At 42.3% G+C, this 55,753-nt stretch carries 71 protein-coding genes, 2 rRNA genes, 1 pseudogene and 2 other annotated features (1 of these 76 cut by a window edge); all 74 genes and pseudogenes read left to right on the forward strand.

Annotation, left to right across the window (positions count from 1 at the left end):
- Nucleotides 1-85, forward strand: a 23S ribosomal RNA gene (locus tag AAGG74_RS22535); the annotation flags it as partial.
- 54 nt (nt 86-139) lie between these two features.
- A 5S ribosomal RNA gene (rrf, locus tag AAGG74_RS22540) occupies nt 140-255 on the forward strand.
- A gap of 244 nt (nt 256-499) precedes the next feature.
- Nucleotides 500-964: a transcriptional regulator CtsR gene (gene ctsR, locus AAGG74_RS22545; RefSeq protein ID WP_162104347.1), complete on the forward strand. Its 465-nt coding sequence runs from the start codon at nt 500-502 to the stop codon at nt 962-964.
- Between the two features lie 13 nt (nt 965-977).
- Entirely contained in the window at nt 978-1,535 is a 558-nt protein-coding gene (mcsA, locus tag AAGG74_RS22550) for a protein-arginine kinase activator protein McsA (RefSeq protein ID WP_162104346.1), read from the forward strand.
- The gene (gene mcsB / locus AAGG74_RS22555) at nt 1,535-2,626 is read left to right on the forward strand and encodes a protein-arginine kinase McsB (RefSeq protein WP_162104345.1); all 1,092 of its coding nucleotides are present in this window, start codon (nt 1,535-1,537) and stop codon (nt 2,624-2,626) included. The genes mcsA and mcsB overlap by 1 nt, the downstream gene beginning before the upstream one ends.
- On the forward strand, nt 2,623-5,055 hold the full coding sequence (gene clpC, locus AAGG74_RS22560) for an ATP-dependent protease ATP-binding subunit ClpC (RefSeq protein ID WP_429677302.1): 2,433 nt from the start codon (nt 2,623-2,625) through the stop codon (nt 5,053-5,055). Before mcsB ends, clpC begins: the two co-directional genes overlap by 4 nt.
- A 91-nt stretch (nt 5,056-5,146) precedes the next feature.
- Nucleotides 5,147-6,523: a DNA repair protein RadA gene (radA, locus tag AAGG74_RS22565; protein WP_162104343.1), complete on the forward strand. Its 1,377-nt coding sequence runs from the start codon at nt 5,147-5,149 to the stop codon at nt 6,521-6,523.
- Between the two features lie 3 nt (nt 6,524-6,526).
- The gene (disA, locus tag AAGG74_RS22570) at nt 6,527-7,609 is read left to right on the forward strand and encodes a DNA integrity scanning diadenylate cyclase DisA (RefSeq protein ID WP_162104342.1); all 1,083 of its coding nucleotides are present in this window, start codon (nt 6,527-6,529) and stop codon (nt 7,607-7,609) included.
- 115 nt (nt 7,610-7,724) lie between these two features.
- Complete coding sequence (locus tag AAGG74_RS22575; RefSeq protein WP_429677304.1) at nt 7,725-8,825, forward strand: PIN/TRAM domain-containing protein; 1,101 nt, start codon at nt 7,725-7,727, stop codon at nt 8,823-8,825.
- Between the two features lie 14 nt (nt 8,826-8,839).
- On the forward strand, nt 8,840-9,538 hold the full coding sequence (gene ispD, locus AAGG74_RS22580; protein ID WP_162104340.1) for a 2-C-methyl-D-erythritol 4-phosphate cytidylyltransferase: 699 nt from the start codon (nt 8,840-8,842) through the stop codon (nt 9,536-9,538).
- Entirely contained in the window at nt 9,531-10,007 is a 477-nt protein-coding gene (gene ispF / locus AAGG74_RS22585; protein WP_162104339.1) for a 2-C-methyl-D-erythritol 2,4-cyclodiphosphate synthase, read from the forward strand. The genes ispD and ispF overlap by 8 nt, the downstream gene beginning before the upstream one ends.
- Before the next feature lie 90 nt (nt 10,008-10,097).
- A complete protein-coding gene (gene gltX, locus AAGG74_RS22590; RefSeq protein ID WP_429677305.1) occupies nt 10,098-11,549 on the forward strand; it encodes a glutamate--tRNA ligase in 1,452 nt (483 codons plus the stop codon).
- Nucleotides 11,550-11,551: 2 nt separating this feature from the next.
- Nucleotides 11,552-11,782: a binding site (T-box leader), on the forward strand.
- A gap of 69 nt (nt 11,783-11,851) precedes the next feature.
- Entirely contained in the window at nt 11,852-12,514 is a 663-nt protein-coding gene (cysE, locus tag AAGG74_RS22595) for a serine O-acetyltransferase (protein ID WP_429677307.1), read from the forward strand.
- On the forward strand, nt 12,511-13,911 hold the full coding sequence (gene cysS, locus AAGG74_RS22600) for a cysteine--tRNA ligase (protein ID WP_429677309.1): 1,401 nt from the start codon (nt 12,511-12,513) through the stop codon (nt 13,909-13,911). Before cysE ends, cysS begins: the two co-directional genes overlap by 4 nt.
- Before the next feature lie 3 nt (nt 13,912-13,914).
- On the forward strand, nt 13,915-14,337 hold the full coding sequence (locus AAGG74_RS22605; protein WP_162104335.1) for a mini-ribonuclease 3: 423 nt from the start codon (nt 13,915-13,917) through the stop codon (nt 14,335-14,337).
- Nucleotides 14,330-15,079, forward strand: a complete 750-nt coding sequence (rlmB, locus tag AAGG74_RS22610; RefSeq protein WP_162104334.1) for a 23S rRNA (guanosine(2251)-2'-O)-methyltransferase RlmB — start codon at nt 14,330-14,332, stop codon at nt 15,077-15,079. Before AAGG74_RS22605 ends, rlmB begins: the two co-directional genes overlap by 8 nt.
- Before the next feature lie 6 nt (nt 15,080-15,085).
- A complete protein-coding gene (gene rae1, locus AAGG74_RS22615; protein WP_162104333.1) occupies nt 15,086-15,598 on the forward strand; it encodes a ribosome-dependent mRNA decay endonuclease Rae1/YacP in 513 nt (170 codons plus the stop codon).
- Nucleotides 15,599-15,660: 62 nt separating this feature from the next.
- Nucleotides 15,661-16,317, forward strand: a complete 657-nt coding sequence (sigH, locus tag AAGG74_RS22620; RefSeq protein WP_162104332.1) for an RNA polymerase sporulation sigma factor SigH — start codon at nt 15,661-15,663, stop codon at nt 16,315-16,317.
- 93 nt (nt 16,318-16,410) lie between these two features.
- A complete protein-coding gene (rpmG, locus tag AAGG74_RS22625) occupies nt 16,411-16,560 on the forward strand; it encodes a 50S ribosomal protein L33 (protein ID WP_003156421.1) in 150 nt (49 codons plus the stop codon).
- 33 nt (nt 16,561-16,593) lie between these two features.
- Nucleotides 16,594-16,773: a preprotein translocase subunit SecE gene (gene secE, locus AAGG74_RS22630; RefSeq protein ID WP_072182892.1), complete on the forward strand. Its 180-nt coding sequence runs from the start codon at nt 16,594-16,596 to the stop codon at nt 16,771-16,773.
- Nucleotides 16,774-16,952: 179 nt separating this feature from the next.
- Nucleotides 16,953-17,486: a transcription termination/antitermination protein NusG gene (nusG, locus tag AAGG74_RS22635; RefSeq protein WP_010332761.1), complete on the forward strand. Its 534-nt coding sequence runs from the start codon at nt 16,953-16,955 to the stop codon at nt 17,484-17,486.
- Nucleotides 17,487-17,653: 167 nt separating this feature from the next.
- Complete coding sequence (rplK, locus tag AAGG74_RS22640) at nt 17,654-18,079, forward strand: 50S ribosomal protein L11 (protein WP_003156430.1); 426 nt, start codon at nt 17,654-17,656, stop codon at nt 18,077-18,079.
- A 94-nt stretch (nt 18,080-18,173) separates the two neighbouring features.
- Nucleotides 18,174-18,872 carry a 50S ribosomal protein L1 gene (rplA, locus tag AAGG74_RS22645; RefSeq protein ID WP_162104331.1) on the forward strand — a complete coding sequence of 233 codons (699 nt, stop codon included), beginning with the start codon at nt 18,174-18,176 and terminating at the stop codon, nt 18,870-18,872.
- A 45-nt stretch (nt 18,873-18,917) separates the two neighbouring features.
- Nucleotides 18,918-19,058 (forward strand) — a sequence feature (ribosomal protein L10 leader region).
- Between the two features lie 65 nt (nt 19,059-19,123).
- Complete coding sequence (gene rplJ, locus AAGG74_RS22650; protein WP_429677312.1) at nt 19,124-19,624, forward strand: 50S ribosomal protein L10; 501 nt, start codon at nt 19,124-19,126, stop codon at nt 19,622-19,624.
- A 45-nt stretch (nt 19,625-19,669) separates the two neighbouring features.
- Complete coding sequence (gene rplL, locus AAGG74_RS22655; RefSeq protein WP_162104329.1) at nt 19,670-20,041, forward strand: 50S ribosomal protein L7/L12; 372 nt, start codon at nt 19,670-19,672, stop codon at nt 20,039-20,041.
- Between the two features lie 89 nt (nt 20,042-20,130).
- Nucleotides 20,131-20,736, forward strand: coding sequence for a class I SAM-dependent methyltransferase (locus AAGG74_RS22660; protein WP_429677314.1), 606 nt, complete (start codon nt 20,131-20,133; stop codon nt 20,734-20,736).
- Between the two features lie 243 nt (nt 20,737-20,979).
- Nucleotides 20,980-24,561, forward strand: a complete 3,582-nt coding sequence (gene rpoB, locus AAGG74_RS22665; RefSeq protein ID WP_162104327.1) for a DNA-directed RNA polymerase subunit beta — start codon at nt 20,980-20,982, stop codon at nt 24,559-24,561.
- A gap of 61 nt (nt 24,562-24,622) precedes the next feature.
- Nucleotides 24,623-28,222, forward strand: coding sequence for a DNA-directed RNA polymerase subunit beta' (rpoC, locus tag AAGG74_RS22670; protein ID WP_429677316.1), 3,600 nt, complete (start codon nt 24,623-24,625; stop codon nt 28,220-28,222).
- Between the two features lie 176 nt (nt 28,223-28,398).
- On the forward strand, nt 28,399-28,647 hold the full coding sequence (locus AAGG74_RS22675) for a 50S ribosomal protein L7ae-like protein (RefSeq protein WP_162104325.1): 249 nt from the start codon (nt 28,399-28,401) through the stop codon (nt 28,645-28,647).
- A gap of 113 nt (nt 28,648-28,760) precedes the next feature.
- Complete coding sequence (rpsL, locus tag AAGG74_RS22680; protein WP_003225781.1) at nt 28,761-29,177, forward strand: 30S ribosomal protein S12; 417 nt, start codon at nt 28,761-28,763, stop codon at nt 29,175-29,177.
- A 41-nt stretch (nt 29,178-29,218) separates the two neighbouring features.
- The gene (gene rpsG / locus AAGG74_RS22685) at nt 29,219-29,689 is read left to right on the forward strand and encodes a 30S ribosomal protein S7 (RefSeq protein WP_003156447.1); all 471 of its coding nucleotides are present in this window, start codon (nt 29,219-29,221) and stop codon (nt 29,687-29,689) included.
- Nucleotides 29,690-29,741: 52 nt separating this feature from the next.
- Entirely contained in the window at nt 29,742-31,820 is a 2,079-nt protein-coding gene (gene fusA, locus AAGG74_RS22690) for an elongation factor G (RefSeq protein WP_162104324.1), read from the forward strand.
- A 119-nt stretch (nt 31,821-31,939) separates the two neighbouring features.
- Nucleotides 31,940-33,130: an elongation factor Tu gene (gene tuf / locus AAGG74_RS22695; protein WP_039076390.1), complete on the forward strand. Its 1,191-nt coding sequence runs from the start codon at nt 31,940-31,942 to the stop codon at nt 33,128-33,130.
- 101 nt (nt 33,131-33,231) lie between these two features.
- Nucleotides 33,232-34,185, forward strand: a complete 954-nt coding sequence (locus AAGG74_RS22700; protein ID WP_429677320.1) for an alpha/beta fold hydrolase — start codon at nt 33,232-33,234, stop codon at nt 34,183-34,185.
- A gap of 236 nt (nt 34,186-34,421) precedes the next feature.
- A complete protein-coding gene (rpsJ, locus tag AAGG74_RS22705) occupies nt 34,422-34,730 on the forward strand; it encodes a 30S ribosomal protein S10 (RefSeq protein WP_003156464.1) in 309 nt (102 codons plus the stop codon).
- Nucleotides 34,731-34,769: 39 nt separating this feature from the next.
- Nucleotides 34,770-35,399: a 50S ribosomal protein L3 gene (gene rplC / locus AAGG74_RS22710; RefSeq protein ID WP_162104322.1), complete on the forward strand. Its 630-nt coding sequence runs from the start codon at nt 34,770-34,772 to the stop codon at nt 35,397-35,399.
- 27 nt (nt 35,400-35,426) lie between these two features.
- Nucleotides 35,427-36,050, forward strand: a complete 624-nt coding sequence (gene rplD, locus AAGG74_RS22715) for a 50S ribosomal protein L4 (protein ID WP_162104321.1) — start codon at nt 35,427-35,429, stop codon at nt 36,048-36,050.
- Nucleotides 36,050-36,337: a 50S ribosomal protein L23 gene (gene rplW / locus AAGG74_RS22720; RefSeq protein ID WP_106021661.1), complete on the forward strand. Its 288-nt coding sequence runs from the start codon at nt 36,050-36,052 to the stop codon at nt 36,335-36,337. The genes rplD and rplW overlap by 1 nt, the downstream gene beginning before the upstream one ends.
- Before the next feature lie 31 nt (nt 36,338-36,368).
- Nucleotides 36,369-37,202: a 50S ribosomal protein L2 gene (gene rplB / locus AAGG74_RS22725; protein WP_039076394.1), complete on the forward strand. Its 834-nt coding sequence runs from the start codon at nt 36,369-36,371 to the stop codon at nt 37,200-37,202.
- A 57-nt stretch (nt 37,203-37,259) separates the two neighbouring features.
- Nucleotides 37,260-37,538: a 30S ribosomal protein S19 gene (gene rpsS, locus AAGG74_RS22730; protein ID WP_039076395.1), complete on the forward strand. Its 279-nt coding sequence runs from the start codon at nt 37,260-37,262 to the stop codon at nt 37,536-37,538.
- 16 nt (nt 37,539-37,554) lie between these two features.
- Nucleotides 37,555-37,896 carry a 50S ribosomal protein L22 gene (rplV, locus tag AAGG74_RS22735; RefSeq protein WP_003156475.1) on the forward strand — a complete coding sequence of 114 codons (342 nt, stop codon included), beginning with the start codon at nt 37,555-37,557 and terminating at the stop codon, nt 37,894-37,896.
- Nucleotides 37,897-37,899: 3 nt separating this feature from the next.
- Nucleotides 37,900-38,556 (forward strand): 30S ribosomal protein S3, encoded by a 657-nt coding sequence (gene rpsC / locus AAGG74_RS22740; protein WP_003242001.1) that lies wholly within the window; start codon nt 37,900-37,902, stop codon nt 38,554-38,556.
- A 1-nt stretch (nt 38,557) separates the two neighbouring features.
- Nucleotides 38,558-38,992 carry a 50S ribosomal protein L16 gene (gene rplP, locus AAGG74_RS22745; RefSeq protein WP_162104320.1) on the forward strand — a complete coding sequence of 145 codons (435 nt, stop codon included), beginning with the start codon at nt 38,558-38,560 and terminating at the stop codon, nt 38,990-38,992.
- Nucleotides 38,982-39,182, forward strand: a complete 201-nt coding sequence (gene rpmC / locus AAGG74_RS22750; RefSeq protein WP_003156482.1) for a 50S ribosomal protein L29 — start codon at nt 38,982-38,984, stop codon at nt 39,180-39,182. Before rplP ends, rpmC begins: the two co-directional genes overlap by 11 nt.
- Nucleotides 39,183-39,204: 22 nt before the next feature.
- Complete coding sequence (gene rpsQ, locus AAGG74_RS22755; RefSeq protein ID WP_162104319.1) at nt 39,205-39,468, forward strand: 30S ribosomal protein S17; 264 nt, start codon at nt 39,205-39,207, stop codon at nt 39,466-39,468.
- Nucleotides 39,469-39,508: 40 nt separating this feature from the next.
- Nucleotides 39,509-39,877 carry a 50S ribosomal protein L14 gene (gene rplN, locus AAGG74_RS22760; RefSeq protein ID WP_003225805.1) on the forward strand — a complete coding sequence of 123 codons (369 nt, stop codon included), beginning with the start codon at nt 39,509-39,511 and terminating at the stop codon, nt 39,875-39,877.
- A gap of 35 nt (nt 39,878-39,912) precedes the next feature.
- Nucleotides 39,913-40,224 (forward strand): 50S ribosomal protein L24, encoded by a 312-nt coding sequence (rplX, locus tag AAGG74_RS22765; RefSeq protein WP_003156486.1) that lies wholly within the window; start codon nt 39,913-39,915, stop codon nt 40,222-40,224.
- Nucleotides 40,225-40,250: 26 nt separating this feature from the next.
- A complete protein-coding gene (gene rplE / locus AAGG74_RS22770) occupies nt 40,251-40,790 on the forward strand; it encodes a 50S ribosomal protein L5 (protein WP_162104318.1) in 540 nt (179 codons plus the stop codon).
- Between the two features lie 22 nt (nt 40,791-40,812).
- On the forward strand, nt 40,813-40,998 hold the full coding sequence (rpsN, locus tag AAGG74_RS22775; RefSeq protein ID WP_003156488.1) for a 30S ribosomal protein S14: 186 nt from the start codon (nt 40,813-40,815) through the stop codon (nt 40,996-40,998).
- Between the two features lie 31 nt (nt 40,999-41,029).
- Entirely contained in the window at nt 41,030-41,428 is a 399-nt protein-coding gene (rpsH, locus tag AAGG74_RS22780) for a 30S ribosomal protein S8 (protein ID WP_003241998.1), read from the forward strand.
- Nucleotides 41,429-41,457: 29 nt separating this feature from the next.
- Nucleotides 41,458-41,997, forward strand: coding sequence for a 50S ribosomal protein L6 (gene rplF / locus AAGG74_RS22785; RefSeq protein WP_162104317.1), 540 nt, complete (start codon nt 41,458-41,460; stop codon nt 41,995-41,997).
- A 32-nt stretch (nt 41,998-42,029) separates the two neighbouring features.
- Entirely contained in the window at nt 42,030-42,392 is a 363-nt protein-coding gene (gene rplR / locus AAGG74_RS22790) for a 50S ribosomal protein L18 (protein ID WP_014112347.1), read from the forward strand.
- A gap of 24 nt (nt 42,393-42,416) precedes the next feature.
- On the forward strand, nt 42,417-42,917 hold the full coding sequence (gene rpsE, locus AAGG74_RS22795) for a 30S ribosomal protein S5 (protein WP_003328273.1): 501 nt from the start codon (nt 42,417-42,419) through the stop codon (nt 42,915-42,917).
- A 13-nt stretch (nt 42,918-42,930) separates the two neighbouring features.
- Nucleotides 42,931-43,110 carry a 50S ribosomal protein L30 gene (gene rpmD, locus AAGG74_RS22800; protein ID WP_003156497.1) on the forward strand — a complete coding sequence of 60 codons (180 nt, stop codon included), beginning with the start codon at nt 42,931-42,933 and terminating at the stop codon, nt 43,108-43,110.
- Nucleotides 43,111-43,140: 30 nt separating this feature from the next.
- Nucleotides 43,141-43,581, forward strand: a complete 441-nt coding sequence (gene rplO, locus AAGG74_RS22805; protein WP_019713056.1) for a 50S ribosomal protein L15 — start codon at nt 43,141-43,143, stop codon at nt 43,579-43,581.
- 1 nt (nt 43,582) lies between these two features.
- Nucleotides 43,583-44,878: a preprotein translocase subunit SecY gene (secY, locus tag AAGG74_RS22810; RefSeq protein ID WP_162104316.1), complete on the forward strand. Its 1,296-nt coding sequence runs from the start codon at nt 43,583-43,585 to the stop codon at nt 44,876-44,878.
- A gap of 54 nt (nt 44,879-44,932) precedes the next feature.
- Nucleotides 44,933-45,586, forward strand: coding sequence for an adenylate kinase (locus tag AAGG74_RS22815; protein WP_162104315.1), 654 nt, complete (start codon nt 44,933-44,935; stop codon nt 45,584-45,586).
- Entirely contained in the window at nt 45,583-46,329 is a 747-nt protein-coding gene (map, locus tag AAGG74_RS22820) for a type I methionyl aminopeptidase (protein ID WP_162104314.1), read from the forward strand. The genes AAGG74_RS22815 and map overlap by 4 nt, the downstream gene beginning before the upstream one ends.
- An 88-nt stretch (nt 46,330-46,417) precedes the next feature.
- Nucleotides 46,418-46,661, forward strand: a pseudogene (locus tag AAGG74_RS22825) (KOW domain-containing RNA-binding protein); the annotation flags it as partial.
- On the forward strand, nt 46,639-46,857 hold the full coding sequence (infA, locus tag AAGG74_RS22830; RefSeq protein ID WP_003156508.1) for a translation initiation factor IF-1: 219 nt from the start codon (nt 46,639-46,641) through the stop codon (nt 46,855-46,857). The pseudogene AAGG74_RS22825 and the gene infA, both read left to right, overlap by 23 nt.
- Before the next feature lie 33 nt (nt 46,858-46,890).
- On the forward strand, nt 46,891-47,004 hold the full coding sequence (gene rpmJ, locus AAGG74_RS22835; protein WP_003156543.1) for a 50S ribosomal protein L36: 114 nt from the start codon (nt 46,891-46,893) through the stop codon (nt 47,002-47,004).
- A gap of 22 nt (nt 47,005-47,026) precedes the next feature.
- Nucleotides 47,027-47,392, forward strand: coding sequence for a 30S ribosomal protein S13 (gene rpsM / locus AAGG74_RS22840; protein WP_162104313.1), 366 nt, complete (start codon nt 47,027-47,029; stop codon nt 47,390-47,392).
- Nucleotides 47,393-47,412: 20 nt separating this feature from the next.
- Nucleotides 47,413-47,808 (forward strand): 30S ribosomal protein S11, encoded by a 396-nt coding sequence (gene rpsK / locus AAGG74_RS22845; protein WP_009966385.1) that lies wholly within the window; start codon nt 47,413-47,415, stop codon nt 47,806-47,808.
- Between the two features lie 176 nt (nt 47,809-47,984).
- Nucleotides 47,985-48,929, forward strand: a complete 945-nt coding sequence (locus AAGG74_RS22850; RefSeq protein ID WP_162104312.1) for a DNA-directed RNA polymerase subunit alpha — start codon at nt 47,985-47,987, stop codon at nt 48,927-48,929.
- A gap of 77 nt (nt 48,930-49,006) precedes the next feature.
- A complete protein-coding gene (gene rplQ, locus AAGG74_RS22855) occupies nt 49,007-49,369 on the forward strand; it encodes a 50S ribosomal protein L17 (protein WP_003225836.1) in 363 nt (120 codons plus the stop codon).
- Between the two features lie 131 nt (nt 49,370-49,500).
- Nucleotides 49,501-50,346: an energy-coupling factor ABC transporter ATP-binding protein gene (locus tag AAGG74_RS22860; protein WP_429677324.1), complete on the forward strand. Its 846-nt coding sequence runs from the start codon at nt 49,501-49,503 to the stop codon at nt 50,344-50,346.
- Nucleotides 50,322-51,191 (forward strand): energy-coupling factor ABC transporter ATP-binding protein, encoded by an 870-nt coding sequence (locus AAGG74_RS22865; protein WP_429677326.1) that lies wholly within the window; start codon nt 50,322-50,324, stop codon nt 51,189-51,191. The genes AAGG74_RS22860 and AAGG74_RS22865 overlap by 25 nt, the downstream gene beginning before the upstream one ends.
- Entirely contained in the window at nt 51,188-51,985 is a 798-nt protein-coding gene (locus AAGG74_RS22870; protein WP_429677328.1) for an energy-coupling factor transporter transmembrane component T family protein, read from the forward strand. The genes AAGG74_RS22865 and AAGG74_RS22870 overlap by 4 nt, the downstream gene beginning before the upstream one ends.
- Nucleotides 51,986-51,994: 9 nt before the next feature.
- A complete protein-coding gene (gene truA / locus AAGG74_RS22875; protein WP_162104308.1) occupies nt 51,995-52,738 on the forward strand; it encodes a tRNA pseudouridine(38-40) synthase TruA in 744 nt (247 codons plus the stop codon).
- Nucleotides 52,739-52,899: 161 nt separating this feature from the next.
- Nucleotides 52,900-53,337 (forward strand): 50S ribosomal protein L13, encoded by a 438-nt coding sequence (rplM, locus tag AAGG74_RS22880; protein ID WP_003225844.1) that lies wholly within the window; start codon nt 52,900-52,902, stop codon nt 53,335-53,337.
- A 20-nt stretch (nt 53,338-53,357) separates the two neighbouring features.
- A complete protein-coding gene (gene rpsI / locus AAGG74_RS22885) occupies nt 53,358-53,750 on the forward strand; it encodes a 30S ribosomal protein S9 (RefSeq protein ID WP_003225846.1) in 393 nt (130 codons plus the stop codon).
- Nucleotides 53,751-54,183: 433 nt separating this feature from the next.
- On the forward strand, nt 54,184-54,951 hold the full coding sequence (locus AAGG74_RS22890) for a class I SAM-dependent methyltransferase (RefSeq protein ID WP_429677331.1): 768 nt from the start codon (nt 54,184-54,186) through the stop codon (nt 54,949-54,951).
- Nucleotides 54,952-55,136: 185 nt separating this feature from the next.
- Complete coding sequence (locus tag AAGG74_RS22895; protein WP_162104306.1) at nt 55,137-55,580, forward strand: DUF2521 family protein; 444 nt, start codon at nt 55,137-55,139, stop codon at nt 55,578-55,580.
- 59 nt (nt 55,581-55,639) lie between these two features.
- Nucleotides 55,640-55,753, forward strand: partial view of an N-acetylmuramoyl-L-alanine amidase CwlD gene (gene cwlD / locus AAGG74_RS22900; RefSeq protein WP_162104305.1) — the beginning only. It continues 600 nt past the right edge of the window; only the first 114 of its 714 coding nucleotides appear in the window; the start codon lies at nt 55,640-55,642; the stop codon falls past the right edge of the window.

Here is a 55,753-nt window from a genome sequence, read left to right on the forward strand (position 1 = left end):
AAAGATGATCAGGTTGATAGGTCTGAGGTGGAAGTGTGGCGACACATGGAGCTGACAGATACTAATCGATCGAGGACTTAACCACATTTGAATGATGTTACATCTGTTATCTAGTTTTGAGAGAACATCTCTCATTTTGTTTGGTGGCGATAGCGAAGAGGTCACACCCGTTCCCATGCCGAACACGGAAGTTAAGCTCTTCAGCGCCGATGGTAGTCGGGGGTTTCCCCCTGTGAGAGTAGGACGCCGCCAAGCAATTTGAAAAAGGGCAGCTCATCTGAGCTGCCTTTTTTGTATTCTGGTTTATTAGTATCATAAAGTTCCTTTTAATTGTATAATATAATAACTTTACACTGAATTTTAAAGTAGCAATCAGGTTTTATGGACTGAGAAAATGGAAATAATAAAGGATAGAGCGAGAAAGTTGAAAATTCTTGTGAAACGCCTTATAGTAAGATTAAAGTCAAATATAGTCAAAGTCAGTAAAGGAGGAGGTTGAGTGGGACATAATATTTCTGACATCATAGAACAATATTTAAAACGAGTGTTAGATCAGAACGGCAAGGAAATTTTAGAAATTAAACGAAGTGAAATTGCAGATAAATTTCAATGCGTTCCTTCCCAAATCAATTATGTCATCAACACCAGATTCACAAGCGAAAGAGGATATATTGTTGAAAGTAAGCGCGGGGGCGGCGGTTACATCAGAATCATTAAAATTAAAATGAACAGTGAAGTTGTCCTGATCAATAATATTATTTCTCAAATAAGTACCCATTTGTCTCAAGCCGCCTCTGATGACATTATTTTAAGGCTATTAGAAGATAAGGTGATTTCAGGAAGAGAAGCAAAAATGATGATCAGCGTAATGGACCGTTCGGTTTTACACATTGACTTGCCTGAACGTGATGAATTAAGGGCGAGAATGATGAAGGCTATGCTGACTTCTTTAAAACTAAAATAAGCGGGTGAAAAGATTGATTTGTCAAGAGTGCCATGAGAGACCAGCCACTTTTCACTTTACAAAGGTTGTTAACGGAGAAAAAATAGAAGTTCATATTTGTGAACAATGTGCCAAAGAAAATAGTGATTCATATGGTATAAGTGCAAATCAAGGTTTCTCTATTCATAATTTACTTTCGGGTTTGCTGAATATGGATTCCTCATTTCAGAAGGCAGGAACTCAAATGTTCAGTCACTCGGAGCAAATATCAGCTTGTCCAAAATGCGGAATGACTTTTCAGCAATTTAGAAAAATCGGCCGTTTTGGATGTTCTGAATGTTATAAATCATTTCATAGCAACATTACACCTATCTTACGGAAAGTGCATAGCGGAAACACTGTGCATGCTGGGAAAATACCGAAACGTATAGGCGGCAATCTCCATGTGAGACGGCAGATTGACATGCTGAAGAAAGAGTTAGAATCCTTAATCCATCAAGAAGAGTTTGAACATGCAGCCCGTGTGAGAGATCAAATTCGATCATTAGAACAAACAATCAAAAGTAAAGATAGTGAGGAGGAACAGGGGTAATGTCGCTCAAGCATTTTATTCAGGACGCACTAAGCAGTTGGATGAAGCAAAAAGGACCTGAAAGTGACATTGTACTCAGCAGCCGCATACGTTTAGCAAGGAACTTTGAACATATTCGGTTCCCTACGCGGTATTCTAATGAAGAAGCCTCATCCATCATACAGCAATTTGAAGATCAGTTTTCAGAACAAGAAATTCCCGGAATCGGAAAGTTTGTTTTGATCAGAATGAATGATGCACAGTCTTTAGAAAAGCGTGTGCTTGTTGAAAAACATTTAATTAGTCCAAATCTGACAGAGTCTCCTTTTGGCGGCTGTTTGCTTTCTGAAAATGAGGAAGTAAGCGTTATGTTAAATGAAGAGGATCATATTAGAATTCAATGTCTTTTTCCTGGATTTCAGCTTGTAGAGGCAATGAAAGCCGCAAATCAGGTCGATGACTGGATTGAAGAAAAAGTTGATTATGCATTTCATGAGCAACGAGGATACTTAACCAGCTGCCCTACAAATGTAGGTACAGGTTTAAGGGCTTCAGTCATGATGCATTTGCCGGCCTTGGTTTTAACTAGGCAAATAAATCGAATTATACCGGCGATTAATCAATTAGGCTTGGTTGTTAGAGGAATTTACGGGGAAGGCAGCGAAGCAGTAGGGAATATCTTTCAAATTTCAAATCAGATCACGCTGGGTAAGTCAGAGCAGGATATTGTGGATGACCTTAACAGTGTTGCTGCCCATCTGATTGAACAAGAACGCTCTGCCCGAAAAGCACTTTATCAAACCTCTAAAATTGAACTGGAGGATAAGGTGTATCGGTCTTATGGGGTCTTGTCCAATTGCCGGATGATAGAATCGAAAGAAACTGCTAAGTGCCTTTCCGATGTCCGGCTGGGTATTGATTTAGGCATTATTAAAGGACTTTCAAGCAACATACTTAATGAACTAATGATTTTAACACAGCCAGGTTTTTTACAGCAGTACTCGGGAGGCGCTTTGCGTCCGAATGAAAGGGACATTAGAAGAGCAGCTCTCATCAGAGAACGGCTTCACTTAGAAATGAACGGGAAAAGACAGGAGGATGAATCGATATGATGTTTGGAAGATTTACAGAACGAGCTCAAAAAGTACTGGCGCTTGCACAGGAAGAAGCACTTCGTTTAGGTCATAATAACATTGGCACTGAGCATATTTTATTAGGACTGGTACGAGAAGGAGAAGGGATTGCAGCTAAAGCACTTCAAGCACTTGGACTTGGTTCAGATAAAATTCAAAAAGAAGTTGAAAGTTTGATTGGACGCGGGCAAGAAATGTCTCAAACGATTCATTATACTCCCAGAGCTAAGAAGGTCATTGAGCTTTCAATGGATGAGGCAAGAAAACTCGGTCATTCTTACGTTGGAACAGAGCATATTCTTCTTGGTCTGATTCGCGAAGGTGAAGGTGTTGCTGCAAGAGTCCTGAATAACCTCGGTGTCAGTTTAAATAAAGCAAGACAGCAGGTGCTCCAGCTTCTTGGAAGCAATGAAACAGGATCATCAGCGACAGGAACAAACAGCAATGCCAATACCCCTACACTTGACAGCTTGGCAAGAGACTTAACTGCTATTGCAAAGGAAGACAGTCTTGACCCTGTCATCGGCAGAAGCCAAGAAATCCAGCGTGTGATCGAAGTGTTAAGCCGCAGGACGAAAAACAACCCTGTTCTCATTGGTGAACCAGGTGTAGGTAAAACGGCTATCGCAGAAGGCCTGGCACAGCAAATTATCAATAACGAGGTTCCTGAAATTTTGCGTGATAAACGCGTGATGACCCTAGACATGGGAACAGTTGTAGCCGGCACAAAATACCGCGGTGAATTTGAGGATCGCCTGAAGAAAGTCATGGATGAAATTCGTCAGGCAGGAAACATCATTTTATTCATTGATGAACTCCATACCTTAATCGGAGCGGGTGGAGCAGAGGGTGCCATTGATGCGTCTAATATTTTAAAACCTTCACTTGCTCGCGGAGAACTTCAATGTATCGGAGCGACGACTCTTGATGAGTACCGTAAATATATTGAAAAAGATGCAGCATTGGAACGCCGTTTTCAGCCGATCCAAGTTGATCAGCCATCTGCAGATGAAAGTATTCAAATTTTACAAGGTCTGCGTGACAGATATGAAGCCCACCACCGCGTTTCTATCACTGATGAAGCCATTGAAGCTGCGGTTAAGCTTTCTGACAGATATATTTCTGACCGCTTCCTTCCAGATAAAGCAATTGACTTGATTGACGAAGCGGGCTCAAAGGTTAGACTCCGCTCATTTACAACACCTCCTAACTTAAAAGAGCTTGAACAGAAGCTTGATGAGGTTCGTAAAGAGAAGGATGCGGCAGTCCAAAGCCAAGAGTTTGAAAAAGCGGCTTCCTTGCGTGATACTGAGCAGCGCTTGCGCGAGCAAGTAGAGGATACGAAAAAATCATGGAAAGAGAAGCAAGGGCAGGAAAACTCAGAGGTTACTGTTGATGATATTGCGATGGTTGTAGCCAGCTGGACTGGGGTGCCTGTATCTAAAATCGCCCAAACGGAAACAGATAAGCTTCTCAATATGGAGAGCATCCTTCACTCCCGTGTCATCGGCCAGGATGAAGCGGTTGTCGCCGTTGCAAAAGCAGTCAGACGCGCAAGAGCAGGATTGAAAGACCCTAAACGTCCAATCGGCTCATTCATTTTCTTAGGCCCTACAGGTGTAGGTAAAACAGAACTTGCGCGAGCACTTGCTGAATCCATTTTCGGCGATGAAGAAGCGATGATCCGAATCGATATGTCTGAATACATGGAAAAACACTCAACTTCAAGACTTGTCGGTTCACCTCCGGGATATGTAGGATACGATGAAGGCGGTCAATTAACAGAGAAAGTCAGAAGAAAACCTTACTCTGTTGTGCTTCTTGATGAGATTGAGAAAGCGCACCCTGATGTCTTCAATATCCTTCTGCAAGTTCTTGAAGACGGGCGATTGACTGATTCTAAAGGACGTACAGTTGATTTCCGCAATACGATTCTGATTATGACGTCAAATGTCGGTGCAAGTGAGCTGAAACGCAATAAATATGTCGGCTTTAATGTTCAAGATGAGACGCAAAATCATAAGGACATGAAAGATAAAGTGATGGGTGAATTGAAGCGCGCATTCAGACCGGAGTTTATTAACCGGATTGATGAAATCATTGTCTTCCATTCACTTGAGAAGAAACATCTCACTGAAATCGTGTCATTAATGTCTGATCAATTAACGAAACGCCTGAAAGAACAGGATCTCTCTATCGAATTAACTGATGCTGCAAAAGCGAAAGTCGCGGAAGAGGGAGTAGACTTGGAATACGGTGCCCGTCCGCTAAGAAGAGCGATCCAAAAACATGTCGAGGATCGTTTGTCTGAAGAACTTCTCAGAGGAAATATTCATAAAGGGCAGCATATTGTTCTCGATGTAGAAGACGGCGAAATTGTCGTAAAAACGACTGCTAAAACGAATTAATATATAAGGTGAAAAAGAGGCATACAGCATGTAAGTGTATGCCTCACTTTCATATCAAGAAATAGAACAAGGGAGAGGTCTTACACTATATATGGCTAAAACAAAATCGAAATTCATCTGCCAATCCTGCGGTTACGAATCTCCAAAATGGATGGGGAAATGTCCGGGCTGCGGCGCTTGGAATACAATGGTGGAAGAAATGATTAAAAAAGCGCCGGCCAATCGGAGAGCGGCATTTTCTCATTCTGTTCAAACTGTACACAAACCTTCACCTATTACATCAATCGAAACATCAGAAGAACCCCGGGTTAAAACCCAGCTTGGCGAGTTTAACAGAGTGCTTGGCGGAGGCGTTGTTAAAGGTTCACTCGTTTTAATCGGCGGCGATCCCGGTATCGGGAAGTCAACGTTATTGCTGCAGGTTTCCGCTCAATTATCAGATTCATCAAACAGTGTGCTATACATTTCAGGAGAAGAATCGGTCAAACAAACGAAACTTCGAGCAGATCGTCTCGGTATTAATAATCCTTCCCTGCATGTTTTATCTGAAACCGATATGGAGTATATTTCGTCTGCTATACAAGAGATGAATCCATCGTTTGTCGTTGTTGACTCTATTCAAACGGTTTATCAGAGCGATATTACATCGGCCCCGGGCAGTGTGTCACAGGTTAGAGAATGTACGGCTGAGCTGATGAAAATTGCAAAAACAAAAGGGATCCCGATTTTTATTGTAGGGCACGTAACGAAAGAAGGGTCTATTGCAGGGCCGAGACTGTTAGAGCATATGGTTGACACTGTTTTATATTTTGAAGGGGAACGCCACCATACTTTCCGTATTTTACGGGCTGTTAAAAACCGTTTTGGTTCTACAAATGAAATGGGCATTTTTGAAATGCGGGAAGAAGGACTCACCGAGGTTTTGAACCCTTCAGAGATCTTCTTAGAAGAGCGTTCAGCGGGATCTGCAGGCTCGAGCATCACTGCTTCTATGGAGGGCACAAGACCGATTCTCGTTGAAATTCAAGCGCTCATCTCGCCTACTAGTTTTGGCAATCCGCGCCGTATGGCAACAGGAATAGATCACAACAGGGTTTCTCTGTTAATGGCTGTTTTAGAAAAAAGAGTTGGGCTGCTGCTGCAAAATCAGGATGCTTATTTGAAAGTGGCCGGCGGAGTTAAGCTGGATGAACCGGCGATTGACCTAGCCATTGCGGTCAGTATCGCGTCCAGCTTTAGAGATACACCTCCAAATCCCGCAGATTGTTTTATAGGAGAAGTGGGATTGACCGGAGAAGTCCGGCGGGTTTCTAGAATTGAGCAGCGTGTGAAAGAAGCGGCTAAGCTTGGTTTTAAACGCATGATTATACCCGCGGCAAATCTGGATGGATGGACAAAACCAAAAGGGATTGAGGTTGTCGGAGTAGCAAATGTTGCAGAGGCGCTTCGTACTTCATTAGGAGGATAATAGATGGAAAAAGACAAAAAAGGGGCGAAACACGAGTTAGACCTGTCATCTATATTGCAGTTTGTTGCTCCGGGTACTCCGCTCAGAGCTGGAATAGAAAATGTACTGAGAGCAAATACAGGCGGTCTGATTGTTGTTGGATATAATGATAAAGTAAAAGAAGTTGTAGATGGTGGTTTCCACATTAACACTGCTTTTTCTCCGGCGCATTTATATGAGCTGGCTAAAATGGACGGGGCAATTATTTTAAGTGATTCTGGGCAAAAGATCCTATATGCAAATACACAACTGATGCCTGAAGCTACAATTTCTTCATCAGAAACAGGAATGCGGCACCGTACCGCCGAAAGAGTAGCTAAGCAGACAGGCTGTCTCGTGATCGCCATTTCTGAAAGAAGGAACGTGATCACGTTATATCAGGAAAGCATGAAGTATACGCTAAAAGATATAGGATTTATTTTAACAAAAGCGAATCAAGCCATTCAAACTCTCGAAAAATATAAAACAATTCTGGATAAAACCATTAATGCACTGAATGCTTTAGAGTTTGAAGAACTTGTTACCTTCAGCGATGTTCTGTCGGTGATGCACCGTTATGAAATGGTATTGAGAATCAAAAATGAAATTAACATGTATATCAGAGAACTGGGAACAGAAGGGCATCTGATTAAGCTGCAAGTCATTGAATTGATTACGGATATGGAAGAAGAAGCCGCTTTATTTATTAAGGATTATGTGAAAGAAAAGATTAAAGACCCGTTTGTTCTCTTGAAAGAGCTGCAGGATATGTCCAGTTATGATTTACTGGATGATTCCATTGTTTATAAGCTGCTCGGTTATCCGGCTTCTACAAATCTTGATGATTATGTATTGCCTAGAGGATACAGGCTGTTAAATAAGATACCGCGTCTTCCTATGCCGATTGTTGAAAATGTTGTAGAAGCATTTGGAGTTCTGCCAATGATTATTGAAGCGAGTGCAGAAGAATTAGATGAAGTTGAGGGTATCGGTGAAGTACGAGCCCAAAAAATCAAAAAAGGATTGAAACGCCTGCAAGAGAAGCATTATTTAGACAGGCAGCTATGATTTCGGTTAAAACCTTATAAATACGGGTATATTACGGTTGGTTTTTGTTTATTCTGATATTTGTGGGATGAATAAAACTTTATTAAAATAAAATGTTAAAAAAGGAGGTGGGGGTATGTTAAAACGAATAGTTCAGGCGTTCTTCATTATCTTTGGCGGCGTTGTTGGTATATTTTTAATACCTGAATTGTTTGTACTGTTAAATATACAGGACATACCTTTATTAACAAACGCATATACGTCTGCGGCCATAGGAGCAATTATCTTTTTTCTCATCAGTATATGGGGTACAGATTACGTTGTGAACTGGGTGAAATGGATAGAGGATTCATTGTTAAAAGCGCCGGTTCCAGATTTGTTATTTGGAAGCCTTGGCTTGGTTTTTGGACTTATAATTGCTTATCTTATCGTTAATGTGATTCCTTTAGACAATATACCTTATCGCATATTCAGCACCATCATCCCTGTGTTTTTAGCATTTTTCCTCGGTTATCTCGGTTTCCAGGTGGGCTTTAAGAAAAAGGATGAATTGATCAGCCTGTTTTCCATTTCTGCCAAAATGCAAAAGAAAAAAGGAACAGCCGATGAAGAACTTGAGGTTCAGGACAAGAAGCTGAAAATTTTAGATACAAGTGTTATTATTGATGGAAGAATAGCAGATATTTGTCAGACTGGGTTTTTAGAGGGGATTATCGTAATTCCGCAGTTTGTCCTTGGAGAATTGCAGCATATCGCTGACTCTTCAGATGTATTAAAACGAAATAGAGGACGCCGCGGCCTGGATATCCTGAACCGCATTCAGAAAGAGTTAGACATTGAAGTTGAAATTTATGAAGGCGATTTTGAAGATATTCAGGAGGTTGACAGCAAGCTAGTCAAACTCGCTAAGCTGACATCCGGGGTTGTCGTGACAAATGATTTTAATTTAAATAAAGTATGCGAGCTTCAAAAGGTAGCAGTATTAAACATTAATGACCTTGCCAACGCGGTCAAGCCTGTTGTGCTTCCTGGCGAGGAAATGAATGTTCAGGTCATTAAGGACGGGAAAGAGCATAATCAGGGAGTTGCTTACTTGGATGACGGTACAATGATTGTCGTTGAAGAAGGACGCAATTATATCGGCAAACATATTGATGTACTCGTTACAAGTGTGCTGCAAACAGCAGCGGGACGAATGATATTTGCTAAGCCCAAGCTGTTGGAGAAGGCGCTGTAAAGGGAGAAAAAACAATGAGTTATGATGTGGTGATTCCTGCAGCCGGACAGGGGAAACGGATGAAGGCAGGGAGAAATAAACTGTTCATAGAGCTGAAAGGAGACCCTGTGATCATTCACACGTTAAGAGTGTTTGACAGCCACCAGCTCTGCGAAAAAATCATTTTGGTGGTTAATGAGCATGAACGGGAGCACTTTCAGGCATTGCTGGCCAATTATCCGTTTCAAACCGCTATTGAGCTTGTGGCAGGCGGAGATGAGCGACAGTACAGTGTTTATAAGGGGCTGAAAGCTGTGAAACATGAAAAGATCGTCCTTGTTCACGACGGCGCCCGCCCTTTTATAAAGCATGAACAAATTGATCAACTGATCGTTGAAGCGGAACAGGCAGGAGCGGCAATACTCGCTGTCCCGGTAAAAGATACGATTAAACGCGTTCAAGATTTACAAGTCAGTGAGACGATTGAACGTTCTAGCTTGTGGGCTGTCCAAACGCCACAAGCTTTTCGTCTGTCTTTATTGATGAAAGCCCACGCTGAGGCGGAGGATAAGGGGTTTTTAGGAACGGATGACGCCAGTCTTATTGAACAGATGGAGGGCGTTTCGGTCCGTGTTGTAGAAGGCAGCTATACAAATATTAAGCTGACGACGCCAGACGATTTAACGTCAGCTGAAGCTATCATGAATTCGGAGAGTGGGAATACACATGTTTAGAATTGGACAAGGATTTGATGTGCATCAATTAGTAGAGGGCCGCCCTCTGATTATTGGCGGAATTGAAATCCCCTATGAGAAAGGGCTGCTCGGCCACTCTGATGCAGACGTATTGCTGCATACGATCGCTGACGCCTGTCTGGGAGCAGTGGGAGAAGGCGATATCGGCAAGCATTTTCCTGATACTGATCCGGAATTTAAGGACGCGGACTCTTTCAAATTACTTCAGCATGTCTGGGAGATCGTGAAAAAGAAGGGCTATGTGCTTGGAAACATTGACTGCACCATCATTGCACAAAAGCCAAAAATGCTGCCTTACATAGAAGATATGAGAAATAGAATCGCTGAAGGCCTTGAGGCTGATGTTTCTCAAATCAATGTAAAAGCTACAACGACCGAAAAGCTTGGATTTACAGGTCGAGCGGAGGGAATAGCAGCTCAAGCAACAGTACTGATACAAAAAGGTTAACTTGCTTTGATGCTGGGTCTATTTGGTGGTAGAATAGATTCATACATTTTTGCCTGAGGCCATACATGACATGAAAGGAAGTATTTGAAAATGGGAAACGAAGTACGCGTCCGTTATGCACCAAGTCCAACCGGACATTTGCATATTGGAAATGCCAGAACAGCGCTTTTTAATTATTTATTTGCCCGCAATCAAGGCGGTAAGTTTATTATTCGTGTGGAGGATACTGATCAAAAGCGCAACATTGAGGGCGGAGAACAAAGCCAGCTGAATTATCTGAAATGGCTTGGTATTGACTGGGATGAGAGTGTGGATGTCGGTGGTGAATATGGCCCATACCGTCAGTCAGAGCGTAACGATATCTATAAAGTGTACTATGAAGAGCTTCTTGAAAAAGGGCTTGCTTATAAATGTTACTGCACGGAAGAAGAGCTTGAAAAAGAGCGTGAAGAGCAGATTGCCCGCGGGGAAACACCGCGTTATTCTGGGAAACACAGAAATCTGACTCAGGAAGAACAGGAAAAGTTTGTTGCTGAAGGCAGAAAACCAAGTATTCGTTTCCGCGTGCCGGAAGGAAAAGTTATTGCCTTCAACGATATCGTAAAAGGTGACATTACTTTCGAATCAAATGACATTGGCGACTTTGTTATTGTGAAAAAGGACGGAACGCCTACTTATAACTTCGCGGTAGCGATTGATGACTATTTAATGAAAATGACACACGTGTTGCGCGGTGAGGATCATATTTCTAACACACCGAAACAAATTATGATCTATCAAGCATTCGGCTGGGATGTTCCTCAGTTTGGTCATATGACGCTGATCGTAAATGAAAGCCGTAAAAAGCTCAGCAAACGGGATGAGTCTATTATTCAATTCATTGAGCAGTATAAAGAGCTTGGATACTTGCCTGAAGCGCTGTTCAACTTTATCGGCCTGCTTGGCTGGTCACCGGTTGGTGAAGAGGAGTTATTTACAAAAGAACAGTTTATTGACATTTTTGATGTGAACCGTTTATCTAAATCACCAGCTTTGTTTGATATGCATAAGCTAAAATGGGTTAACAATCAATATGTGAAGAAGCTGGATCTTGATGAGGTTGTTGAACTGACACTTCCGCATCTGCAAAAAGCCGGCAAAGTCGGCACTGAGCTTTCTGCTGAAGAACAAGAGTGGGTTCGCAAACTGATTTCCCTGTATCATGAGCAATTAAGCTATGGTGCGGAAATTGTTGAGTTGACTGATTTGTTCTTTACGGAAGAGATCGAGTATAATCAAGAAGCAAAAGCTGTTCTGGGAGAGGAGCAGGTTCCTGAAGTGCTCAGCACATTCGCTGCGAAGCTTGAAGAGCTTGAGGAGTTCACTCCTGATAACATCAAAGCTTCAATCAAAGCGGTGCAAAAAGAAACAGGTCATAAAGGGAAAAAACTGTTTATGCCGATCCGAGTTGCTGTCACAGGCCAAACTCACGGACCGGAACTGCCGCAATCAATTGAATTGATTGGTAAAGAGAATGCGATTCAGCGCTTGAAAAATATTTAAATAAATGATTGTTGACAGGGAAGAGTATAAAGCTTTAGGCCATTACAGAAAGGATCTTCATTGGCTGAGAAAGATCCATGAGCTGGGTTTTAGAAGTGCGCCCTTAAGACCTTTGAAGAACATTTTTCGAAACCAGTATTCAAAGGCGGCCGCCGCCGTTACAGGCTGAAGTTGGGAGAGCAGAAGTCTGCTTTTCAAACAGAGTGGAACCGCGCGGTTAAAGCGTCTCTGTCATGTTGTCATGCAGAGGCGCTTTTTTTATTGGGGAAAGAGGAAATCAGATAGAGAAGTGGGGGGAGCATGTGTTTTTTAGAATGCTAAAAGAAGACATTGATACAGTGTTCGATCAAGATCCTGCAGCAAGAAGCTATTTTGAAGTGATTTTAACTTATTCAGGTTTACATGCTATATGGGCGCATCGGATTGCACATGCTTTATATAAACGAAAATTTTATTTCCTTGCACGCCTTATATCTCAGGCAAGCCGATTTTTTACTGGGATTGAAATCCACCCCGGCGCTACAATCGGGAGAAGATTTTTCATTGATCACGGTATGGGAGTTGTCATTGGGGAGACATGTGAGATCGGCAATAACGTAACCGTTTTTCAGGGGGTTACCCTCGGGGGAACGGGGAAAGAAAAGGGGAAAAGGCACCCAACGATTAAAGATGACGCATTGATAGCCACAGGTGCTAAAGTGCTCGGTTCAATTACTGTCGGTGAAGGGTCAAAGGTTGGCGCTGGTTCAGTCGTGTTGCACGATGTTCCTGATTTTTCAACAGTTGTCGGCATTCCTGGACGGGTCGTTATACAAAATGGAAAGAAAGTAAGACGCGATTTAAATCATCAGGATTTGCCCGATCCGGTTGCTGATCGCTTTAAGTCTTTGGAACAGCAGATTTTAGAACTGAAGGCAGAGCTTGAAAACCTTGAAGACAGAAAAGAAAGGATCAATCAAAAATGACAATCACACTTTACAATACATTGACTAGACAGAAGGAAACATTCATTCCTCTTGAAGAGGGAAAAGTGAAAATGTACGTGTGCGGACCTACGGTTTACAATTACATTCACATCGGGAACGCCCGTCCGGCTATCGTATACGACACGGTTCGAAACTATTTGGAGTATAAAGGCTATGATGTACAGTATGTCTCTAACTTCACAGATGTGGATGATAAATTGATTAAAGCGGCAAATGAACTCGGTGAGGATGTGCCTGCCATTTCAGAGCGTTTTATTAAAGCATACTTTGAAGATGTAGGTGCGCTCGGCTGCCGAAAAGCTGATCTTCACCCGCGAGTGATGGAAAACATGGATGCAATTATCGAATTCGTCGATCAGCTGGTGAAAAAAGGATATGCTTATGAATCAGAAGGTGACGTTTATTTCAAAACAAGAGCATTTGAGGGGTACGGAAAGCTTTCTCAGCAGTCAATTGATGAATTGAGATCAGGTGCACGCATCCGAGTCGGCGAGAAAAAAGAAGATGCTCTTGATTTTGCCTTGTGGAAAGCGGCAAAAGAAGGCGAAATATCTTGGGATAGCCCTTGGGGAAAAGGACGCCCGGGCTGGCATATTGAATGCTCAGCAATGGTGAAAAAGTATCTGGGTGACCAAATTGATATCCATGCGGGCGGACAGGATTTAACCTTCCCTCATCATGAAAATGAAATTGCGCAGTCTGAGGCGCTGACAGGTAAAACATTTGCGAAGTATTGGCTCCATAATGGCTATATCAATATCGATAATGAAAAAATGTCAAAATCACTTGGCAACTTTGTGCTTGTGCATGACATCATCAAACAGCACGATCCGCAGCTTTTGAGATTCTTTATGCTTTCTGTTCATTATCGTCATCCGATTAATTATTCAGAAGAGCTTCTGGAGAATACAAAAAGCGCGTTTAACCGTTTGAAAACAGCGTACAGCAACCTTCAGCACCGCCTGAACAGCAGTACAAATTTAACGGAAGATGACGATCAGTGGCTGGAAAAAATCGAAGAGCACCGCAAGGTATTCGAAGAAGCGATGGATGATGACTTTAATACGGCGAATGCCATTTCTGTCTTGTTCGACTTAGCAAAGCATGCCAATTATTATCTTCAGAAAGACAATACGGCTGATCATGTGATTACGTCGTTTATCGAAATGTTTGAGCGCATTGTGTCTGTCCTTGGTTTTTCATTGGGCGAGCAGGAACTTCTCGATCAAGAAATTGAAGACCTAATCGAAAAAAGAAACGAAGCACGCCGAAATCGTGATTTTGCATTATCAGATCAGATCCGCGACCAGCTGAAAAGCATGAATATCATACTTGAAGATACGGCTCAAGGCACTCGCTGGAAACGGGGAGAATAGCGGATGCTTGATTTTGAAAAGATAAAAGATTCAAAGCAGCTTAACGGCCTTGCGCTTGCTTATATAGGTGATGCCATTTTTGAAGTGTATGTCAGGCATCACCTGCTTAAGCAGGGCTTTACCAAACCAAATGATCTTCATAAGAAATCAAGCCGAATCGTTTCGGCAAAGTCACAGGCTCAGATCCTATTCTTTTTGCAGGAGCAGTCCTTTTTTACAGAAGAAGAGGAAGCTGTGCTGAAAAGAGGCAGAAATGCCAAGTCGGGAACGACACCTAAAAATACAGATGTTCAGACGTACCGCTACAGTACGGCATTTGAAGCGTTGCTGGGCTACCTTTTTCTAGAGAAAAAAGAGGAACGACTTAGTCAGCTCGTTGCCGAAGCTATACAATTCGGAACGTCAGGGAGGAAAACAAATGAGTGAGCAGCATGATTACGTCATAGGAAAAAATGCAGTGATCGAGACGTTAAAATCAGATCGTAAGCTGTATAAGCTGTGGATGGCGGAAAACACGGTAAAGGGACAAGCGCAGCAGGTGATTGAGCTTGCGAAAAAGCAGGGGATCACGATTCAGTATGTCCCAAGAAAAAAACTCGATCAAATGGTGACAGGACAGCATCAAGGCGTAGTGGCGCAGGTTGCCGCGTATGAATATGCGGAACTGGACGATTTATATAAAGCAGCTGAAGAAAGAAATGAACAGCCTTTCATCCTCATTTTGGACGAGCTTGAAGACCCTCATAATCTCGGTTCCATTATGAGAACGGCTGATGCGGTCGGCGCCCATGGCATCGTGATTCCAAAGCGCAGAGCCGTAGGACTGACAACAACAGTGGCAAAAGCTTCAACAGGGGCTATTGAACACATTCCCGTCGTAAGAGTCACCAACCTGGCGCGAACGTTAGAAGAAATGAAAGAGCGGGGGATCTGGGTTGTCGGAACGGACGCATCCGCACGTGAGGATTACCGCAATATGGACGGCAATATGCCTTTGGCTTTAGTCATTGGAAGTGAAGGAAAAGGGATGGGCCGCCTCGTTAAAGAAAAATGTGATTTTCTCATTAAACTCCCGATGGCTGGGAAGGTAACTTCACTGAATGCATCTGTCGCGGCTGGCCTTTTGATGTATGAAGTCTACCGGAAACGAAACCCTCTGGGAGAATAAAAACCCATGGATATCCTGTTAGTAGACGGATACAACATGATTGGAGCCTGGCCGCAGCTGAAGGATTTAAAAGCGAACAGTTTTGAAGAAGCGAGAGACGTACTGATTCAGAAAATGGCGGAATTTCAATCGTATACAGGACACAGGGTGATCGTAGTTTTTGACGCGCATCTTGTAAAAGGGATTGAGACAAAGCAGACCAACCACAGGGTTGAAGTGATTTTTACAAAAGAAAATGAAACGGCTGACGAGCGGATAGAAAAGCTTGCCCAGGCTTTGGATAATATTGCGACTCAAATCCATGTTGCGACCTCTGACTATACTGAGCAGTGGGCGATTTTCGGACAGGGGGCCTTGAGGAAGTCGGCCCGGGAGCTTTTGCGAGAGGTAGAAGCGATTGAAAGACGAATAGAGAGACGGGTAAGAAAAATCACTTCCGAAAAGCCGGCGGGTAAAATTGCTTTATCGGAAGAGGTATTAAAAACATTTGAAAAGTGGAGACGAGGAGACTTAGATTAAGTTGACGCTTTTTTGCCCAATATTGTATAATATTTCTATCTACGTGCGCCGGGGGGATCGGAGTGAATCTACAGAACAACAAGGGAAAATTCAACAAAGAGCAGTTTTGCCAGTTGGAGGACGAGCAGGTCATTGAAAAGGTTCATGTTGGGGACAGTGATGCGTTAGATTTCTTGATTACAAAGTACCGAAACTTTGTTCGCGCAAAAGCAAGATCCTACTTTTTAATAGGAGCGGACAGGGAGGATATTGTTCAGGAAGGTATGATAGGCCTCTATAAGTCTATTCGCGACTTCAAGGAGGACAAGCTTACCTCATTCAAAGCTTTCGCAGAATTATGTATTACCCGCCAAATCATTACCGCAATAAAGACAGCTACTCGCCAGAAACACATTCCTTTGAATTCCTACGTCTCATTAGATAAACCGATTTTTGATGAAGAGTCAGACCGAACACTGCTTGATGTCATTTCAGGAGCGAAAACTTTAAATCCTGAAGAAATGATTATCAACCAGGAAGAATTTGATGATATTGAAATGAAAATGGGAGAATTATTAAGTGATTTAGAGAGAAAAGTACTCGTTTTATATCTCGACGGAAGAAGCTACCAAGAGATTTCCGATGAACTGAACCGGCATGTGAAATCGATCGACAATGCTCTTCAGCGTGTGAAGCGCAAGCTGGAGAAGTACCTGGAAATTCGTGAAATCAGTTTGTAGTAGCAATTTAAAGTGATATTGACAGTATTTTTCTGTCTATGATATGTTACTAGGGATAAGAACTAATGTCTATTTAGAAAAAGGTGTAATGACATGAGAAAAAAGATTACGTTAGCATGCAAGACATGCGGAAACCGTAATTATACGACAATGAAGAGCTCTGCATCAGCGGCTGAGCGATTAGAAGTAAAGAAATACTGCAGTACTTGCAATTCACATACAGCCCATCTTGAAACAAAATAGTTTTTGCGCTTTTAAATTGTGGAGGTCTTTTACATGCGTATTATGAAATTCTTTAAAGACGTTGGGAAAGAAATGAAAAAGGTAAGCTGGCCTAAAGGAAAAGAGTTAACGCGTTATACCATTACGGTGATTTCAACAGTTATCTTTTTTATTATCTTTTTTGCCCTCCTTGACACAGGAATTTCTCAATTAATTCGTTTAATAGTTGAATAATGATCAGCAATACGTGCTATAATAGATCATAATATCACTTGCCAAAACCCGTTCAGCGGGTTTTTTATTGTGGCTTAAAACGAAAGTTAGCATAGGTTTTCTGCCTATTTTTTGAAGTATTATGGTAATTCACAAAAAACCAATTGCGGGGAGGGAAGGACTGGAGAGTCCTGAAGAGAATGGAAAAGAATTGGTATGTTGTTCACACGTACTCTGGTTATGAGAATAAAGTAAAAGCCAACTTGGAAAAACGTGTTGAATCAATGGGTATGCAGGATAAAATTTTCCGTGTGGTCGTACCTGAAGAAGAAGAAACGGATATTAAAAATGGCAAGAAGAAAGTCGTGAAAAAGAAAGTATTCCCAGGTTATGTGCTTGTTGAAATCGTCATGACCGATGACTCTTGGTATGTTGTCCGCAACACGCCGGGCGTCACTGGATTCGTAGGATCTGCCGGTTCTGGTTCAAAACCGACAGCGCTGCTTCCGGGCGAAGCGGAAACCATTCTAAAGAGAATGGGCATGGATGAACGCAAAACGGATATCGACTTTGAGTTGAAAGAGACAGTGAAAGTAATAGACGGGCCTTTTGCCAACTTTACTGGATCAATTGAAGAGATTGATTATGACAAAAGCAAGGTCAAAGTTTTCGTTAATATGTTCGGCCGTGAAACACCGGTTGAGCTGGAATTTACCCAAATCGATAAATTGTAATGTGAAAAAACTTGAAATCGCTATATATAAATGATAATATAGCAAAGGTACGTCTTGGACTTATCCAAGGCAACTAGCTTGATATTTCATCATTCATATAAAGAATGAAACCTTGAGTGGGAGGGTTTACCCTATTACCACATCACGGACTTAAGGAGGTGTGTCTCGTGGCTAAAAAAGTAGTAAAAGTTGTAAAATTGCAAATTCCTGCTGGAAAAGCTAACCCAGCACCACCAGTTGGACCTGCACTTGGTCAAGCCGGTGTTAACATCATGGGATTCTGTAAGGAGTTTAACGCTCGTACAGCTGACCAAGCTGGTTTAATCATTCCTGTTGAAATTTCGGTTTACGAAGACCGTTCATTTACATTTATTACAAAAACTCCGCCTGCTGCAGTATTGCTTAAAAAAGCAGCTGGAATTGAGTCTGGTTCTGGTGAACCAAACCGTAATAAAGTGGCAACCGTTAAGCGCGATAAAGTACGCGAAATCGCTGAAACAAAAATGCCTGACTTAAACGCAGCAGACGTTGAAGCGGCAATGCGCATGGTTGAAGGTACTGCACGCAGTATGGGTATTGTAATCGAGGATTAATTTGTTTCTTGTCGGGTTGCGAGTTTTAACAAGTTCGCAACCCTTATTCGTGGGAGGTTATTCCGCTATAACCACATAAGGAGGAAATTTTAAAATGGCTAAAAAAGGTAAAAAGTACGTTGAAGCTGCTAAGCTTGTAGAACGTTCTAAAGCTTACGACGTTTCTGAAGCAGTAGCTCTCGTTAAAAAAACAAACACAGCTAAATTCGACGCTACAGTTGAAGTGGCTTTCCGTTTAGGGGTTGACCCTCGTAAAAACGATCAGCAAATCCGTGGAGCAGTTGTGCTTCCAAACGGAACTGGTAAAACTCAGCGCGTTCTCGTTTTCGCAAAAGGCGAAAAAGCGAAAGAAGCTGAAGCTGCTGGTGCAGATTTCGTTGGCGATACTGACTACATTAACAAAATTCAACAAGGCTGGTTCGATTTCGATGTAATCGTAGCTACACCTGACATGATGGGTGAGGTTGGTAAAATCGGTCGTGTACTTGGACCAAAAGGTTTAATGCCAAACCCTAAAACTGGTACAGTTACATTCGAAGTTGAAAAAGCAATCGGCGAAATTAAAGCTGGTAAAGTTGAATACCGTGTTGATAAAGCTGGAAACATTCATGTTCCTATCGGAAAAGTTTCTTTCGAGGATGAAAAACTTGTTGAGAACTTCACAACAATGTACGACACAATCCTGAAAGCTAAACCTGCTGCAGCAAAAGGCGTTTACGTGAAAAACGTTGCTGTAACTTCTACTATGGGACCTGGTGTCAAAGTAGACTCTTCAACTTTCAACGTAAAATAATATTGACTCGACATCAACATTATGATATGATTCAAAATGTTGTAAAATAGAATATCATTTATACCGTAGACAGTAGGGGCCTAACAGCTTAATGATCCTACCGAGGTGTATATTATCACAGCTATTACGTTACGTATGCTTGTATATACAGCCTCCATGTCTCATGGAGGCTTTTTATATGGAATCCGTCGTCTCAGTCGTGATCACCTAACGGTATAAGTGTTACACAAGAATCTATAGGAGGTGTAACCATGAGCAGCGCAATTGAAACAAAAAAAGTTGTTGTTGAAGAAATTGCTTCTAAACTGAAAGAAAGTAAATCAACGATCATCGTTGACTATCGCGGACTTACCGTTTCTGAAGTAACAGAACTTCGTAAACAGCTTCGCGAAGCTAACGTTGAGTTCAAAGTTTACAAAAATACGATGACTCGCCGTGCGATTGAACAAGCTGAGCTTAATGGTTTGAATGATTTCTTAACTGGACCGAACGCGATCGCATTCAGCACTGAAGATGTTGTCGCTCCGGCTAAAGTTCTTAATGAGTTCGCTAAAAATCACGAAGCTCTTGAAATCAAAGCTGGCGTTATCGAAGGTAAAGTTTCTACTGTTGAAGAAGTGAAAGCTCTTGCTGAACTTCCATCACGCGAAGGCTTACTTTCTATGTTGCTTAGCGTACTTCAAGCTCCAGTTCGCAATCTTGCTCTTGCTACAAAAGCTGTGGCAGAACAAAAGGAAGAACAAGGCGCTTAATCTAATCAGTTTTTCATAAATTAAAACAAAATGGAGGAATTACAAATGGCTTTAAATATCGAAGAAATCATTGCTTCCGTTAAAGAAGCAACTGTACTTGAATTGAACGACCTAGTAAAAGCAATCGAAGAAGAATTCGGCGTAACTGCTGCTGCTCCTGTAGCTGTAGCTGGCGGAGCTGCTGGTGGCGGAGCTGCTGAAGAGCAAAGCGAATTCGACCTTATCCTTGCTGGTGCAGGTTCTCAAAAAATCAAAGTAATCAAAGTTGTACGTGAAATCACTGGTCTTGGCTTGAAAGAAGCTAAAGAACTTGTTGACAACACTCCAAAACCACTTAAAGAAGGTATTGCTAAAGAAGAAGCTGAAGAGCTTAAAGCTAAACTTGAAGAAGTTGGCGCTTCTGTAGAAGTTAAGTAATCTTCACTTACCTGTAGGGGGAGCTCGCTTTTATGAGGCGAGCTTTTTCTTTGCCATTCTTTAAGACACGACAAAAGGAGGTTCTAATAATGAGTGAGCACTATTATTCAGAAAAACCTTCAGTAAAAAGCAATAAGCAAACCTGGTCTTTTAGGCTTCGTAATAAAGATTTCATATTTACTAGCGACAGCGGAGTTTTTTCTAAAAAGGAAGTTGATTTTGGCTCCCGTCTGCTGATTGATTCTTTTGAAGAGCCTGAAGTTGAGGGTGGTATCCTAGATATAGGCTGCGGCTATGGCCCGATTGGTTTATCGTTGGCCAGCGACTTTAAAGACCGGATTATCCACATGATTGACGTCAATGAGAGAGCTGTAGAGCTATCAAATGAAAATGCGGAACAAAACGGGATAACAAATGTTAAGATTTATCAGAGTGATTTGTTTTCAAACGTTGATTCTGCTCAAACATTTGCTTCTATTCTTACAAATCCCCCAATCCGAGCCGGAAAAAAAGTTGTCCATGCTATCTTTGAGAAAAGCGCTGAACACTTAAAAGCTTCAGGTGAGTTGTGGATCGTCATACAGAAAAAACAAGGTGCGCCTTCTGCCATTGAAAAGCTAGAGGAACTGTTCGATGAAGTTTCTGTCGTTCAAAAAAAGAAAGGCTATTATATCATAAAAGCAAAAAAAGTTTGACTCGGTATTGCAGATATGTTAATATTGTAAAATGCCAATGTATATATTTTACTTGATATGATGAATTGTCAATATCTATGTATAAATTATACAAGTATGGAAATGCTAATAAAATCGGTATTTGTTTTTGGATGTGGTTTTCTTAATTAGAAACCCTTTTTTCTTTTGTCTTGTAAAAGCATTTTTTCTTAGAAAGAAATGCTTATTACACATATAATACGCATGATTTGAGGGGTGAATCAGTTGACAGGTCAACTAGTTCAGTATGGACGACACCGCCAGCGCAGAAGCTATGCTCGCATTAGCGAAGTGTTAGAATTACCAAATCTCATTGAAATTCAAACCTCTTCTTATCAGTGGTTTCTTGATGAGGGTCTTAGAGAGATGTTTCAAGACATATCACCAATTGAGGATTTCACTGGTAACCTCTCTCTTGAGTTCATTGATTATAGTTTAGGTGATCCTAAATATCCTGTAGAGGAATCAAAAGAACGCGATGTGACTTATTCAGCTCCGCTAAGAGTGAAGGTTCGTTTAATTAACAAAGAAACTGGAGAGGTAAAAGACCAAGATGTCTTCATGGGAGATTTCCCTATTATGACAGATACAGGTACTTTTATCATTAATGGTGCGGAACGTGTTATCGTTTCCCAGCTTGTTCGGTCTCCAAGTGTATATTTCAGTGGTAAAGTAGACAAAAACGGTAAAAAAGGTTTTACCGCTACTGTCATTCCAAACCGTGGCGCATGGTTAGAATACGAAACTGATGCGAAAGATGTAGTTTATGTCCGCATTGATCGCACACGTAAGTTGCCGGTTACGGTTCTTTTGCGTGCTCTTGGCTTCGGTTCCGATCAAGAGATTCTTGATCTCGTAGGAGAGAACGAATACCTGCGAAATACGCTTGATAAAGATAATACAGAAAACAGTGACAAAGCGCTGCTTGAAATTTACGAGCGTCTCCGTCCTGGAGAGCCGCCTACAGTTGAAAATGCGAAAAGCTTGCTTGATTCTCGTTTCTTTGATCCGAAACGATATGATCTTGCCAATGTAGGACGCTATAAAATTAATAAAAAACTTCATATTAAGAATCGCCTCTTTAACCAGAGACTTGCTGAAACGCTTGTTGACCCTGAAACAGGAGAAATCCTGGCTGAAAAAGGTCAGATTCTTGATAGAAGAACACTTGATAAAGTACTGCCATACTTAGAAAACGGCATTGGTTTCAGAAAGCTGTATCCTAATGGCGGCGTTGTTGAAGATGAAGTGACTCTTCAATCGATTAAAATCTTTGCTCCAACTGATCAAGAAGGAGAACAGGTTATTAATGTAATCGGTAATGCTTACACCGAAGAAGAGATTAAAAACATCACGCCTGCTGACATTATTTCTTCTATCAGCTACTTCTTCAACTTGTTGCACGGAGTAGGCGACACAGATGATATCGATCATCTTGGAAACCGTCGTTTGCGTTCTGTAGGTGAGCTTCTCCAGAACCAATTCCGTATCGGTTTAAGCCGTATGGAGCGTGTGGTTCGTGAGAGAATGTCAATTCAAGATACGAATACAATTACACCTCAGCAGCTGATCAATATTCGTCCTGTTATTGCGTCGATTAAAGAGTTCTTTGGAAGCTCTCAGCTTTCACAATTTATGGACCAGACGAACCCGCTTGCTGAATTAACACATAAGCGCCGTCTGTCAGCATTAGGGCCGGGTGGTTTGACACGTGAGCGTGCCGGAATGGAAGTGCGTGACGTTCACTACTCTCACTATGGCCGTATGTGTCCGATTGAGACGCCTGAGGGTCCGAACATCGGTTTGATCAACTCGCTTTCATCATATGCAAAAGTAAACCGTTTTGGCTTTATCGAAACGCCATATCGACGCGTTGACCCTGAAACAGGGAAGGTAACGGGCAGAATCGATTACTTAACTGCTGATGAAGAGGATAACTATGTTGTCGCACAAGCGAACGCTCGTCTTGATGACGAAGGCGCCTTTATCGATGACAGCATCATTGCCCGTTTCCGCGGGGAGAACACCGCTGTATCCAGAAGCCGCGTAGACTACATGGATGTATCGCCTAAGCAGGTTGTATCTGCTGCGACAGCATGTATCCCGTTCTTGGAAAACGATGACTCTAACCGTGCCCTAATGGGAGCGAACATGCAGCGTCAGGCTGTGCCTTTGATGCAGCCGGAAGCGCCATTCGTTGGAACTGGTATGGAATACGTATCAGGTAAAGACTCTGGTGCCGCTGTGATTTGTAAACACCCTGGTATCGTTGAACGCGTAGAGGCGAAAAACGTTTGGGTGCGCCGTTATGAAGAAGTAGACGGTCAAAAAGTAAAAGGAAACTTGGATAAATACAGCATGCTGAAATTTGTCCGTTCCAACCAAGGTACGTGCTACAATCAGCGTCCGATCGTAAGTGTCGGCGATGAAGTGGTAAAAGGAGAAATCCTTGCTGACGGACCTTCTATGGAGCTTGGTGAACTTGCGCTTGGCCGTAACGTAATGGTCGGCTTCATGACATGGGATGGTTACAACTATGAAGATGCCATCATCATGAGTGAACGTCTTGTAAAGGATGATGTTTATACATCTATCCACATCGAAGAATATGAATCAGAAGCACGTGATACGAAACTTGGGCCTGAAGAAATCACTCGCGATATACCAAACGTCGGTGAAGATGCGCTTCGCAATCTTGATGATCGTGGAATCATCCGTATCGGGGCAGAAGTAAAAGACGGAGATCTTCTTGTTGGTAAAGTCACGCCTAAAGGTGTAACTGAACTGACTGCTGAAGAACGTCTGCTTCACGCCATTTTTGGTGAAAAAGCCCGCGAGGTTCGTGATACTTCTCTTCGTGTGCCTCACGGCGGCGGCGGAATTATCCACGACGTTAAAGTCTTCAACCGTGAAGACGGAGACGAACTTCCTCCAGGTGTAAACCAGTTAGTACGCGTATATATCGTTCAGAAACGTAAGATTTCTGAAGGAGATAAAATGGCCGGTCGTCACGGTAACAAAGGTGTTATCTCTAAGATTCTTCCTGAAGAGGATATGCCTTACCTTCCTGACGGCACACCAATTGACATCATGCTTAACCCGCTGGGCGTACCATCACGTATGAACATCGGGCAGGTATTGGAGCTTCACATGGGTATGGCCGCTCGTTACTTAGGCATTCACATTGCATCTCCTGTATTTGATGGAGCGCGAGAAGAGGATGTTTGGGAAACGCTTGAAGAAGCCGGAATGGCTCGTGACGCTAAAACAGTTCTTTACGACGGGCGCAGCGGAGAGCCGTTTGATAACCGTGTATCCGTCGGTATCATGTATATGATTAAACTTGCTCACATGGTTGACGATAAACTTCATGCACGCTCTACAGGTCCTTACTCACTTGTTACGCAGCAGCCTCTTGGCGGTAAAGCACAATTTGGCGGACAGCGTTTCGGTGAGATGGAGGTATGGGCACTTGAGGCTTACGGTGCGGCTTACACTCTTCAAGAAATTCTGACTGTGAAGTCTGATGACGTGGTTGGACGTGTGAAAACATACGAAGCGATCGTTAAAGGCGACAATGTTCCTGAACCAGGTGTTCCGGAATCATTTAAAGTATTAATCAAAGAACTTCAAAGCTTAGGTATGGACGTGAAAATCCTTTCTGGTGATGAAGAAGAAATAGAAATGAGAGATTTAGAAGACGAAGAAGATGCAAAACAAGCTGACGGTCTGGCATTATCAGGTGATGAAGAGCCGGCAGAAACAGCATCGGCAGACGTTGAACGAGATGTAGTAACAAAAGAATAGTCTCTAGTTATAAAGGCAAGTGACATCGGTTAATCCGAAGATAAAAAGGGAGGTAGGCCCCTTGCTAGATGTGAACAATTTTGAGTATATGAACATCGGTCTTGCTTCACCGGATAAAATCCGTTCATGGTCTTTTGGTGAAGTGAAAAAGCCTGAAACGATAAACTATCGTACGTTAAAACCTGAAAAGGACGGTCTTTTCTGCGAACGCATTTTCGGACCGACGAAAGACTGGGAATGTCATTGCGGGAAGTACAAGCGAGTTCGTTATAAAGGCGTAGTTTGTGACCGCTGTGGAGTCGAAGTAACACGGGCTAAAGTCCGTCGTGAGAGAATGGGGCACATTGAACTGGCTGCCCCAGTTTCCCACATTTGGTATTTTAAAGGTATTCCAAGCCGTATGGGTCTTGTGCTGGATATGTCACCTCGTGCTTTAGAAGAAGTCATTTACTTTGCTTCTTACGTTGTAACTGATCCGGCAAACACACCGCTTGAAAAGAAACAGCTTCTGTCTGAGAAAGAGTACCGTGCATATCTCGATAAATACGGTAACAAATTCCAAGCATCTATGGGTGCAGAAGCGATTCATAAACTTCTTCAAGATATCGATCTTGTAAAAGAAGTTGATATGTTAAAAGAAGAGCTGAAAACATCACAAGGACAGCGTCGTACTCGTGCGATCAAACGCCTTGAAGTTTTAGAAGCCTTCCGTAACTCAGGAAACACGCCTTCTTGGATGATTCTTGATGTGCTTCCTGTTATACCGCCTGAGCTTAGACCAATGGTTCAGCTAGACGGCGGACGTTTTGCGACTTCTGATTTGAACGACCTATATCGTCGTGTCATCAACCGCAACAATCGTTTGAAACGCCTTTTAGATCTTGGTGCGCCTAGCATCATTGTTCAGAATGAAAAGCGTATGCTTCAAGAGGCTGTCGATGCCTTAATTGACAACGGCCGCCGCGGACGTCCAGTAACAGGTCCTGGTAACAGACCGTTAAAATCTCTTTCTCACATGTTGAAAGGGAAGCAAGGACGTTTCCGTCAAAACCTTCTTGGTAAACGTGTCGATTACTCCGGTCGTTCTGTAATCGTTGTTGGTCCTCATTTGAAAATGTACCAATGCGGATTACCGAAGGAAATGGCGCTTGAACTTTTCAAACCTTTCGTTATGAAAGAACTTGTTGAAAAAGGTCTTGCTCACAACATTAAGAGTGCAAAACGTAAAATTGAGCGCGTACAGCCTGAAGTTTGGGATGTATTAGAATCAGTTATCAAGGAGCATCCGGTCCTTCTGAACCGTGCCCCTACACTTCACAGATTAGGTATCCAAGCGTTTGAACCAACGCTTGTTGAAGGACGCGCAATCCGTCTTCACCCGCTCGTATGTACAGCTTACAACGCTGACTTTGACGGTGACCAAATGGCGGTTCACGTACCTTTATCTGCGGAAGCTCAAGCTGAAGCACGCATCTTGATGCTTGCTGCTCAAAACATCTTGAACCCTAAAGATGGTAAACCGGTTGTAACTCCGTCTCAGGATATGGTATTAGGTAACTATTATCTGACACTTGAGCGTGCCGGTGCTGTCGGTGAAGGCATGGTCTTCAAGAATACAGACGAAGCGATACTCGCTTATCAAAACGGATATGTTCACCTTCATACGAGAGTAGCTGTTGCAGCTAACTCCCTTAAAAATGTGACATTCACTGAAGAACAGCGCTCAAAATTGTTAATTACAACTGTCGGTAAGCTTGTCTTCAATGAAATTCTTCCGGAATCATTCCCTTACATGAATGAACCGACGAAGAGCAACATTGAGGAAAAAACACCTGACCGTTTCTTCTTAGAAAAGGGTGCGGATGTGAAAGCTGTCATTGAACAACAGCCAATCAATGCACCGTTTAAAAAAGGTATTCTGGGTAAAATCATCGCGGAAATCTTTAAACGATTCCATATCACGGAAACGTCTAAAATGCTTGACCGCATGAAAAACCTAGGTTTCAGATATTCAACAAAAGCTGGTATTACAGTTGGGGTTTCTGATATCGTCGTACTCGATGATAAACAAAAAATCCTTGAGGAAGCGCAAAGCAAAGTTGATAACGTTATGAAGCAGTTCCGACGTGGTCTCATCACTGAAGAAGAGCGCTATGAGAGAGTTATCTCTATCTGGAGTTCAGCGAAAGATGTTATCCAAGGCAAACTGATGCAATCACTCGATGAAATCAACCCAATCTACATGATGAGTGATTCTGGTGCCCGTGGTAACGCATCTAACTTTACACAGCTTGCCGGAATGCGCGGTCTGATGGCCAACCCGGCTGGACGTATCATTGAATTGCCAATCAAATCAAGTTTCCGTGAAGGTCTGACAGTATTGGAGTACTTTATCTCCACTCACGGTGCGCGTAAAGGTCTTGCCGATACTGCCCTTAAAACTGCTGACTCAGGTTACCTTACACGCCGTCTCGTTGACGTTGCACAGGATGTTATCATCCGTGAAACTGATTGCGGAACTGACCGAGGCATCCTTGCTCAGCCTCTTAAAGAAGGTACTGAAACAATTGAGCGCTTAGAAGAACGCTTAATCGGCCGTTTTGCACGGAAACAAGTGAAGCACCCTGAAACAGGTGAAGTGCTTATAAATGAAAACGAACTGATCGATGAAGACAAAGCATTGGAGATTGTAGAAGCCGGCATTGAAGAAGTATGGATTCGTTCTGCCTTCACATGTAATACGCCTCATGGTGTATGTAAACGATGCTATGGCCGAAATCTTGCAACTGGCTCCGATGTTGAAGTCGGTGAAGCTGTCGGAATCATTGCTGCCCAATCAATCGGTGAGCCTGGTACACAGTTAACAATGCGTACATTCCATACAGGTGGGGTTGCCGGAGACGATATTACTCAAGGTCTTCCGCGTATCCAAGAGCTTTTCGAAGCGCGTAATCCGAAAGGTCAGGCAACAATTACAGAAATCGACGGTACAGTCGTTGAGATCAATGAAGTTCGTGATAAGCAACAGGAAATTGTGGTCCAAGGCGCAGTGGAAACACGTTCTTATACGGCACCTTATAACTCCCGCCTGAAAGTAGCGGAAGGAGATAAAATTACTCGAGGCCAAGTACTGACAGAAGGTTCAATCGATCCGAAAGAACTTCTCAAAGTAACTGACCTGACGACTGTTCAAGAGTATCTTCTCCATGAGGTTCAAAAGGTTTACCGTATGCAGGGTGTTGAAATCGGTGATAAGCACGTAGAAGTAATGGTCCGCCAGATGCTTCGTAAAGTCCGCGTTATTGATGCCGGTGACACTGATGTGCTTCCAGGTACATTGCTGGATATTCACCAATTTACTGAAGCGAACAAAAAGGTATTAGTAGAAGGGAATCGTCCTGCTACAGGCCGTCCTGTCATACTTGGTATTACAAAAGCATCTCTTGAAACTGATTCATTCTTATCTGCTGCATCCTTCCAGGAAACAACACGTGTCCTTACAGACGCAGCGATCAAAGGTAAGCGTGATGAGCTTCTCGGCTTGAAAGAGAATGTTATCATCGGTAAGCTTGTTCCGGCTGGTACAGGTATGATGAAATACCGTCAAGCAAAACCAATTTCAAAAGTTCAGCCGAATGAAGACATGGTACCGGTTGAATAACTGATGAAATGCTGCTGAAAGACTGGAAAATCAGTCTTTCAGCAGATATTTTCATAAAAAATCATTCTATGAGAAGATTAAAACTAAAAATGTCATACCTTGTTGACATTCGTCTCCTAGAATGATAATATAACCAAGGTGCTCGAAATAAACCTGTTACTTTGGAGGATATGTTTATGTCTTATGATAAAGTATCACAGGCCAAATCAATTATTATTGGTACGAAGCAAACAGTGAAAGCTCTCAAACGAGGTTCAGTAAAGGAAGTAGTCGTTGCAAAAGACGCAGATCCGACGCTCACGTCAAGTGTTGTTTCACTTGCGGAAGATCAAGGTATCTCCGTTTCAATGGTAGAATCCATGAAAAAGCTCGGCAAAGCCTGTGGAATTGAGGTAGGAGCAGCCGCTGTTGCCATTATTTTATAACGTACTTTTGTTTTTGCGTAAGAAGCTTTCTTCTGCAAAGACATTGTTTTTTGCCTTTTGATGAACCACCTGGGTATGTGGGTTATAAAACGTAATGAAGGGAGGAAAAAGATATGCCTACAATTAATCAGCTAATTCGCAAAGGACGCGTGAGTAAAGTAGAAAACTCAAAGTCTCCTGCACTTAACAAAGGATACAACAGCTTTAAAAAAGAGCACACTAATGTATCTTCTCCACAAAAACGCGGGGTATGTACTCGTGTTGGTACAATGACACCGAAAAAACCGAACTCAGCACTTCGTAAATATGCTCGTGTTCGTTTAACTAACGGAATTGAGGTTACTGCTTACATTCCTGGTATCGGTCACAACCTGCAAGAGCACAGTGTTGTACTTATCCGCGGCGGACGTGTAAAGGATTTACCAGGGGTACGTTACCACATCGTTCGTGGTGCGCTTGACACTGCTGGAGTTGAAAACCGTGCGCAAGGCCGTTCTAAATACGGAACGAAAAAACCTAAAGCAAAATAATGAACGAAAATACTCATAATTGATGAAGGGAGGATATTCAGATGCCACGTAAAGGTCCTGTAGCAAAAAGAGATGTTTTACCTGATCCGCTTTACAACTCTAAGCTTGTATCTCGTCTAATCAACAAAATGATGATCGATGGTAAAAAAGGTAAGTCTCAAACAATCCTATACAAGTCATTCGATATCATTAAAGAACGTACTGGCAATGATGCAATGGAGGTTTTCGAACAAGCATTGAAAAACATCATGCCTGTACTTGAAGTAAAAGCACGCCGTGTAGGTGGTGCGAACTACCAAGTTCCTGTAGAAGTTCGTCCTGAACGTCGTACGACTCTTGGGCTTCGTTGGTTAGTTAACTACGCTCGTCTTCGCGGAGAAAAAACGATGGAAGAGCGTTTGGCTAACGAAATCCTTGACGCAGCTAACAACACTGGTGCTGCTGTTAAGAAACGTGAAGATACTCATAAGATGGCTGAAGCAAACAAAGCATTTGCTCACTATCGTTGGTAGGTTTCATATACTAAAAAACACAATTTCCGAATAAGGAAGGAGAAATTACCCAATGGCAAGAGAGTTCTCCTTAGACAAAACTCGTAATATCGGGATCATGGCTCACATCGATGCTGGTAAAACGACTACTACAGAGCGTATCTTGTACTACACTGGTCGTATCCACAAAATTGGTGAAACTCATGAAGGAGCTTCACAAATGGACTGGATGGAGCAGGAACAAGAACGTGGTATCACAATCACTTCCGCTGCGACAACTGCACAGTGGAAAGGATACCGCGTAAACATCATCGATACTCCAGGACACGTAGACTTCACAGTTGAAGTTGAACGTTCTCTTCGTGTACTTGATGGTGCTGTTGCTGTACTTGACGCACAATCAGGCGTTGAGCCTCAAACAGAAACTGTTTGGCGTCAGGCGACAACTTATGGAGTACCGCGTGTCGTTTTTGTTAACAAAATGGATAAAATCGGTGCGGACTTCCTTTACTCTGTAGGAACTTTAAGAGACCGTCTTCAAGCAAACGCTCATGCAATTCAATTGCCGATCGGTGCAGAAGATAACTTCGAAGGTATCATTGATCTTGTAGAAAACGTTGCGTATTTCTATGAAGATGACCTTGGTACTCGTTCTGAAGCGAAAGAAATCCCTGAAGAGTACAAAGAGCAAGCTGAAGAGCTTCGCAACAGCCTTATTGAAGCTGTTTGTGAGCTTGATGAAGAGCTTATGGATAAATACCTTGAGGGTGAAGAAATCACTATTGATGAATTAAAAGCAGGTATCCGTAAAGGTACATTGAATGTTGAATTCTATCCTGTTCTTGTTGGTTCTGCCTTCAAAAACAAAGGTGTTCAGCTTGTACTTGATGCTGTGCTTGAATACCTTCCTGCACCAACTGATGTTGCTGCAATCAAAGGTATACACCCTGATACAAATGAAGAGCTTGTGCGTCATTCTTCTGATGACGAGCCATTCTCTGCATTAGCATTTAAAGTTATGACTGACCCTTACGTTGGTAAGCTGACGTTCTTCCGTGTGTATTCTGGAACACTTGATTCAGGTTCATACGTGAAAAACTCTACTAAAGGCAAACGTGAGCGCGTTGGACGTATCCTTCAAATGCACGCTAACAGCCGCGAAGAAATCGCTACTGTATACTCAGGAGATATCGCAGCTGCTGTAGGTCTAAAAGATACAACAACTGGAGATACTCTATGTGATGAAAAGGATCTTGTTATCCTAGAATCAATGGAATTCCCAGAACCAGTTATCGACGTCGCTATTGAGCCTAAATCAAAAGCTGACCAAGATAAAATGGGTATCGCTTTAGCAAAACTTGCTGAAGAAGATCCTACATTCCGTACGCAAACGAACCCAGAAACTGGTCAAACGATCATCTCTGGTATGGGTGAACTTCACCTTGATATCATTGTTGACCGTATGAAGCGCGAATTTAAAGTAGAAGCCAATGTTGGTGCTCCTCAGGTTGCGTACCGTGAGACTTTCCGTCAAGGTGCAAAAGTTGAGGGTAAATTCGTACGTCAGTCTGGTGGACGCGGTCAGTTCGGACACGTTTGGATCGAATTCGAACCAAACGAAGAAGGCGCTGGCTTTGAATTTGAAAATGCGATTGTCGGTGGGGTAGTTCCACGTGAATACATCCCAGCTGTTCAAGCAGGTCTGGAAGATGCACTTGAAAATGGTGTACTAGCAGGCTTCCCGCTTATCGACATTAAAGCAAAACTTTTCGATGGCTCATACCATGATGTTGACTCAAACGAAATGGCATTTAAAGTTGCTGCTTCTATGGCATTGAAAAATGCAGTCAGCAAATGTAACCCAGTTCTTCTTGAACCAGTTATGAAAGTTGAAGTGGTTATTCCAGAAGAATACATGGGAGATATCATGGGTGACATCACTTCACGACGCGGACGTGTAGAAGGTATGGAAGCGCGCGGTAACGCTCAAGTTGTACGCGCTATGGTACCTCTTGCTGAAATGTTCGGTTACGCTACTGCACTTCGTTCTAATACGCAAGGTCGCGGTACGTTCACTATGTTCATGGATCACTATGAAGAAGTGCCGAAGAGCGTCGCAGAAGAAATTATCAAAAAAAATAAAGGCGAATAATTGATTTTGCCGCTTAACTCAAGTATAACTACTATTGTAAGATGAGGAAGTGAAAGCTTTCTTTCACTTCCTATCACTCTATACATTACTAATTAAAAGCTCTTAAGGAGGATTTTAGAATGGCTAAAGAAAAATTCGACCGTTCCAAATCACATGCCAATATTGGTACAATTGGACACGTTGACCATGGTAAAACAACTTTAACTGCTGCTATCACAACAGTACTTCATAAGAAATCTGGTAAAGGTACAGCTATGGCGTACGATCAAATTGATGGTGCACCAGAAGAACGCGAACGCGGTATCACAATCTCTACTGCGCACGTTGAATACGAAACTGATACTCGTCACTATGCACACGTTGACTGCCCAGGACACGCTGACTATGTTAAAAACATGATCACTGGTGCTGCGCAAATGGACGGAGCTATCCTTGTAGTATCTGCTGCTGATGGCCCAATGCCACAAACTCGTGAGCATATCCTTCTTTCTAAAAACGTTGGTGTACCTTACATTGTTGTATTCTTAAACAAATGCGACATGGTAGACGACGAAGAGCTTCTTGAACTAGTTGAAATGGAAGTTCGCGATCTTCTTAGCGAATACGACTTCCCTGGTGATGATGTACCAGTAATCAAAGGTTCTGCTCTTAAAGCTCTTGAAGGTGACGCTGATTACGAAGCGAAAATCTTCGAACTTATGGATGCGGTTGATGAGTACATCCCAACTCCAGAGCGTGACACTGAAAAACCATTCATGATGCCAGTTGAGGACGTATTCTCAATCACTGGTCGTGGTACAGTTGCTACTGGCCGTGTAGAACGCGGACAAGTTAAAGTCGGTGATGAAGTTGAAATCATCGGTCTTCAAGAAGAGAACAAGAAAACAACTGTTACAGGTGTTGAAATGTTCCGTAAGCTTCTTGATTATGCTGAAGCTGGTGACAACATCGGTGCCCTTCTTCGCGGTGTAGCGCGTGAAGACATCCAACGTGGTCAAGTACTTGCTAAACCAGGTACAATCACTCCACACAGCAAATTCAAAGCTGAAGTTTATGTTCTTTCTAAAGAAGAGGGTGGACGTCATACTCCATTCTTCTCTAACTACCGTCCTCAGTTCTACTTCCGTACAACTGACGTAACTGGTATCATCCAACTTCCAGAAGGCGTAGAAATGGTTATGCCTGGAGATAACACTGAAATGATCGTTGAACTTATCTCTACAATCGCTATCGAAGAAGGAACTCGTTTCTCTATTCGTGAAGGCGGACGTACTGTTGGTTCAGGCGTTGTTTCAACAATCACTGAGTAATCGTATGATAATAAACGAGACCCACTTTGGGTCTCGTTTTTTTGTATGCTTGTCTTTTTCTTGTATAATAGGATTTATCATATTCGAGGGGCTAATTTTATATGATTCCTAAAAACAGATCCATTGCTATAATGAAAGAACTGAGCATTGGGCATACAAAACAAACGCTGATGATTAATGGGTCTGATATAAAAAATCCATTACTGCTTTTTTTACATGGCGGTCCGGGGATGCCGCAAATAGGGTATATAAGACGTTACCAAAAAGAACTAGAACGATATTTCACAGTAGTACAATGGGATCAAAGAGGTTCCGGCCTTTCTTATTCAAAAAAGATTCCTCATTGCAGCATGACTATCAGTCAGCTCATTAAAGATACAATTCAAGTCACTCAATGGCTCCTAGATTATTTCTCCAAAACAAAATTATATCTTGCTGCTCATTCGTGGGGTTCACTTTTGGCGCTTCAAGTACTGCAGCAGCGTCCGGATTTGTTTTATGCATATTATGGAATCAGTCAGGTTGTTAACATCCACTGTGAAGAATCAGCTGCTTATCAACATCTTCAGGCAATTTCTGATAAAAGATACATTATCTTATCCCATCTTATACGTTTCATCGGTGCTCCGCCTTGGAAGAGGGGTATCCAGCACCTGATCTATCGGTTCTGTATCGAGGTGAGCAGGGGAGGATTCACATACCATCATCGTCAATTACTTGCTATTATATTTCAAATGCTTTCTGGTCATGAGTATGGAATCAGAAACATGGGCAAGTTCCTTAATGGATTACACTTCAGCAAAAAATATTTAAATGATGAATTGTCTGGATTTAATGCATTTACAACAGTTCCTTCTATTAAAGTACCGTGTCTTTTCATTTCAGGGAGACATGATTTAATTGTGCCTGCTGAAATATCGAAACAATATTATTTGAAGCTTGAGGCACCTGAAAAGCGCTGGATACAATTTGAGAAATCTGCTCACACTCCGCATATCGAAGAACCATCTTTATTCGCGAGTACACTAAGTCGTCATGCGCTGTACCACTTATGATAGAGCCTTGATAAATAAGAAAAACACCTGTATAATAAAAAAAGTGTGCAAAGCATGCATATTATAAATAAGACTTGCAACATACGTCTATTTTCTGTATAATGGTGTATGTTGGTCTTTGACTGCGATGAAGTGAGAGGTTGCTGACACACCCGGCCGCTTTGCCATGGCGAGGTGTTCAGGTTTTTCTCACGGAGAACTGTCTAACGTGATGTAGGCGAAAAGGAGGGAAAATAATGGCAAAACAAAAAATTCGTATTCGTTTAAAAGCATATGATCATAGAATCCTTGATCAATCTGCAGAGAAGATTGTTGAAACGGCAAAACGTTCTGGTGCCAGCGTATCTGGTCCGATCCCATTGCCAACTGAAAAATCAGTTTACACAATCCTTCGTGCGGTGCACAAATACAAAGATTCTCGTGAGCAATTTGAAATGCGTACACATAAACGTTTAATCGACATTGTGAACCCAACACCACAAACTGTTGATGCTCTAATGCGATTAGACTTACCATCTGGTGTCGATATCGAAATTAAACTTTAATTCTAAAATATAGAATGATCTTAATAGGAGGTGTGACGAATGACCAAAGGAATCTTAGGAAGAAAAATTGGTATGACGCAAGTGTTCGCTGAAAATGGTGATCTTATTCCGGTAACTGTTATTGAGGCTGCTCCAAACGTTGTTCTTCAAAAGAAATCAACTGAAAACGACGGTTATGAAGCAATCCAGCTTGGTTTTGACGACAAGCGCGAAAAGCTTTCTAACAAACCTGAAAAAGGACACGTTGCAAAAGCGGAAACTGCTCCTAAGCGCTTCGTTAAAGAATTACGCGGAGTGGAAATGGATGCGTATGAAGTTGGTCAGGAAGTCAAGGTTGAAATTTTCTCTGCTGGAGAAATCGTAGATGTAACAGGAGTATCTAAAGGTAAAGGTTTCCAAGGTGCAATTAAGCGCCACGGACAATCTCGCGGACCTATGTCTCACGGTTCACGCTACCACCGTCGTCCTGGTTCAATGGGACCTGTAGATCCTAACCGTGTATTCAAAGGTAAATTATTGCCTGGACGTATGGGCGGAGAGCAAATCACTGTTCAAAACCTTGAAATCGTAAAAGTTGATGCAGACCGCAATCTTCTTTTGATCAAAGGTAACGTACCTGGTGCGAAAAAATCTTTAATCGCTGTTAAAAGTGCTGTTAAATCTAAATAACTCTCTTAGGAAAGGAGGAAATTGATCATGCCAAAAGTAGCATTATACAACCAAAACGGTTCTACTGCTGGTGACATCGAATTAAACGCTTCTGTATTTGGTATCGAGCCAAACGAGAGTGTTGTATTCGACGCTATTCTTATGCAAAGAGCTTCCTTACGTCAAGGATCTCACAAAGTAAAAAATCGTTCTGAAGTACGCGGCGGAGGTCGTAAACCATGGCGTCAAAAAGGTACAGGACGTGCCCGTCAAGGTTCTATCCGTTCACCGCAATGGCGCGGAGGTGGTGTCGTATTCGGCCCAACACCACGCAGCTATTCTTATAAATTACCTAAAAAAGTTCGCCGCTTGGCAATCAAATCAGTACTGTCTTCTAAAGTGAACGACAACAACATCATCGTTCTTGAAGATCTTACTCTTGACACGGCTAAAACAAAAGAAATGGCAGCTATCCTTAAAGGTTTATCTGTTGAGAAAAAAGCTTTAATCGTAACTGCGGATGCTAACGAAGCAGTAGCTTTATCTGCTCGCAACATTCCTGAAGTTACTGTAGTTGAAGCTAACGGAATCAACGTTTTAGACGTTGTCAACCATGAGAAGCTTCTGATTACAAAAGCAGCGGTTGAAAAAGTAGAGGAGGTGCTTGCATAATGAAAGATCCTCGTGATGTTCTAAAGCGCCCCGTCATTACTGAACGTTCTGCTGATTTAATGGCTGAAAAGAAATATACTTTTGAAGTTGATGTAAGAGCTAACAAAACAGAAGTGAAAGACGCGGTTGAAAGCATCTTTGGAGTGAAAGTTGACAAAGTCAACATCATGAACTACAAAGGTAAATCAAAACGTGTTGGACGCTACACTGGTATGACTAGCCGTCGCAGAAAAGCGATCGTGAAACTTACTACAGACAGCAAAGAAATCGAAATTTTTGAAGCTTAATTATCTGTAAAAAGAAGGAGGGAAATTCAAAATGGCGATTAAAAAGTATAAACCGACCTCTAATGGACGTCGTGGCATGACAACTTCAGATTTTGCTGAAATCACGACTGACAAGCCGGAAAAATCCTTGCTTGCTCCCCTTCACAAAAAAGGCGGACGTAATAACCAAGGTAAATTGACTGTACGTCACCAAGGTGGTGGACATAAACGCCAATACCGTGTTATCGACTTCAAACGCGATAAAGATGGTATACCTGGACGCGTTGCTACAGTTGAATACGATCCAAACCGTTCAGCTAACATCGCTCTAATCAACTATGCAGACGGAGAAAAACGTTATATCCTTGCTCCTAAAGGAATTCAAGTGGGTACTGAAATCATGTCAGGTCCTGAAGCTGACATTAAAGTAGGTAATGCACTTCCACTTATCAACATCCCTGTTGGTACAGTTGTGCATAACATTGAATTGAAACCTGGTAAAGGCGGACAGCTTGTACGTTCAGCTGGTACATCTGCTCAGGTTCTTGGTAAAGAAGGTAAATACGTTCTTGTACGTCTTAACTCTGGAGAAGTTCGCATGATTCTTTCTGCTTGCCGTGCTTCTATCGGTCAAGTAGGTAACGAACAGCACGAACTTATCAACGTTGGTAAAGCCGGACGTTCTCGCTGGAAAGGCATCCGTCCTACAGTTCGTGGTTCTGTAATGAACCCTAACGATCACCCACACGGTGGTGGTGAAGGACGTGCGCCAATCGGACGTAAATCACCAATGTCTCCATGGGGCAAACCAACTCTTGGATTCAAGACTCGTAAGAAAAAGAACAAATCCGATAAATTTATCGTACGTCGTCGTAAAAATAAATAACGGGGTTGTCTACGGTTCAGTTCGGACCGTAGTGCAATCACGAAGGGAGGTTCCAAAATGGCTCGCAGCTTGAAAAAAGGACCATTTGTCGATGGACACTTGATGACAAAAATCGAGAAATTAAACGAATCAGACAAGAAACAAGTGGTAAAAACTTGGTCTCGTCGTTCTACTATTTTCCCACAGTTTATTGGTCACACAATCGCAGTCTATGACGGACGTAAACACGTGCCTGTATTCATCTCTGAAGATATGGTAGGGCACAAGTTGGGTGAATTCGCTCCAACTCGTACGTACAAAGGTCATGCTAGTGATGACAAAAAAACAAGACGCTAAGAGAGGAGGCTTTTAAATGCAAGCTAAAGCTGTTGCAAGAACAGTCCGTATTGCTCCTCGTAAAGCACGTCTAGTAATGGACCTGATTCGAGGCAAGCAAGTAGGTGAGGCAGTATCTATCTTGAACCTTACACCAAGAGCTGCTTCTCCAATTATCGAGAAAGTATTAAAATCCGCTATTGCAAATGCTGAGCATAACTATGAAATGGACGCTAACAATCTGGTTATTTCTCAAGCATTCGTTGATGAAGGCCCTACGTTAAAAAGATTCCGCCCACGTGCTATGGGACGTGCGAGCCAAATCAACAAACGTACGAGCCACATTACAATCGTTGTATCAGAAAAGAAGGAGGGATAAGTAGTGGGTCAAAAGGTAAATCCAGTCGGTCTTCGTATCGGAGTCATTCGTGATTGGGAATCTAAGTGGTACGCTGGTAAAGATTACGCTGACTTCCTGCACGAAGATTTAAAAATTCGTGAATACATTAGCAAACGCCTTTCTGACGCTTCTGTTTCTAAAGTTGAAATTGAGCGTGCAGCAAATCGCGTTAACATTACGATCCACACAGCTAAGCCTGGTATGGTTATCGGTAAAGGCGGTTCTGAAGTTGAAGCACTTCGTAAAGCCCTTAACAGCCTTACTGGCAAGCGTGTACACATTAACATTCTTGAAATCAAAAGAGCAGATCTTGATGCACAGCTAGTTGCTGACAACATCGCTCGTCAATTAGAAAACCGTGTATCTTTCCGCCGTGCACAGAAACAACAAATCCAACGTACTATGCGCGCTGGAGCACAAGGTGTGAAAACAATGGTTTCTGGTCGTCTTGGCGGTGCAGATATCGCTCGTTCTGAATACTACAGTGAAGGAACTGTTCCATTGCACACATTACGTGCGGACATTGACTATGCAACATCTGAAGCTGATACTACTTACGGTAAGCTTGGTGTGAAAGTCTGGATCTATCGTGGAGAGGTTCTTCCTACTAAGAAGAAAACTGAGGAAGGAGGAAAATAATATGTTATTACCAAAACGCGTTAAATATCGCAGAGAGCATCGCGGAAAAATGCGTGGTCGTGCGAAAGGCGGTACTGAAGTGCATTTCGGTGAGTTCGGTATCCAAGCTCTTGAAGCTTCATGGATCACTAACCGTCAGATCGAAGCAGCACGTATTGCGATGACTCGTTACATGAAACGTGGCGGTAAAGTTTGGATTAAAATTTTCCCTTCTAAACCTTACACTGCTAAACCACTTGAGGTACGTATGGGATCCGGTAAAGGGGCTCCAGAAGGTTGGGTAGCTGTTGTAAAACCGGGCAAAGTTTTATTTGAAATTTCTGGTGTGTCAGAAGAGGTTGCTCGTGAAGCACTTCGTCTTGCAGCTCACAAATTGCCAATTAAAACGAAGTTCGTAAAACGTGAAGAAATTGGTGGTGAATCAAATGAAAGCTAATGAAATTCGTGACCTTACCACTGCTGAAATTGAACAAAAAGTAAAGTCTCTTAAAGAAGAACTTTTCAATCTTCGCTTTCAATTAGCGACAGGACAACTTGAAAATACTGCTCGCATTCGTGAAGTGCGCAAAGCTATCGCGCGCATGAAAACTGTGATTCGTGAAAGAGAAATTGCTGCTAATAAATAATCACTGAGGGGAGGTCGTGAGCATGAGCGAACGTAACCAACGCAAAGTTTACCAAGGTCGTGTTGTTTCTGACAAAATGGATAAAACCATCACTGTTGTTGTTGAAACTTACAAAAAACATTCACTTTACGGTAAACGCGTAAAATACTCTAAAAAATTCAAGACACATGATGAAAATAACCAAGCTAAAATTGGCGACATCGTAAAGATCATGGAAACTCGTCCATTGTCTGCAACTAAGCGTTTCCGTCTAGTAGAAGTTGTCGAAGAAGCTGTTATTATCTAATAAAGTTCGGAATTCTTTTTCCGAAGGGAGGTAACAAATAATGATTCAACAAGAGACTCGTTTAAAAGTAGCTGACAACTCTGGCGCGCGTGAAGTACTGACTATTAAAGTTCTTGGTGGTTCTGGACGTAAAACAGCTAACATTGGTGATGTAATTGTTTGCACGGTTAAACAAGCAACACCAGGAGGCGTTGTCAAAAAAGGTGAAGTCGTAAAAGCTGTTATCGTTCGCACGAAAAGTGGAGCGCGCAGAAGTGATGGTTCATACATCAGCTTCGATGAGAATGCATGTGTTATCATCCGTGACGACAAGAGCCCACGCGGAACTCGTATCTTCGGACCAGTTGCTCGTGAATTGCGTGAAAACAACTTTATGAAAATTGTTTCTCTAGCTCCAGAAGTTATCTAATGAAATAAATGCCTTATCAAGGAGGTGCGATCAGGATGCATGTAAAAAAAGGCGATAAAGTTATGGTTATCTCTGGTAAAGATAAAGGCAAACAAGGAACAATCCTTGCTGCTTTCCCTAAAAAGGACCGCGTTTTAGTTGAAGGTGTGAACATGGTGAAGAAACACTCTAAACCAACTCAAGCTAACCCTCAAGGCGGTATTTCTAATCAAGAGGCGCCAATTCATGTATCAAACGTTATGCCGCTCGATCCTAAAACAGGTGAAGTGACTCGCGTAGGATACAAAGTGGAAGATGGCAAAAAAGTTCGTGTTGCAAAAAAATCTGGGCAAGTTCTAGATAAATAGTATTAAAAGGAAGGGAGGTCTATCTCATGAACCGCCTTAAAGAAAAGTACAATAAAGAAATTTCACCTGCTTTAATGACTAAGTTCAACTATGATTCAGTCATGCAAGTGCCTAAAATCGAAAAAATCGTAATCAACATGGGTGTTGGTGATGCTGTTCAAAACGCGAAAGCAATCGACAGTGCTGTTGAAGAATTAACGTTTATCGCAGGTCAAAAACCTGTCGTTACTCGTGCGAAGAAATCAATTGCTGGATTCCGTCTTCGTGAAGGAATGCCTATCGGTGCGAAAGTAACTCTTCGCGGAGAGCGCATGTATGATTTCCTTGATAAACTTATCTCTGTATCACTGCCACGTGTACGTGACTTCCGCGGAGTTTCTAAGAAATCTTTCGACGGTCGCGGTAACTACACGCTTGGTATCAAAGAACAGTTAATCTTCCCTGAAATTGACTACGATAAAGTAACAAAGGTTCGCGGAATGGACATCGTTATCGTAACAACTGCTAATACTGACGAAGAAGCTCGTGAGCTATTAACTCAAGTAGGTATGCCGTTCCAGAAATAATCAATGAAAGGGAGGCGAAATCGTGGCTAAAAAGTCTATGATTGCGAAACAACAACGTACACCAAAGTTTAAAGTACAAGAGTACACACGCTGTGAACGCTGCGGACGTCCGCATTCAGTCATTCGTAAATTTAAACTTTGCCGTATTTGTTTCCGTGAGCTTGCATATAAAGGACAAATTCCTGGCGTTAAAAAAGCCAGCTGGTAATCCCCAAGAAAGGGAAGGAGGTAATTATATAATGGTTATGACAGATCCAATTGCAGATATGCTAACTCGTATTCGCAATGCAAACATGGTACGTCATGAGAAGCTTGAAATTCCTGCTTCTAAATTGAAAAGAGAAATTGCTGAAATTTTAAAGCGTGAAGGTTTCATTCGTGACGTTGAGTTCGTAGAAGACAGTAAACAAGGTATCATCCGCGTTTTCTTGAAATACGGACAAAACAACGAGCGTGTTATCACTGGTCTTAAAAGAATCAGCAAGCCTGGTTTGCGTGTTTATGCAAAATCTAACGAAGTACCTCGCGTACTTAACGGTCTTGGAATCGCGATTATTTCTACATCACAAGGTGTTTTAACGGACAAAGAAGCCCGTGCAAAACAAGCTGGTGGAGAAGTTCTAGCATACGTTTGGTAAGAAGTTTAACATGAATGGAGGTGTTTGGTATGTCTCGTGTAGGTAAGAAGCTACTTGAGATTCCTTCTGATGTTACAGTAACGTTAAATGATAACAACACTGTAGCTGTGAAAGGACCAAAAGGAGAATTAACTCGTACGTTTCACCCTGATATGGAGATTAAAATAGAGGACAATGTGCTTACAGTCGTTCGTCCTTCTGATCAAAAAGAGCACCGTGCCCTGCATGGTACGACTCGCAGTCTGCTTGGCAACATGGTTGAAGGCGTATCTAAAGGATTTGAAAGAGGTTTGGAATTAGTCGGTGTCGGTTACCGTGCGTCTAAATCTGGAAATAAACTTGTTTTAAACGTTGGATACTCTCATCCTGTTGAGATCGTTCCTGAAGAAGGCATCGAAATCGAAGTTCCTTCTCAAACTAAAGTAGTTGTAAAAGGTACAGACAAAGAACGTGTAGGAGCTATCGCTGCTAACATCCGCGCTGTCCGTTCTCCAGAGCCTTATAAAGGTAAAGGAATCCGCTACGAAGGTGAAGCTGTTCGCCGCAAAGAAGGTAAATCTGCTAAGTAAGATCGCTTAAAGTGAAGAAAGGAGTGACCTAGATGATTACGAAAACTAGCAAAAATGCTGCTCGTCTTAAAAGACACGCTCGTGTTCGCGCTAAACTTTCCGGTACTGCTGAAAGACCGCGCCTGAACGTTTTCCGTTCTAACAAGCACATTTACGCTCAAATCATCGATGATGTAAATGGTGTTACACTTGCTAGTGCATCTACTCTCGATAAAGACTTGAACGTTGAAAGCACTGGAGATTCTTCTGCTGCTACTAAAGTTGGAGAATTAGTTGCAAAACGTGCTGCTGAAAAAGGCATTTCTGACGTAGTGTTTGACCGTGGCGGATACTTATACCATGGACGTGTAAAAGCTTTGGCTGATGCCGCTCGTGAAGCTGGACTTAAATTTTAATAAAAGAAGGAGGGACACATGATTATGCGTCGTATTGACCCAAGCAAATTAGAGTTAGAAGAACGCTTAGTTACGGTTAACCGCGTAGCGAAAGTTGTTAAAGGTGGTCGTCGTTTCCGCTTCGCAGCTCTAGTCGTTGTCGGTGACAAAAACGGACACGTAGGATTTGGTACTGGTAAAGCACAAGAAGTGCCAGAAGCGATCCGCAAAGCTGTTGAAGATGCGAAAAAGAATTTGATTGAAGTACCAATGGTTGGAACTACAATTCCACACGAAATCATCGGACGTTTCGGTGCAGGTAACATCTTGTTAAAACCTGCTTCTGAAGGTACTGGAGTTATCGCTGGAGGCCCTGTACGTGCGGTACTTGAGCTTGCTGGTGTAGCTGATATCCTTTCTAAGTCTTTAGGTTCTAACACACCGATCAACATGATTCGTGCAACACTTCAAGGTTTAAGTGAACTTAAACGTGCGGAAGACGTTGCGAAGCTTCGTGGAAAATCTGTAGAAGAACTGTTAGGATAAGGAGGGAACATTAATGGCTAAATTAGAAATTACCCTCAAACGAAGTGTAATCGGTCGCCCGGAAGATCAACGCGTTACTGTTAGAACACTTGGTTTAAAGAAAACAAACCAAACTGTTGTTCATGAAGACAACGCTGCGATTCGTGGCATGATTAATAAAGTATCTCATTTAGTTTCTGTTAAAGAACAATAAAAATAATTGATCGGATAAGGAGGTGTCCTAATGAAACTTCATGAATTAAAACCTTCAGAAGGTTCACGCAAAACGCGCAATCGCGTAGGTCGTGGTATTGGTTCTGGTAACGGTAAAACAGCTGGTAAAGGTCACAAAGGTCAAAACGCTCGTTCTGGCGGCGGTGTACGCCCAGGTTTCGAGGGGGGACAAATGCCTTTATTCCAACGTCTTCCTAAACGCGGTTTTACTAACATCAACCGTAAGGATTACGCTGTAGTCAACCTAGACAAATTGAACGGTTTTGCAGAAGGAACGGAAGTCACTCCTGAACTTCTTCTTGAGACTGGTGTTATTAGCAAACTTAATGCAGGAGTAAAGATTCTTGGCAACGGTAAATTAGAGAAAAAATTAACTGTAAAAGCCAATAAATTCTCTGCTTCTGCGAAAGAAGCTGTTGAAGCTGCTGGCGGTACAGCTGAGGTGATCTAACTTGTTTAAAACAATCTCCAACTTTATGCGTGTGAGTGATATCAGGAATAAAATCATATTCACTTTACTCATGCTTATCGTCTTTCGCATAGGTGCGTTTATTCCTGTGCCTTATGTTAACGCCAAAGCGTTACAGGCACAGTCTCAAATGGGTGTTTTTGATCTCCTTAATACATTTGGCGGCGGTGCGCTTTACCAATTCTCCATTTTCGCAATGGGAATTACTCCTTATATCACGGCTTCGATCATCATTCAGCTGCTTCAGATGGATGTTGTACCGAAGTTTACCGAGTGGTCTAAGCAAGGTGAAGTTGGCCGCCGTAAATTAGCTCAGTTCACAAGGTACTTTACGATTGTGCTTGGTTTCATCCAAGCGTTAGGTATGTCGTACGGATTCAACAATCTGGCCAACGGTATGCTGATCGAAAAATCGGGCATATCAACATATCTTATCATCGCTCTAGTACTTACTGGCGGAACTGCCTTTTTAATGTGGCTTGGAGAACAAATTACGTCCCATGGAGTAGGCAACGGAATATCGATCATTATCTTCGCGGGGATTGTGGCTAGTATTCCAAAAACGGTTGGGCAAATATATGAGACTCAATTTGTTGGCAGCAACGATCAGCTGTTTATTCATATTGTGAAAGTCGCACTTCTTGTGATTGCGATTTTAGCAGTTATTGTTGGAGTTATTTTTATTCAGCAAGCTGTACGGAAAATTGCGATTCAATATGCTAAAGGCACAGGTCGTTCACCTGCTGGCGGTGGTCAGTCTACACACCTTCCATTGAAAGTGAATCCTGCAGGGGTTATTCCGGTAATTTTTGCGGTTGCGTTTTTGATAACGCCACGGACAATCGCGTCATTCTTTGGAACAAATGATGTGACAAAGTGGATTCAAAACTACTTTGATAATACACATCCGGTGGGTATGGCAATATATGTTGCGTTGATTATTGCCTTTACGTACTTTTATGCTTTTGTACAGGTTAATCCTGAACAAATGGCTGATAACCTTAAAAAACAGGGTGGCTATATCCCGGGGGTTCGTCCAGGGAAAATGACTCAAGATAGAATTACGAGCATTTTGTATCGACTTACGTTTGTGGGTTCTATATTCTTAGCCGTGATTTCCATTCTTCCTATCTTTTTCATTCAATTCGCTGGATTGCCTCAAAGTGCACAAATTGGTGGAACATCTTTGTTAATTGTTGTCGGGGTAGCCTTGGAGACAATGAAACAACTAGAAAGCCAGTTGGTGAAACGAAACTACCGTGGATTTATGAAAAACTAGAGGAAATGGATTTATCCATTCCCTCTTAATAAAGAGAGGACGGGGGAAATCCGAATGAACTTAGTCTTAATGGGGCTTCCTGGTGCCGGTAAAGGCACACAGGGCGAACGAATTGTTGAGGATTATGGGATTCCTCATATCTCAACAGGAGATATGTTCCGTGCTGCTATGAAAGAAGAAACACCACTCGGTCTCGAAGCAAAATCTTATATTGATAAGGGAGAGCTCGTACCTGACGAAGTCACAATCGGAATTGTAAAAGAAAGACTTGGCAAAGATGATTGTGAAAGAGGTTTTCTTCTGGACGGATTTCCGCGAACAGTCGCTCAAGCCGAAGCTCTTGAACAAATTCTTGAGGAATACGGCAAGCCGATTGATTATGTCATTAACATTGAAGTCGATAAAGACGCTCTAATGGAACGTCTGACTGGACGCAGAATTTGCAGTGTTTGCGGCACAACCTATCATTTAGTCTTTAATCCACCGAAAACGCCGGGTGTTTGTGATAAAGACGGAGGCGAACTCTATCAACGGGCAGATGATAATGAGGAAACCGTCTCTAAACGGCTTGAGGTAAACATGAAGCAAACTCAGCCTTTACTCGATTTCTATTCTGAGAAAGGTTATCTTGCAAACGTAAATGGCCAACAGGACATTCAAGACGTTTATGCAGATGTGAAGGATCTTCTTGGAGGATTGAAAAAATGATTATCTGTAAAACCCCACGTGAACTTAATATCATGAGGGAAGCAGGGCGAATCGTGGCTTTAACTCACGAAGAGTTAAAAAAGCACATTAAACCAGGTATCTCGACAAAAGAATTGGATCAAATTGCCGAACGTTTTATTAAGAAGCAGGGTGCAATCCCATCTTTTAAGGGGTATAATGGGTTTCGCGGGAGCATTTGCGTATCAGTAAATGAAGAACTCGTTCATGGTATTCCTGGCAGCAGGGTGCTGAAGGACGGTGACATCATCAGCATTGATATCGGTGCTAAATTAAATGGTTATCATGGTGACTCTGCATGGACATATCCGGTAGGAAACATCAGCGATGATGACAAAAAACTTCTGGAAGTGACAGAGGAGTCTTTATATAAAGGCTTGCAGGAAGCAAAACCAGGTGAACGTTTGTCGAATATTTCCCACGCAATACAAACGTATGTCGAAAATGAGCAGTTTTCAGTTGTTAGGGAGTATGTCGGACATGGTGTTGGTCAAGACTTGCATGAGGACCCGCAAATTCCTCATTACGGTCCGCCCAACAAAGGACCACGGCTAAAACCTGGCATGGTTCTCGCTATTGAACCTATGGTGAACGCTGGCAGCCGCTATGTGAAAACATTGGCTGATAACTGGACGGTTGTAACGGTAGATGGGAAAAAGTGTGCTCATTTTGAACATACGATTGCGATTACGGAAACGGGTTTTGATATACTGACGAGAGTCTAGATGATAAAAATGATTCCGAAGACAGATGTTTTTCCGGCTTGATAGGGCAGAAAGTTTGGATGAACATTGGCAAGACTGAATTCATCTTGCCGTTGTCATTGGATTGTTGGATATCATCAATGTACTAACAGCAGACGGAGAAAGCGTACATTACATTCTCCTAAGAAAATGAATATCAATCATTTAACCCTTTATGATTGCGTATCTCCGGAAGTTCAGAACAGTATAAACGAAACAGGGCGTGTGACAAACTTCTTTTGAATTTTGTCAGAAAGCAAGTTACTGATTTGAAGAAGGGAGAACACTTGAATGGCGAAAGACGATGTAATTGAAGTGGAAGGTACGATAGTCGAAACACTGCCAAACGCGATGTTCAAAGTTGAACTTGAAAATGGCCACACTGTTTTGGCTCACGTATCTGGTAAAATCCGCATGCACTTCATTCGCATTTTACCTGGAGACAAAGTTACGGTAGAATTATCTCCATATGATTTAACTCGTGGCAGGATTACGTACCGTTACAAATAAAGCACTCCGGAAACTGAAGGAGGTTGGAAACACATGAAAGTGAGACCATCAGTTAAACCAATCTGCGAAAAATGTAAAGTTATTCGCAGAAAAGGAAAAGTAATGGTGATCTGTGAAAATCCAAAGCATAAACAAAAACAAGGATAATTTATAAGGAGGTGCCCAGAGAATGGCTCGTATTGCTGGTATAGATATCCCACGTGACAAACGTGTTGTTATTTCTTTAACTTACATCTTCGGAATCGGCCGCACAACGGCTCAGCAAGTTTTAAAAGAAGCTGGAGTTTCAGAAGATACTCGTGTGCGCGATCTTACTGAAGAAGAACTTGGTAAAATTCGTGATATTATTGACAAACTGAAAGTAGAAGGTGACCTTCGCCGTGAAGTTTCTCTTAATATCAAGCGTCTGATCGAAATCGGAAGCTACCGCGGAATCCGTCATCGCAGAGGATTACCTGTTCGCGGACAAAACTCTAAAAACAATGCGCGTACTCGTAAAGGTCCGCGTCGTACTGTAGCTAACAAGAAAAAATAAGTAAGGGAGGTTCTTAAACAATGGCTGCTGCTCGTAAATCTAACACGCGTAAACGTCGCGTGAAAAAGAATATTGAGTCTGGAATTGCTCATATTCGTTCAACTTTCAATAACACGATCGTTACGATCACTGACACTCATGGTAATGCTATTTCTTGGTCTAGTGCCGGAGCTTTAGGATTCAGAGGTTCTCGTAAATCTACTCCTTTTGCTGCGCAAATGGCTGCAGAAACAGCTGCTAAAGGTTCAATCGAACATGGTCTTAAAACTCTAGAGGTTACTGTTAAAGGACCTGGTTCAGGCCGTGAAGCTGCAATCCGTGCACTTCAAGCTGCTGGACTAGAAGTCACTGCTATCAGAGACGTAACTCCTGTTCCTCATAATGGATGCCGTCCACCAAAACGTCGCCGCGTGTAATTTGTTTGTATAGATTTTGTGTCCCTGTCAATAATGGGTTATGATACAGTTATTTATGAAACGAATGCACCGACTCGTTGCCTGAGCACATACGGGACTAAACAATGGGGAATTTCGGATGGAATCTCATATGATTCTATTCGAGGTTTCGACGTTTTGAAGGAGGGTTTTAAGTAATGATCGAGATTGAAAAACCAAAAATCGAAACGGTTGAAATCAGCGACGATGCCAAATTTGGTAAGTTTGTCGTAGAGCCACTTGAGCGTGGATATGGTACAACTCTGGGTAACTCCTTACGTCGTATCCTCTTATCCTCACTTCCTGGTGCCGCTGTAACATCAATCCAGATAGATGGTGTACTGCACGAATTCTCGACAATTGAAGGCGTTGTGGAAGATGTTACAACGATTATCTTACACATTAAAAAGCTTGCATTGAAAATCTACTCTGATGAAGAGAAGACGTTAGAAATTGATGTACAGGGTGAAGGAACTGTAACGGCAGCTGATATTACACACGATAGTGATGTAGAGATCTTAAATCCTGATCTTCATATCGCAACTCTTGGTGAGAATGCGAGTTTCCGAGTTCGCCTTACTGCTCAAAGAGGACGTGGGTATACGCCTGCTGACGCAAACAAGAGTGATGATCAGCCAATCGGCGTGATTCCAATCGATTCTATCTATACGCCAGTTTCTCGTGTATCTTATCAGGTGGAGAACACTCGTGTAGGCCAAGTTGCAAACTATGATAAACTTACACTTGATGTTTGGACCGATGGAAGCACTGGACCGAAAGAAGCGATTGCGCTTGGTTCAAAGATTTTAACTGAACACCTTAATATATTCGTTGGTTTAACTGACGAAGCTCAGCATGCTGAAATCATGGTTGAAAAAGAAGAAGATCAAAAAGAGAAAGTTCTTGAAATGACTATAGAAGAATTGGATCTTTCTGTTCGTTCTTACAACTGTTTAAAGCGCGCGGGTATTAACACAGTTCAAGAGCTTGCGAACAAGACGGAAGAAGATATGATGAAAGTTCGTAATCTAGGACGCAAATCACTTGAAGAAGTGAAAGCGAAACTGGAGGAACTTGGACTCGGACTTCGCAAAGACGATTGACTAGTTTCCCTTGTGAACTAGGATTTTCGTGTGTTTATTATTCAGAAACAGCATTCCAATAAAGGAGGGGACATCATATGTCATACAGAAAACTAGGACGTACGAGTGCACAGCGTAAAGCTATGCTTCGTGATCTTACAACTGATTTGATCATCAACGAAAGAATCGAAACAACTGAAACACGTGCGAAAGAACTTCGCTCTGTAGTTGAAAAAATGATCACGCTTGGCAAACGCGGTGATCTTCATGCTCGCCGTCAAGCTGCTGCATACATCCGCAACGAGGTTGCAAACGAAGAAAATAACCAAGATGCACTTCAAAAATTATTCTCTGACATTGCAACTCGTTATGAGGAGCGCCAAGGTGGATACACACGTATTATGAAGCTTGGTCCTCGCCGTGGTGACGGAGCACCAATGGCAATTATCGAATTGGTTTAATCACATATTTTTGTGTATCTAAAGAAGGGCGGGACAGTTTCTAACTGGATCTATGCCCTTTTTTTAGATACTGCAACTTTTTATATATAGAGAGAAAAGCAGAGCATTAGCTGAGAGGAGGCCGGTTTTCCATGAATCAAAATCAGTTGATATCGGTAGAGGATATCGTTTTTCGATATCGGAAAGACGCAGAAAGACGGGCACTAGACGGCGTCTCCCTGCAGGTGTATGAGGGTGAGTGGCTTGCAATTGTAGGTCATAACGGTTCAGGGAAATCAACACTGGCGCGGGCATTGAATGGTTTAATTCTTCCTGAATCAGGCGACATTAAAGTTGCCGGAATTCAATTGACAGAGGAATCGGTTTGGGAAGTGCGTAAAAAGATAGGTATGGTCTTTCAAAATCCGGATAACCAATTTGTCGGAACGACTGTTCGCGATGATGTGGCTTTTGGTTTAGAAAACAATGGTGTACCGCGGGAAGAAATGATTGAGAGAGTAGACTGGGCAGTAAAACAGGTGAATATGCAAGATTTTCTCGATCAAGAGCCGCACCATCTCTCCGGAGGCCAAAAGCAGAGGGTTGCGATTGCGGGGGTTATTGCCGCACGTCCTGATATCATTATCTTAGATGAAGCAACATCCATGCTTGATCCGATCGGGCGAGAAGAAGTGCTTGAAACGGTAAGGCATTTAAAGGAACAGGGTATGGCGACTGTCATTTCTATTACACATGATCTGGATGAGGCAGCAAAAGCAGACAGGATCATCGTGATGAATGGCGGCAAAAAGTATGCCGAAGGGCTGCCTGAAGATATTTTTAAATTGAATAAAGAACTTGTCCAAATCGGGCTTGATTTGCCTTTCTCATTCCAGCTAAGCCAGCTTTTAAAAGAAAATGGACTGGCTTTGGAAGAAAATCATTTGACTCAGGAAGGACTGGTGAAAGAGCTGTGGACATTACAATCAAAGATGTAGAGCATCGCTATCAGATGAAGACGCCGTTTGAGCGCCTTGCACTCTATGATATCAATGCATCGATTAAAGAAGGCAGCTACGTAGCAGTTATCGGGCATACAGGCTCTGGTAAGTCCACTCTTTTACAGCACCTAAATGGTCTTCTGAAGCCGACGAAGGGACAAATATCATTAGGCAGCACTGTCATTCAGGCAGGGAAAAAGAATAAAGATCTGAAATCTCTTCGTAAAAAAGTCGGAATCGTTTTCCAATTTCCTGAGCATCAATTATTTGAAGAAACAGTACTTAAAGATATTTCTTTCGGACCGATGAACTTTGGTGTGAAAAAAGAAGATGCTGAACAAAAAGCGAGAGAGATGCTAAAGCTTGTAGGATTATCAGAAGAGCTTCTGGACAGATCGCCTTTTGAATTAAGCGGTGGGCAAATGCGCAGAGTGGCAATTGCCGGAGTACTTGCAATGAATCCTGAAGTGCTTGTTCTTGATGAACCGACTGCAGGGTTGGACCCAAGAGGGCGAAAAGAGATTATGGATATGTTTTATGAGCTTCATCAACGGGGAAACCTGACGACGATTCTTGTGACACACAGCATGGAAGATGCGGCTGCCTACGCTGATGAAATGATCGTCATGCATAAAGGCACGATCCAAGCATCAGGCAGTCCGCGTGATTTGTTCTTAAAAGGCGAAGAGATGGCTGACTGGGGGCTGGATCTTCCGGAAACAATAAAATTCCAAAGACAGCTGGAAGCTGCACTTGGTGTCAGATTTAAAGAGCCTATGCTCACAATAGAAGATGCAGCTGCTGACATCCGCGCTCTTTTTCAGGGGGAGAAAACCTTATGATGGACAGCATGATTATCGGTAAGTATGTACCGGGATCTTCACTTGTCCACCGGCTTGATCCCAGAACAAAACTAATCACCATCTTCTTATTTGTCTGCATTGTATTTCTAGCTAATAATGTGCAGACATATGCACTGCTGGGATTATTTACTGCAGGCGTCATTTCTTTAACAAAAGTTCCTTTCTCTTTTTTACTGAAAGGATTAAAGCCTATCATTTGGATCGTTCTTTTTACGTTTCTTCTTCACATTTTTATGACACATGAAGGCCCGGTTATCTTTCAACTAGGCGTCTTCAAAGTTTATGAGGGCGGTTTGGTTCAAGGGATATTCATCTCTCTCAGATTCGTCTATTTAATTTTAATCACCACTTTATTAACGCTGACGACAACACCGATTGAGATTACCGATGGGATGGAGAAGCTGCTGAATCCATTGAAAAAACTAAAGCTTCCCGTTCACGAGCTCGCACTTATGATGTCAATATCTTTGCGGTTTATCCCGACCTTGATGGAGGAGACTGATAAGATCATGAAGGCTCAGATGGCGAGAGGCGCTGATTTTACAAGCGGACCAGTTAAAGACAGAGTGAAGGCTATTGTCCCGCTCCTTGTCCCTCTTTTCGTCAGTGCATTTAAACGCGCTGAAGAGCTTGCGGTAGCAATGGAAGCAAGGGGCTATCAAGGCGGAGAAGGACGCACGAAATACAGAAAGCTTGTATGGACAGGCAAAGACACTTCTGTCATTGTCAGCTTGATGATTTTGGCTGTTTTGTTATTTTTCTTAAGGACTTAGAGGTGCAGTATGAGACTGAAATGCACGATTTCTTATGACGGACATTTATTTAATGGATATCAGGTACAGCCGAACAAAAGAACGGTTCAGGATGAACTGGAGAAGGCTTTGGCTGTCCTGCATAAGTCGAAAGAGAGAATCCCGGTCGTTTCGTCAGGAAGAACAGACAGCGGGGTTCACGCAGCCGGACAGGTCATTCATTTTGATACTTCGCTGTCAATTCCAGCGGAGAGATGGCCTTATGCTTTAAACTCACTGCTTCCGGACGATATCGCAGTCAAACAAGCAGAAATTGCGGATGATGGGTTCCATGCACGATTTAGCGCAGTCAAAAAAGAATATCGCTATTTTGTATACACGGAGAAATACCCGGACGTATTTAAACGGCATTACGCTTACCATTTTTCATATCACCTTAATGTGCAGGACATGAGAGAAGCGGCAAAGCACCTTATAGGGACACATGATTTTACGAGCTTTTGCGCGGTTAAAACAGACGTGCAGGACAAGGTAAGAACGATTTACGAACTTGATTGGACTGAGACAGATGATGGCCTGCAGATGCGGATCATAGGCAGCGGCTTCTTATATAATATGGTCAGAATTATTGCGGGTACTTTGCTTGATGCAGGTATTGGTAAAATTTTTCCTGATGATGTGAAATCCATGCTGGATGCGAAGGATCGCGAAGCGGCAGGGCGCACAGCGCCAGGGCACGGGCTGTATTTATGGAACGTTTTCTATGACAACTAAACCAGGTGTGTAATATTTTCTTGACAGAGTCTGCATAAAGTTATAAGATATCATATGGTATGTATTTCAACCCCACGATAAGCCCCGGAACTTATTGTGTTGTGAAATAGAACGTAATCGAAGTTTATTGAAAATGACAGATCATTTAGGAGGGAAATTCAATGCGTACAACACCTATGGCTAACGCAAGTACTATTGAACGCAAGTGGTTAGTTGTTGATGCGGCTGGCAAGACTTTAGGACGTCTTTCTACAGAAGTTGCATCTATCCTTCGCGGAAAACACAAACCGACTTACACACCACACGTTGATACTGGAGATCATGTGATCATCATCAACGCTGAAAAAATCGAGTTAACTGGTAAGAAGTTAACTGACAAAATCTACTACCGTCACACTCAACATCCAGGTGGATTAAAATCAAGAACTGCTCTTGAAATGCGTACAAACTACCCTGAGAAAATGCTTGAGCTTGCTATCAAAGGCATGCTTCCAAAAGGTTCTCTAGGTCGTCAAATGTTCAAAAAATTGAACGTATACCGTGGTTCTGAGCATCCACACGAAGCACAAAAACCTGAAGTTTACGAACTTCGCGGTTAATTAAAAAGGAGGTTACCAATTTGGCACAGGTTCAATATTACGGTACTGGCCGTCGTAAAAGTTCTGTAGCGCGTGTGCGCTTAGTTCCAGGAGAAGGTCGTATCGTCGTTAATAATCGTGAAATCAGCGAGCACATTCCATCTCCAGCTCTAATCGAAGATATCAAACAACCATTAACTTTAACTGAAACAGCTGGTACTTATGATGTTTTAGTAAACGTACATGGAGGCGGCTTATCTGGTCAAGCTGGAGCAATCCGTCATGGTATCGCTCGTGCTTTGCTTGAAGCAGATCCAGAATACCGTGCAACACTTAAACGTGCAGGTCTTCTGACTCGTGACGCTCGTATGAAAGAACGTAAAAAATACGGTCTTAAAGGCGCTCGTCGTGCACCTCAGTTCTCAAAACGTTAATTTTACGTTTCAAAGCTCTCAACCTTGTGTTGGGAGCTTTTTTTGTTTTTTGGCACCTCCGCATCCAGCTAATAACCATTAACCATTAAAAGAGCTAAGCGAAATGCTTGCTAATAAACGCTCTAGCTGTAATAATCATGATAGCTTTCATTAGCCAGTAATTACTTTAAATCTGGCCAGCTCATTTTAACCACTAATCTCCCCTTTGTTTAACCCCAGCTGATTCTTCATCTGTTTCATAGCCGGGGGAACATTCACTCTTTGCTAATGACAACATTTGACGAAATAAGTGTAAATCAGATCATGTAAATCACATATCTCCTTTGTGATTTTTTTGCGTTTTCATGAACTTTTTCTAAATATACAAAGGGAAAGCGATACCAATCTAGAAATATTTGTTATACTCTATACACTAAAGTAAGGAGAACGATTCATGAATGCGTTAGTAGACCATAATAGCAAAGCTTGGGATCAAAAAGTAGACACAGGCAATGAATGGACTGTTGCTGTAGAGCAGCATGTCATCGAACAAGCGAAAACAGGCAGTTGGGATATAAGGGTCACACCGATGAAAGATGTACCAAGAGACTGGTTTCCGCCTATTAAGGGGCTGAAAGTACTCTGCTTAGCATCAGGTGGCGGCCAGCAGGGCCCCGTTTTGGCAGCGGCAGGAGCGGATGTCACTGTATTAGACAACTCAGAAAAACAGCTGAACCAGGATAGAATGATTGCTGAGCGTGACGGTCTCACCATACATACCATCAAAGGGAGTATGGACGATCTTAGTCAGTTTCAGGATGAATCATTTGATGTCATTGTACATCCTGTTGCCAATGTTTTTGTTGAGAATGTCCTCCCGGTTTGGGAGGAAGCGCACCGTGTGCTGAAAAGAAACGGCGTTCTCATTTCAGGTTTTGTCAATCCAGTCGTATTTCTGTTTGATGTAGAATTAGAACAGCAAGGGATTTTAAAAGTAAAACACTCCATTCCATATGCCGACTCGGAAGATCTTCCAAAACATAAAGTGAAAAAAATGATTGAGAATCATGAGGCTCTTGAATTCGGCCATTCTCTAGAAGACCAAATTAAAGGCCAAATTGATGCCGGCTTTGTCGTCACTGGTTTTTATGAAGATAAAGGTGGGTTTGTATTGGACCAATATATTCATACATATTCTGCAACAAGAAGCTTGAAAGTATGAAAAGCAGCACCTGTTCATAGGGCTGCTTTTTTAATAACCTCTTACAGAACATTCGTTCTATGCTCGCGGAAAGCTGCTAAATCCTCTTCTTATATCACCTTCATTTGGGCGAATTTCCAATCGAAATCGGGCATTGTTTTACCATCCGAACCTCAAAATAACCGGTAAAAGGAGAGTGAATATGTATGGCTGAGGTGCTGTCTTTTATGGACGTGAAACGTCAAAAGGATTTTGAATTAGAAAAGAACTTGCTCAAAGAACTCTCTCTCAGACAAATTATCCAGTCTGTTAAGAACTGTTTGGAACCGTTATTTCCGTTTTTACATGATGAACGAGATATCATTAGCGAAGGCTGTATTGATTTTGCTATAGAAGCTTATTTGTTAGGCGGGCGTTTTGGAGTATTCGTCTATTACGGAGAATCCATGCAGAGCATCAGTGCCCGCTCTGCAAGAGAAGAAGAAGAGCTTCGTCTGGAGTTTTTTGATTACCTTTATAATTGGATACACGAGCAATACGCGACATTTGATAAAAAAACGGTGTATGAAGCTGCATGCAAATTTATTAAAGACTGGTGGACAGCCGGGGTTGTCCAAAGAGAAAAACAGTGTAAGCTTCGCATGCGGTGATCATATTTCCCAGCCCTGTCCCATAGTTATGTAATAACGGACAAGCGGGAGGGGAAGGGATGAGGAAAAAGCTGAAATGGCTCGGTTTTTTGTTAGGCTTCATTGTACTGCTATTTCTATTTAAGTATCAGTTCAGCAATAATGATTCTTGGAAGCCGTGGAGCCTGCCCTTG

Source organism: Bacillus mexicanus, from assembly GCF_050445615.1.
Classification (GTDB): domain Bacteria; phylum Bacillota; class Bacilli; order Bacillales; family Bacillaceae; genus Bacillus; species Bacillus mexicanus.

Excerpts from the sequence above, each read along its gene's own strand:
- mcsB (WP_162104345.1), top strand. The coding sequence starts at position 1,535 with ATGTCGCTCAAGCATTTTATTCAGGACGCACTAAGCAGTTGGATGAAG.
- clpC (WP_429677302.1), top strand. The coding sequence starts at position 2,623 with ATGATGTTTGGAAGATTTACAGAACGAGCTCAAAAAGTACTGGCGCTT.
- radA (WP_162104343.1), top strand. The coding sequence starts at position 5,147 with ATGGCTAAAACAAAATCGAAATTCATCTGCCAATCCTGCGGTTACGAA.
- disA (WP_162104342.1), top strand. The coding sequence starts at position 6,527 with ATGGAAAAAGACAAAAAAGGGGCGAAACACGAGTTAGACCTGTCATCT.
- AAGG74_RS22575 (WP_429677304.1), top strand. The coding sequence starts at position 7,725 with ATGTTAAAACGAATAGTTCAGGCGTTCTTCATTATCTTTGGCGGCGTT.
- ispD (WP_162104340.1), top strand. The coding sequence starts at position 8,840 with ATGAGTTATGATGTGGTGATTCCTGCAGCCGGACAGGGGAAACGGATG.
- ispF (WP_162104339.1), top strand. The coding sequence starts at position 9,531 with ATGTTTAGAATTGGACAAGGATTTGATGTGCATCAATTAGTAGAGGGC.
- gltX (WP_429677305.1), top strand. The coding sequence starts at position 10,098 with ATGGGAAACGAAGTACGCGTCCGTTATGCACCAAGTCCAACCGGACAT.
- cysS (WP_429677309.1), top strand. The coding sequence starts at position 12,511 with ATGACAATCACACTTTACAATACATTGACTAGACAGAAGGAAACATTC.
- AAGG74_RS22605 (WP_162104335.1), top strand. The coding sequence starts at position 13,915 with ATGCTTGATTTTGAAAAGATAAAAGATTCAAAGCAGCTTAACGGCCTT.
- rlmB (WP_162104334.1), top strand. The coding sequence starts at position 14,330 with ATGAGTGAGCAGCATGATTACGTCATAGGAAAAAATGCAGTGATCGAG.
- rae1 (WP_162104333.1), top strand. The coding sequence starts at position 15,086 with ATGGATATCCTGTTAGTAGACGGATACAACATGATTGGAGCCTGGCCG.
- rpmG (WP_003156421.1), top strand. The coding sequence starts at position 16,411 with ATGAGAAAAAAGATTACGTTAGCATGCAAGACATGCGGAAACCGTAAT.
- secE (WP_072182892.1), top strand. The coding sequence starts at position 16,594 with ATGCGTATTATGAAATTCTTTAAAGACGTTGGGAAAGAAATGAAAAAG.
- nusG (WP_010332761.1), top strand. The coding sequence starts at position 16,953 with ATGGAAAAGAATTGGTATGTTGTTCACACGTACTCTGGTTATGAGAAT.
- rplA (WP_162104331.1), top strand. The coding sequence starts at position 18,174 with ATGGCTAAAAAAGGTAAAAAGTACGTTGAAGCTGCTAAGCTTGTAGAA.
- rplJ (WP_429677312.1), top strand. The coding sequence starts at position 19,124 with ATGAGCAGCGCAATTGAAACAAAAAAAGTTGTTGTTGAAGAAATTGCT.
- rplL (WP_162104329.1), top strand. The coding sequence starts at position 19,670 with ATGGCTTTAAATATCGAAGAAATCATTGCTTCCGTTAAAGAAGCAACT.
- AAGG74_RS22660 (WP_429677314.1), top strand. The coding sequence starts at position 20,131 with ATGAGTGAGCACTATTATTCAGAAAAACCTTCAGTAAAAAGCAATAAG.
- AAGG74_RS22675 (WP_162104325.1), top strand. The coding sequence starts at position 28,399 with ATGTCTTATGATAAAGTATCACAGGCCAAATCAATTATTATTGGTACG.
- rpsL (WP_003225781.1), top strand. The coding sequence starts at position 28,761 with ATGCCTACAATTAATCAGCTAATTCGCAAAGGACGCGTGAGTAAAGTA.
- rpsG (WP_003156447.1), top strand. The coding sequence starts at position 29,219 with ATGCCACGTAAAGGTCCTGTAGCAAAAAGAGATGTTTTACCTGATCCG.
- fusA (WP_162104324.1), top strand. The coding sequence starts at position 29,742 with ATGGCAAGAGAGTTCTCCTTAGACAAAACTCGTAATATCGGGATCATG.
- tuf (WP_039076390.1), top strand. The coding sequence starts at position 31,940 with ATGGCTAAAGAAAAATTCGACCGTTCCAAATCACATGCCAATATTGGT.
- AAGG74_RS22700 (WP_429677320.1), top strand. The coding sequence starts at position 33,232 with ATGATTCCTAAAAACAGATCCATTGCTATAATGAAAGAACTGAGCATT.
- rpsJ (WP_003156464.1), top strand. The coding sequence starts at position 34,422 with ATGGCAAAACAAAAAATTCGTATTCGTTTAAAAGCATATGATCATAGA.
- rplC (WP_162104322.1), top strand. The coding sequence starts at position 34,770 with ATGACCAAAGGAATCTTAGGAAGAAAAATTGGTATGACGCAAGTGTTC.
- rplD (WP_162104321.1), top strand. The coding sequence starts at position 35,427 with ATGCCAAAAGTAGCATTATACAACCAAAACGGTTCTACTGCTGGTGAC.
- rplW (WP_106021661.1), top strand. The coding sequence starts at position 36,050 with ATGAAAGATCCTCGTGATGTTCTAAAGCGCCCCGTCATTACTGAACGT.
- rplB (WP_039076394.1), top strand. The coding sequence starts at position 36,369 with ATGGCGATTAAAAAGTATAAACCGACCTCTAATGGACGTCGTGGCATG.
- rpsS (WP_039076395.1), top strand. The coding sequence starts at position 37,260 with ATGGCTCGCAGCTTGAAAAAAGGACCATTTGTCGATGGACACTTGATG.
- rplV (WP_003156475.1), top strand. The coding sequence starts at position 37,555 with ATGCAAGCTAAAGCTGTTGCAAGAACAGTCCGTATTGCTCCTCGTAAA.
- rplP (WP_162104320.1), top strand. The coding sequence starts at position 38,558 with ATGTTATTACCAAAACGCGTTAAATATCGCAGAGAGCATCGCGGAAAA.
- rpmC (WP_003156482.1), top strand. The coding sequence starts at position 38,982 with ATGAAAGCTAATGAAATTCGTGACCTTACCACTGCTGAAATTGAACAA.
- rpsQ (WP_162104319.1), top strand. The coding sequence starts at position 39,205 with ATGAGCGAACGTAACCAACGCAAAGTTTACCAAGGTCGTGTTGTTTCT.
- rplN (WP_003225805.1), top strand. The coding sequence starts at position 39,509 with ATGATTCAACAAGAGACTCGTTTAAAAGTAGCTGACAACTCTGGCGCG.
- rplX (WP_003156486.1), top strand. The coding sequence starts at position 39,913 with ATGCATGTAAAAAAAGGCGATAAAGTTATGGTTATCTCTGGTAAAGAT.
- rplE (WP_162104318.1), top strand. The coding sequence starts at position 40,251 with ATGAACCGCCTTAAAGAAAAGTACAATAAAGAAATTTCACCTGCTTTA.
- rpsH (WP_003241998.1), top strand. The coding sequence starts at position 41,030 with ATGGTTATGACAGATCCAATTGCAGATATGCTAACTCGTATTCGCAAT.
- rplF (WP_162104317.1), top strand. The coding sequence starts at position 41,458 with ATGTCTCGTGTAGGTAAGAAGCTACTTGAGATTCCTTCTGATGTTACA.
- rplR (WP_014112347.1), top strand. The coding sequence starts at position 42,030 with ATGATTACGAAAACTAGCAAAAATGCTGCTCGTCTTAAAAGACACGCT.
- rpsE (WP_003328273.1), top strand. The coding sequence starts at position 42,417 with ATGCGTCGTATTGACCCAAGCAAATTAGAGTTAGAAGAACGCTTAGTT.
- rpmD (WP_003156497.1), top strand. The coding sequence starts at position 42,931 with ATGGCTAAATTAGAAATTACCCTCAAACGAAGTGTAATCGGTCGCCCG.
- rplO (WP_019713056.1), top strand. The coding sequence starts at position 43,141 with ATGAAACTTCATGAATTAAAACCTTCAGAAGGTTCACGCAAAACGCGC.
- AAGG74_RS22815 (WP_162104315.1), top strand. The coding sequence starts at position 44,933 with ATGAACTTAGTCTTAATGGGGCTTCCTGGTGCCGGTAAAGGCACACAG.
- map (WP_162104314.1), top strand. The coding sequence starts at position 45,583 with ATGATTATCTGTAAAACCCCACGTGAACTTAATATCATGAGGGAAGCA.
- infA (WP_003156508.1), top strand. The coding sequence starts at position 46,639 with ATGGCGAAAGACGATGTAATTGAAGTGGAAGGTACGATAGTCGAAACA.
- rpmJ (WP_003156543.1), top strand. The coding sequence starts at position 46,891 with ATGAAAGTGAGACCATCAGTTAAACCAATCTGCGAAAAATGTAAAGTT.
- rpsM (WP_162104313.1), top strand. The coding sequence starts at position 47,027 with ATGGCTCGTATTGCTGGTATAGATATCCCACGTGACAAACGTGTTGTT.
- rpsK (WP_009966385.1), top strand. The coding sequence starts at position 47,413 with ATGGCTGCTGCTCGTAAATCTAACACGCGTAAACGTCGCGTGAAAAAG.
- AAGG74_RS22850 (WP_162104312.1), top strand. The coding sequence starts at position 47,985 with ATGATCGAGATTGAAAAACCAAAAATCGAAACGGTTGAAATCAGCGAC.
- rplQ (WP_003225836.1), top strand. The coding sequence starts at position 49,007 with ATGTCATACAGAAAACTAGGACGTACGAGTGCACAGCGTAAAGCTATG.
- AAGG74_RS22860 (WP_429677324.1), top strand. The coding sequence starts at position 49,501 with ATGAATCAAAATCAGTTGATATCGGTAGAGGATATCGTTTTTCGATAT.
- AAGG74_RS22870 (WP_429677328.1), top strand. The coding sequence starts at position 51,188 with ATGATGGACAGCATGATTATCGGTAAGTATGTACCGGGATCTTCACTT.
- truA (WP_162104308.1), top strand. The coding sequence starts at position 51,995 with ATGAGACTGAAATGCACGATTTCTTATGACGGACATTTATTTAATGGA.
- rplM (WP_003225844.1), top strand. The coding sequence starts at position 52,900 with ATGCGTACAACACCTATGGCTAACGCAAGTACTATTGAACGCAAGTGG.
- AAGG74_RS22890 (WP_429677331.1), top strand. The coding sequence starts at position 54,184 with ATGAATGCGTTAGTAGACCATAATAGCAAAGCTTGGGATCAAAAAGTA.
- AAGG74_RS22895 (WP_162104306.1), top strand. The coding sequence starts at position 55,137 with ATGGCTGAGGTGCTGTCTTTTATGGACGTGAAACGTCAAAAGGATTTT.